Genomic DNA, 43,280 nt, shown 5'->3' on the forward strand with positions numbered 1-43,280 from the left:
CCTCTGGCGCGTCACCACCTGGGGCATCGGCTCCCGCATCGACAAGATCACCGGCGCGGTCGCCGGTGCGGTCGCCGGCGGAGCGAAGAACGCGGGCAGGAGCGCGGGCGGGAGCGCACGCAGCAAGGCGGACGCGAACTAGGTCCCCGCCCGTCGGAGCGGGTGCGGGGCACCACCGGCGGGGCGAGCATGGGGCTGGGTCACGCAGGGTGCCCGCTCGCGGAGGGAGCCGGTGTGGCAGCGTCTCAGCAGCCGGGGATGCGGGCCAGGGCGGCCGAGAAGGCCAGGTCGCTCAAGGCGGTACCCGACCGCGTGCCGCTGATCGGCCGCGCACTGCACCAGGTCGTCCGGGTCAATCTGCTGGACTGCGCCACCCGTCTGGCCGCACAGGCCTTCCTGAGTGCGCTGCCCGCGCTGATGGCACTGGCGGTGTTCGCCCCGGCCTCGATCAAGGAGGGCGTGGTCTCCTCGCTCCGCGATCAGCTCGGCCTGAAGGGGGCGGCGCAGCAGCAGGTGGCGCAGTTCCTGGACACCGGGCACGACGACGAGGTCTCGCAGAGCTTCGGCGCGGTGGGCGTGATCATCACCCTGTTGTCGGCGACCGCGCTGAGCCGCGCCGTGCAGCGGGTGTGCGAACGCTGCTGGGAGCTGCCGAAGGCCTCGCACCGGATCACCGCCTGGCGCTGGCTTACCTGGCTGCTGGTGTGGCTGGTCGTGCTGGTGTTCCAGCACGCGCTGCACGACGGCTTCGGCGCGGGCCTGTGGCTGGGCATCCCGCTGACCTTCGCGATGGACGCCGCGCTCTGGTGGTGGACGCAGCGCCTGCTGCTCGCCGGGCGGATCGCCTGGCGGCTGCTGCTGCCGGGCGCGCTGCTGTGCGGGGTGGCCGTGGTGGGGGTGAACGCGGCGGCCGCGGTGTACCTGCCGCACGCGGTGACGCAGAGCGTCAGCCGGTTCGGCCCGTACGGGGTGGTGTTCACGCTGCTGTCCTGGCTGATCGTGATGTTCACCGCGGTGACGTTCGCGATCGCGCTGGGCCGGGTGCTGACGCAGGAACCGGGGGTGGCGGCGCTGCTGGGCGTCGAGCCGACCGCCCCGCCGGGGTCCCTGGCGGGCACCGGGACGGCGGGAGCACCGGCGGCCCCGGTGGGCCCGGAGGCCGCGGCAGCGCCGGCAGGCACGGGGTCGGCCGGGTCGGCCGGAGGGGCCGGAGGAGCCGGCACGGCGGGGACGAAGGGAACGGCGGGAACGGCGGGAACGGCCGGAGGCGGACCGGGGGCGGCAGGGGAACAGAACGGCGGCTCCCCGCCGGGCTCCGCGGCGGGCCCGGCCCCCGGTTGAGGTACCGGACACGGCGAGGCCCCGCCGTTCCCGCCGCGAGGGCGGGGACGGCGGGGCCTCGGTTCCGGTCCGCGGTTGTCCGATCCGCAGGTGTCAGAGGATGCGGGTCAGCCTCGACAGGATGGACGGCGGGGCCAGGTCGCCCTGCAGGGTGACGGGCACCTCGATCCGGCCCTCGCCCTCGCCCGCGGAGAGGGTGCCGACCTGGGTGCCGGCCTTCACGGTGTGGCCGAGCTTGGTGGCGTCCAGGGTCAGCGTGGCGGTGATGCCCGACCAGCCGGCGACGGTGAGGTCCTTGGCCGCGACGATCGGCACCGAGCCGCCGAGGCCGTCCTCGACCCGGCCGACGGCCTGGCCCTGCTTGGCGAGGGTCTCGCCCTGGAGGCCCTTCTGCACCGACTTGATGATCTTCAGGCTGGGTGCCTGGGCGACCTTGGCCAGGTCGACGCCGGCGACGGCCGGCTGACGCAGGGTGACGCCGATGATCGTCCGCTTGGTGCCGCCGATCTCCTTGACCGCGGCCCACATCAGCGCGGACTGCGCCGCGGTGGAGGAGCCCGTCTTCACGCCGATGACGCTGCCGCGCTCGGTGAAGACCAGGTCGTTGGTGTTCGGGATGCGCACGTTGTTGTACCGCATCTCCGGCTCGGCGACGATCTGCCGGAAGACGTCGTCCTGCATGGCCTTCTCGGCCAGCTTGAGCTGGTCGGTCGCGGTGCTCTTGGTGTCGTCGTTGTAACCGGCCGGGTCGGCGTAGGTGGTGCTGCCCATGCCGAGCTTGGCGGCCTCGGCGTTCATCTTGGCGACGAAGGCCTCCTCCGAGCCGGCGTCCCACCGCGCCAGCAGCCGGGCGACGTTGTTGGCCGAGGGCAGCATCAGCAGCTCCAGCGCCTGGTACTGGCTGAGCTCCTGTCCCTCGGTCAGCTGGGCGCGCGACTGGTCCGTGTCGGTGGACTCGGTGGCGGCCGCCTTGTCGACCTTGATCTTCGGGCCGCTCTCGCCCTTCTTGAGCGGGTGCGCCTTGAGGATCAGGTAGGCGTTCATCACCTTGGTGACGCTGGCGATGGACACCGGCGTCTGCTCGCCGGAGCTGCCGACGGTGCCGACCCCGATCACCGCGGCGGCGGACTGGCCCTTGGCCGGCCAGTCCACGGCGAGCTGGTCGCCCTGGAAGGTGAAACCGGTGGGCAGGCCGAGCTTGGTCTCCGGGTCCGGGAGCGGGCGCAGCAGCTGGACGACCACCAGGATGCCGAGCACGAAGGCGAGGAAGACGCTCCAGATCGCCGTCCGCTTGGCGGCGCGGCGCAGCGGGCTGGCCGGGCGGGCGCTGAGGGTGGCGAGCACCTCCATCGCCTCGATGGTGTTCTCCGGCAGCGGGACGGGCGCCGGCACGGGGGCCGGGTCCGGCACGGGCAGCGGAGGCGGCGGCGGGGGCGGGGTCGGCCGGGACTCCGGACGCGGCGGGGCGGGGCGGGGCTCCGGCTCGGCCGCAGGGGCCGGGGCCGGGCTGCCGGTCGGCTTGCGGGTGTCCTTGAGGGCGGCACCGGCCACCTCGCGGCTGTCCCGCATGGCCAGGCGCGGGTCGGTGGACTTCGCCGAGGGCTTGTCGGGGTCCTCGGCCGAGGCGGCGGGAGAGGCGCCGGCGGGCGTACGGGCCTCGGGAGGGAGGCGGAGCGCGCGGGTCGCGTTGTCGACGGGGAGGCGCAGCGCGCGGGTCGCGTTGTCGACGGGGGCGGCGGCCTCCGGGCCCTTCGCGGGCTCCTTCCCGCTCTCGCCATCCGCCGCACCGGCGTCGGTACCGGCCTCGGTGTCGGTGTCGCCGTCGCCGTCAGTGCCGGTGCCGGTGTCCTTGTCGGCGGCCGGGGCAGCGGGCTTCGCGGCGGCGGTCTTCTCGCCGGCGGTCTTCTCGCCGGCGGCCGGCGCCGACGGGGCGTCGACGGCCTTGCGGGCCTCGGCGGGGAGCCGGAGCGCGGTGGTGGCGTCCGGGGCGGGCGTCGCCGCGGACGCCTTCCCGGCAGCGCTCTTCTCCGCACCGTTCTTCTCCACGCCGTTCTTGTCGGCGCCGCTCTTGTCGGCACCGCTCTTGTCGGCACCGTTCCTCTCCGCGCCGCTCTTCTCGGCGGGCTTGCGGGTCGCGTCGGCGGGGAGCCTCAGCATGGTGGTCACGTCGCTCGGCGGCTGGTCACCGGCCTCGGCAACCTCGGCGGCCTTGGCGGACCCGGCGGCGGGGGCGGCAGGGGCGGCGGCCTTCCGGACCTCCGGGGGGAGGCGCAGTGCGGTGGTGGCGTTGTCCACCGGCAGCCGGAGCGTGGTGGTGGCCTTGTCCCCGGCCGGGAGGCGGAGGTGGACGGTGGAGCCGCCCGCAGCGGCCGCCGCGACGGCGACCTCCTCGTCGGAGTCGGAGTCGGCACCGGAGTCGGTGTCGCTGTCCGCGTCGGCGTCCCCGTCACCGTCCCCGTCCGCGTCGTCGGCGGACGCGCCGGTGTCCTCTGCTTCCCCGTCGGACACTGCGTCGCCCTCGGACGCTGCGTCAGCGTCCTCGTCCTCCGGCCGGTCGGCCGTGGCGTCACCGGCGTCCGGCTCCGCAGCCTCCGGCTCGGTGGTGGCCGCGGGCTCGGTCCGGTCCGCGGACTCGGGAGCCTTCGCCGACTCGGTGCTGCGCACCGGTACGGTCTCCTCCTTCATCGCCGAACCCTCGGCCGCCCCGTCGCGCCGCCCTGTGTCGGGGGACTCGCCCACTGACCCTCTCCTCCTCGTCCGCCCGGCGGACCGGCTGCCCGCCTCGGCCGGCGGGCCGAGGGCCGCGCCGATCCTTCATTTTTTCCTACGGGTTCTCGTCCCGTCGGGATGTCTGTACAGTCTCCGCCACCGGTGGCGCGTCAGTCGCGCACACCCCGCCCGACCGGCCGTTTTTCTGCCCGCCCGGGCCCGTCCCCGGCTCAGACGCCGGGCCGCGGGGGACCGGTTCCAGCCTGCCGTGCCAAGGTCACGATTCGGAGGCGTACTCGACAAGCCTGTGTGAGAGGCGTCACGCTGTCTTCCATCCACGCGGGGAGGCTTGGATGGGCAGGAGCCGCAGAACAATTCCCGAGGAGCTGTTGCTGCTCGCACTGGACCCGGCCACGGGTACCACTGCGCAGCCCCAGACCCTCGACCTCGGACTCGCCGGGGCGCAGCTGGTCGAGCTGTCCCTGGCCGGACGCATCGCCCCGGACGGGGACCGGATCGCCGTGGTTCTCGCACGGCCGACCGGTGATCCGACCCTCGACCACGCCCTGGAACTGCTGCGACGGCGCGGCAGTGCGGTCCGGGCGTCGCACTGGATCGGCGGGCCCCGGTTGGGCCTGCGGCAGACGTACCTGGCGCACCTGGAGCGCTGCGGCATGGTGACCGCGGTGCCGGGCCAGATGTGCGGAGTGCTGCCGACGACGCGTTACCAGGCGGCGGACGACTGCACCAACGCCGCGATCAAGCAGCGCCTGGACACCGCGATCCGCACCGGCGTGCCGCCGGACCCGCGGACGGCCGCACTGGCCGCGCTGGCGCACGCGGTGGGTCTGGGCAAGCACCTCTATCCCGGCAACGAGGGCCGCTCCTCGCGGTCCCGGCTGCGGGACCTGATCCGCTACGACCCGCTCGGCGGGATGGTGGCGCACGCGGTGATGGACGTGCAGAACGGTCTGCCGACCCAGCAGAACCGCGGTGCGGCCCCGGCGGCTGGCGGGCGTCCTGTGCCGGCGAGGCCGGCCGCGGGCGGGCACCCGGTCGCCACCCGGGTGGGCGCGCGTTGATCGGCACGCGCCGTAGGTGAGTGTGTGAAGGGCGGCCCGTCCGGCAGGAAGACTGCCGGACGGGCCGCCCTTCCGCGTGTCACCCGCCGTCCGGGCGTTCGGGGCGCCGTGGCGGGGTAGGAGTGCGGACACCGCGCCGAGGCGGGCTTTTACCGCGCGCGGCGACCAAGTGCAAGGCATGCCATCCCGATTACACACTTTTCCGATGATCTGTTCTAGTCCGCTGGGAGGATTCGCCCGCATGGAGCAGAGACAAGATGGCATGCTCTCCACGTCAGGGGGGGTTGGTACCAATTTCCACACTGTTCCGAGGCGCAGCGCTGCCGTCTGTGCCAGAGGTCCGGCCGGAGGTCGATGTGTCCGCCAGCGTCAATCCCACCGTGCGCCGCCGCAGGCTCGGCGCCGAACTCCGGCGCCTGCGCGAGCTCAAGGGCATGACCGCGGAGGAGGTGGCGGGCCGCCTGATGGTCTCCCAGTCGAAGATCAGCCGACTGGAGAACGGTCGGCGCAGCATCAGCCAACGTGACGTCAGGGACCTGTGCGACGTGTACGAGGTGGCCGACGAGCGGGTCCGCGCCGGGCTGATGGAGATGGCCCGCGAGTCCCGCCAGCGCGGCTGGTGGCACGAGTTCGGCGACATCCCGTACAGCGTCTACATCGGCCTGGAGGCGGAGGCCTCCTCGATCCGGGCGTACGAGTCCTCGTTCGTGCCGGGGCTGCTGCAGACCCGGGAGTACGCGGCGGCCGTGGTCGCCGGCACCTTCCCGGACTACGACGCCCAGGCGGTGCAGCGCCGGGTCGAGGTCCGGATGAAGCGTCAGCTGCGGATAGACGGCGACAGCGAGGACCGGCTCGGCAGCCTGTGGGTCGTCATAGACGAGGCGGTGCTGCGCCGCGAGGTCGGCAGCCGGGCGGTCATGGCGGACCAGCTGTGCCAGCTGCTGGCGCTCAGCGAGCGGCCGTACATCAACCTGCAGGTGATCCCGTTCAGCCACGGGGCGCATCCGGGCATGAGCGGCACATTCTCCCTGATGGAGTTCCCCGAGTCTGCCGATTCGACCGTTGTCTACTTCGAAGGGGTGACGAGCGATCTCTACCTGGAGAAGGAGGCCGACGTGCGCCGCTATACCAATCTGTACGACCACCTGCGGGCCGCGGCGCTCAGTGTCGCGGACAGTCGGTCACTGATGCACACCATTGCAGAGGGGTTCAAGCAATGACCACCACGTCCACGACCAATCTGACCTGGCGCAAGAGCAGCCACAGCGGCGGCAACGGCGCCTGTGTGGAGATCGCCGTCCCGGACACCCGCTCGATCGCGGTACGCGACTCCAAGGACCCGGAGGGCCCCCGACTGGAGTTCTCGAACGCCGCCTGGGCCGCCTTCACCACGGCCGTCGCGGCGGGTGCCTTCGGCGAGGTCTGACGGCACCGCCGCGACGCGCTACCCGGCGGTCCTCACCCGACCGGGTAGCGCTCCGCCCAGCCCGCGGTGCCGTGCAGTTCGGGCCCGTGCACCAGTTCCAGCGCGAAGTCGTCCGCCATTTCCAGGATCGTGCCGCGTCCCTCCAGCTCCGCCACCAGATCGGCGGGCAGCGCCGTCTCCCCGTGCAGCGCGCCCAGCAGGTTCCCGCAGATCGATCCGGTGGAGTCGCTGTCGCCGGAGTGGTTGACGGCCAGCAGCAGCCCGGACCGCACGTCCTCCGCCACCAGCGCGCAGTAGACGCCGATGGCCAGTGCCTCCTCCGCGACCCAGCCCTCGCCGAGCGCCTCGACCCGCTCCGCGGTGGGCTCGCCGGCCCGGACGGCGTCCAGGGCGGCCCGCAGGGCCGCGGTGGTCTCCTCGTGCGAGGGCCGCTCGGAGAGCAGCGCCAGTGCGAGGTGCACGCCCTCCTCCGGCGTGCCGCCGCGGGCCACCGTGTGGACGATCACCGCGAAGGCGCCGGCCGCCAGGTAGCCGGTCGGGTGGCCGTGCGTCAGGACGGAGCACTCCACCGCGAGCTGGAAGACCAGGCCCGGGTCCCAGGCGGTCAGCAGGCCGAACGGCGCCGCCCGCATGACCGTGCCGCAGCCCTTGGAGTGCGGGTTGCGGGGCGCCTCGACGGTGCCCAGCTGCTCGGCGTCGGGCCCGGAGAGCCCGGTGAGGCAGGCCTGGCCGGGCGCCCGCTGGGCGTAGAGCCACTCCTGGCGGCCCAGCCAGCCGAGGTCGGCCCGGCGCTCGTCCGGGCCCCAGTCCTGCTGGGTGGCGTACCAGCGCCGGTAGGCCTTGTGGACGTCGGTCGGCGGGTGCCAGGTGCCGGCGTCCCGGCCGATGTGCGCGCGGATCAGGCCGTCCAGGGTGAACAGGCTCATCTGGGTGTCGTCGGTGACCGCGCCGCGCCGCCCGTACGCGGGCACGTAGCCGGTCACGCCGAGCGGTCCGTGCGCGGAGCGGATCTTCTCCAGCGAGTCGAACTCGATCCCGGCCCCGAGCGCGTCGCCGACCGCCCCGCCGAGCAGGCAGCCCCGGACCCGGCTGCGGAAGTCCTGCTGCTGCGCACGTGACCACAGGGGCATCACGGGTCTTCGCCTTTCGTCCGGGGCGGGCCAGCGGCCGCGGCGGGCCAGGAGCCTGCACTGTATTCGAAGAACCGTACGGGCAGGCGTCGGGGTGGCGGACCTCCACGCCGCCGGCACGCGCCGCTTCCGGCCGTCCCGCGGCCGCGCACGGTCCTGCCGCGCGCCGCCGCGGACGGGCTACGACCGGGGGCCGATCCGACCCTGAGACCGCCTCAGGGTCGGGTGCGACGACGGGCGTACCCGGATCCAGCCCTGCGGGGCGATGCCCGGACGGCCCGCAGCGCCTCTAATGGAAGGGCAAGCAAGCGACGACTCGGAGGGGTTGAACGAGATGGCGGAGCAGGAGCAGGGGGCGCCGAACCGGTCCGGCCGCAGGACGCTGGTGCGGGTGGCCGTCCCGGTCGCGGTGGTGGCGGCGGTGGCCGCCGGTGTCGGCCTGGTGCCGGCGCTGGCCAGCGACTCCGGCCCGAACCTGCCGTCGGTGACGGCGGAGCAGCTGGTGGCGAAGGCGCTGGGTTCGGACACCGAGGCGCTCTCCGGCACCGTCCAGATGAAGGCCGACCTGGGGGTCCCGTCCCAGCTGCTCGGCGCGGCGGGCGGGTTCGCGCAGGGCGCGGGCGGCTCCGGTGCGCCCGGCGGTTCCTCGGGTTCCGGCGGCGCGCAGCCGCAGGCGAAGCTGGCGGAGCTGCTGGCCGGCCAGCACACCCTGCAGGTCGCGGTGGACGGCCCGGACCGGCAGCGGATCGGCCTGGTGGAGGACCTGGCCGGATACGAGCTGGTGCACAACGGCACGGACGTCTGGGCGTGGGACAGCTCCTCCAACGAGGCCGTGCACCTGAAGGCCCCGCAGGGCGCCGCCGGGAAGCGGTCCGAGCGGCCGTCGGTGGCTCCGGTGACCCCGCAGGACGCGGCGAAGCAGTTCCTGGCCTTCGCCTCGGGCAGCACGACGGTCGCGGTGGACGGCACCATGACGGTCGCCGGCCGGGACGCGTACCGGCTGACGCTGACCCCGAAGGGGCAGGGCTCGACGATCGCCCGGGTGCGGATCGCGGTGGACGCGGAGCACGGGGTGCCGCTCTCGGTGCAGGCGACGGCCGCCTCCGGCGGTCCGGTGCTGGACGTGCACTACAGCAAGGTGTCGTTCGACCGGCCGGCCGCCTCGGTCTTCGCCTTCACCCCGCCGAAGGGCGCGAAGGTGACGGAGCACCGGGCCGACGACGTGCCGGCCGGGCACGGCCTGCCGGGCGGCACGTCGCTCGGCAAGCCGTCCGGGAAGCCGGCCGGCGGCGCGCCGGACGTGCAGGTGACGGGCGAGGGCTGGACGACCGTGGTGTCGACCCGGCTGCCGCTCGACGAGGTGTCCGGGCAGGGCGGCGGCCACGGCGCCAAGGGCGGGCCGCAGGGCGCGCTGTCCATGGTGAAGGCGTTCGGCAAGCCGGTCGGCGGCGGCACGCTGATCGGCACCAAGGTGGTGAACGTCCTGGTGACGGACGACGGCCGGGTGTTCGCCGGTGCGGTGACGCTGCCGGTGCTGCAGCACGCGGCCGGGGTGAAGTAACCGTGGCCGGCGCCCCTTCTGCGGAGCGGTCGGGCCCGGCGGAGCGGTCGGGGGGTCGGGCCTTCGCGGGCCCGGCCCCCGCCGGCGCGTCCGGGGACGTGATCCGCACCCGCGGCCTGACCAAGCGGTTCGGCGACCGGACGGCGGTGGACGGGCTGGACCTGGTGGTGCCGCGCGGCAGCGTGTTCGGCTTCCTCGGCCCGAACGGCTCCGGCAAGACGACGACGATCCGGATGCTGATGGGCCTGATCGCGCCGTCGGCGGGGTCGGCGTCGGTGCTGGGGGCGCCGATGCCGCAGTCGGTCGGCGCGGTGCTGCCCCGGGTGGGGGCGCTGATCGAGGGCCCGGCGCTGTACGGGTTCCTGTCCGGGCGGGCCAACCTGGTGCGCTTCGACGCGGCCGATCCGACCGCCGATCCGCGGACGAGGGAGCAGCGGGTGGCCTCCGCGCTGGAGCGGGTCGGGCTGTCGGCCGCGGCGGGCCGCAAGGCGCGCGGCTACTCGCTGGGGATGAAGCAGCGGCTCGGGCTGGCGGCGGCGCTGCTGCGGCCGCGGGAGCTGCTGGTGCTGGACGAGCCGACCAACGGCCTGGACCCGCAGGGCATGCGGGAGATCCGCGCGCTGGTGCGGGAGCTGGCGGCGGACGGCACGACGGTGTTCCTCTCCTCGCACCTGCTGGACGAGATCGAGCAGGTCTGCACGCACGCCGCGGTGATGTCGCGCGGCCGGCTGGTGGTGCAGGGCACGGTGGCCGAGCTGGCCGCCCGGGCGCAGGGCCGCCTGGTCGTGCGGACGGCCGACGTCGAGGAGGCCGTCCGGGTGCTGAAGGAGCACGGGGTGACGGACCTGCGGCCGGCCGACGGGTCGGTGGACGGTCTCCCGCCGGAGGGCGAGGACGCGCTGCCGGCGGTGTGCGCGGCCCTCGTCGGTGCGGGGGTGCGGGTGCGCGGCTTCGCGGTGGAGCGGGGCACGCTGGAGGACGCCTTCGTGGCGCTGACCGGGGAGGGTTTCGATGTCGCGGGCTGAGACGGTGCCGCAGGGTGCCGCGGTGGCGGCGGGCCGGCCCCGGGCGGGAGCGGCGGGGTACGCGGCGCTGTTCACCAGTGAGCTGGTGATGACCTTCCGCCGGGCGCGGACGATCGCGATGCTGGGCATCCTGGCGGCGCTGCCGGTGCTGATCGGCGTCGTGGTGCGGGTGCACACCGGCGGCAGCCGCGGCGAGGGGCCGGCGTTCGTCGCCCAGGTGACCCAGAACGGGCTTTTCCTGGTCTTTACGGCCTTGGCCGTCACTTTGCCCGTCTTCCTGCCGATGACGGTGGGCGTGGTGGCGGGGGACGCGATCGCCGGCGAGGCGGCCACCGGGACGCTGCGCTACCTGCTGGTCGCGCCGGCCGGGCGGACGCGGCTGCTGGCGGCGAAGTTCACCGCGGCGCTGGTGTTCTGCCTGGCGGCCACCGGGGTGGTGGCCCTGTCGGCGCTGGCCACCGGGGCGGCGCTGTTCCCGCTGGGCGAGGTGACGCTGCTGTCCGGGGACGCGATCGGGGTCGGCGAGGCGCTGCTGCGGGCGGTGCTGGTGGCCGGGGTGGTCGCGCTGTCGCTGGCCGGGCTGGTGGCGGTCGGCCTGTTCGTGTCGACGCTGACGGGCAGTGGCATCGCCGCGATGGCGACCACGGTGGTGCTGGTCATCACGGTGCAGATCCTGGACAGCTTCCCGCAGTTGCACGCGGTGCAGCCGTTCCTGTTCACCCACCGGTGGCTGAGCTTCTCGGACCTGCTGCGCGAGCGCATGTACTGGGACGGCGTGCTGGAGAACCTGGGGCTGCAGGCGGTCTACGTGGCGGTGTTCGGCTCGGCGGCGTGGGCGCGCTTCACCGGACGGGACATCACGGTCTGATCCGGCCGGCCCGGCCGGATCGGGGCCGACGGACCGTCAGCGGACGGGGACCATCCGGGAGGCGGCGGCCGCGCAGGCCAGCACCGGCAGCTGGGCGGGGGCGATCAGGAAGAGCGGCGACCACTCGGGGCAGACCAGGCGGACGCCGGCGGTCAGGCCGTACAGCCGGGCGCGGTGGGAGCCCTTGAGGTCGACCCGGTCGAGCCGGTACGGGCCGTCGAGGGTTATCGCGGGGCGGCCGTGGCGCTGCCACTCGATGCGGACGGTGCCCCCGCTGGGGGTGCCGGTGACCAGCAGGTCGCCGCTCTCGGCGGCGTCGAGCTCCCGTCGGACGGCGGGCAGGCGCAGGGCTGCGCCGCGGGCGAGGAGGTCGTCGGCGGCGTCGCGCAGCGTCTGGGCGGCGCGTCCTGGACTCGTGGCGACACGGCGGAACGGCCGGGCGAGCTGCCCTGTGAGTTGACCCGTGAGGTGGACCATCACAACCCTCCTGTGGCCGTGCGGGCGCCCGCACAGAACGGGGTTTCCGTCGGCCGGCGGCGGTGGCACCCCGGACGTTAGCAGTCCGAGACCTGGGTTGAGGAGATCCGGCGGGGACTTCTTCACAGCGGGATTCCCGGTGCGAACGACCCCTGCGCGGAGCGCGTTCGGACGGTCTCAGCGGGTGACGGCCGAGGCCGTTCCGGGGGTGGTTCCGGGGGTCTCGGGGACGTCGTCCGCGGGCAGCGCGGCGGCTGCCGCGGCCGCTGCGGCGAGGGCGGCCCGGTCGGCCCGGATCCGGCGCAGCGCGTCGAAGGTGAGGACGGCGAGGGCGGCCCAGACGAGGGCGAAGCCGGCCCAGCGGGCGGGCGGCATCGACTCGTGGAAGACGGCGATCCCGATGAGGAACTGGAAGACCGGTGCGAGGTACTGCAGCAGGCCGAGGGTGGTGAGCGGGACGCGGACGGCGGCGGCGCCGAAGCACAGCAGCGGGACGGCGGTGATGAGGCCGCTGATCATGAGCAGCCCGGAGTGCGCCCAGGCGGAGCTGCCGTCGACGGCGTGGCCGAAGCTGCCCTCGCCTCGCACCTGCAGCCAGATCAGGAAGCCGAGGGCGAAGGGGAACATCGCGGCGCTCTCGAGCGCGAAGCCCTCCATGCCGCCGAGGGCGACCTTCTTCTTCAGCAGGCCGTAGGTGGCGAAGCTGAGGGCGAGGGTGAGGGCGATCCACGGGGGCCGGCCGTAGCCGACGGCGAGGACGACGACGGCGAGGACGCCGATCCCGACGGCGGCCCACTGGGCGCGGCGCAGCCGTTCGTGCAGCAGCAGGACGCCGAAGGCGATGGTGACGAGCGGGTTGATGAAGTAGCCGAGGCTGGTCTCGACGACGTGGCCGGAGTTGACGCCCCAGATGTAGACGCCCCAGTTGACGGAGACCACCGCGGCGGCCAGGCCGACCATGGCGAGGCGGCGGGGCTGGGCGAGCAGCGGGCGGATCCACGCCCAGCGGCGCTGGACGAGCAGCATCAGGAGCACGGCGACGAGCGACCAGACCATCCGGTTGGCGAGGATGTCGACGGCTCCGGCGGGCTCCAGCAGGGGCCAGAAGAGCGGGAAGAGGCCCCACATGCCGTAGGCGGCGGCGCCGTACCAGAATCCGCGGCCGGTGTCGTGCTCGTCCCTCATGCCGCTCCGTCCCTCACGCGCGCAAGTACCGGCTCGACGGTAGCGGCGGAAGCGGAAGATGTCACGCCCGTATCCACACTTTGGTCATGACAGTTGCCTTACGCACCCGGTTCCGGGCCGGGGTCTCCCCCGCGGTGGCCCGCGGGGTCGAGCGCGGCCAGCCCGTCGAGCACCCGTTGCAGGCCGAAGGCGTAGGCGTGGGCCGCGCTGGAGGCGGCGCCGTGGGCCTCGCCGGCCGCGGTGCCGATCCGGGCTGCGGTCGGGAAGCGCCCGGGGTCGAAGACCTTGGCGAGCAGGTCGGCGTTGCCGGCCCACCACTGCTCGTCGTTCATCGCGCTCTCCTGCTCGGCGGCCCGCTCGTCGGCGGCGGCCCGGGCGCAGCTGTGCACGAAGCCGAGCACGAAGGAGAGGGCGGCGTCCGTCTCGACGTCGCCGAGGCCGAGCCCTTCGAGGGCGCGCAGCTCGTACTCGTACTTGGCCATCAGGCCGGGGCCGAGCGGGGGGCGGCCGGTGGCGACCTCCGCGACCCAGGGGTGGGCGGCGAACAGGGCGGCGTTGTCGTCGGCGACGGCGGCCGTCCGGGCCCGCCAGCCGCCGTCGGCGGGGGTGCGGCGGGGCATGGCGGCATAGACGGTGTCGAGCATGAGGTCGAGGAGTTCGGCCTTGCCCGGCACGTAGGTGTAGAGCGCCATCGGGGAGAGGCCGAGCCGCTGGGCGACGGCCCGCATGGTGACGGCGGCGACGGCCTCGGCGTCGGCGAGGGCGATCGCGGCGGCGGCGATCTCGGGCACCGTCCTGGCCTGCCGGGGGCCGCGGCGGCCGGGCCGCTCCTCGCCCCCGCCCCAGAGCAGCGCGAGGGTGCGCGCCGGATCACCTGCACTGCTGCGGTCGCTCGACATGGCCGGAATTCTCCCACCGCCTTTCTCCGTACTATGTATAGTGTACGCGGTACGGAGAATGGGAGGCGCATGACTGCGTTCGACGGAGAGTTCGACGGCGGGGTCGACGGAGAGTTCGACCGACAGGTGCGGCGGCTGACCGCCCTGGGTTACCCGGCCCTGGCCGGGCTGCCAGAGGAGGGCTTCACCGCCCTGCTGGAGCCGCTGCGCGCGGCCGCCGGCCCCGGCGCGCCGCCGGAGGGCGGCCGGGTGCCGTTCGTCCTGGTGGTGACCAGGGAGGTGGTGCCGATCGAGGAGGTGGTGCCGCTGACCACGCTCGCCGGCCGCAAGCGCCCGGGGGTCGTGGACCGGCACTACCCCGAGGGCGACCTCGCCCGCTTCACCCCGACCGTGGCGCTGCCGAACGGCCGGGCCTACCTGCTGCTGGACGTCGACCGCGGCGAGGAGTTCTGCGGCGCCGTACCGCGGGACGCGATGGCCGTGGTCGCCGACCGCGGCCGCACCCCGCTGACGATCGAGGAGGGCCTCGCCCTGGTCGTCCAGTACCCGGAGCTGCTCGCCACCAACAAGTGCTTCTCGCTCGGCGCCTCGCGCTGCGGCGACCGCCGGGTGCCCGCGCTGTGGATCAGCAAGGGCGCTCCCAAGCTCGGCTGGTGCTGGGAGGGCAACCCGCACAGCTGGCTCGGCATGGCCTCCGCCGGCGGCCGGGCCTGAGGCCGGACGGGCGCACCGCGGGCCCCGGGGGTCACCCCCGGGGCCCGCGCCGACGTGCGATCAGACCACCGTCCAGGTGTCGTGGCCGGTGATCAGGGCGCCCAGGTCGCCGGGGCCGCGGTCGGCGGCGGCCCGCTCCAGCTGTTCGGCCATCAGGTCGTCGTAGACCGGCCGCTCGACGGAGCGCAGCACCCCGATCGGGGTGTGGTGCAGGGTGTCGGCGTCGGCGAGCCGGGTGAGGGCGAAGGCGGTGGCGGGGCCGGGGGTGTGCGCGTCGTGGACGAGCACCTCGGCCTCGTTCTCCGGGGTGACGGTGCGGACGGCGAGTTCGCCGTCGGGGCCGCGGAAGACGCCCTGGTCGGTGCCGAAGCGGATCGGCCGGCCGTGTTCGAGGCGGATCAGCGCCTCGTCGCGGGTGCCGGGCTCCTTGAGGACCTCGAAGGCGCCGTCGTTGAAGATGTTGCAGTTCTGGTAGATCTCCACCAGGGCGGTGCCCTGGTGCTCGGCGGCGGCGCGCAGCACGGACTGCAGGTGCTGGCGGTCGGAGTCGATGGTGCGGGCGACGAAGGTGGCCTCGGCGCCGATCGCCAGCGAGAGCGGGTTGAACGGCGCGTCCAGGGAGCCCATCGGCGTGGACTTGGTGATCTTCCCGACCTCGCTGGTGGGCGAGTACTGGCCCTTGGTGAGGCCGTAGATCCGGTTGTTGAACAGCAGGATCTTCAGGTTGACGTTGCGCCGCAGGGCGTGGATCAGGTGGTTGCCGCCGATGGAGAGCGCGTCGCCGTCGCCGGTGACCACCCAGACGCTGAGGTCGCGCCGGGAGGTGGCGAGGCCGGTGGCGATCGCCGGCGCTCTGCCGTGGATGGAGTGCATCCCGTAGGTGTTCATGTAGTACGGGAAGCGTGAGGAGCAGCCGATGCCGGAGACGAAGACGGTGTTCTCGCGGCGGATGCCGAGTTCGGGCATGAAGGACTGGACGGCGGCGAGGATCGCGTAGTCGCCGCAGCCGGGGCACCAGCGGACTTCCTGGTCGGTCTTGAAGTCCTTGGCGCTCTGCGGGCCGTCGGCCTTGGGCACCAGGGAGAGCGATCGGAATTCGGTCATCGCTGGTCCTCCGCGTCGAGGGTGCCGATCGCCGCGTGCAGCACATCGGCCAACTGGGCGGCCTTGAAAGGAAGTCCGCGGACCTGGTTGTAGGACTGGGCGTCCACGAGGTACTTGGCGCGCAGCAGCAGGGCGAGCTGGCCGAGGTTCATCTCGGGGACGATGACCTTGTCGTATCCGCGCAGCACCTGGCCCAGGTTGGCCGGGAAGGGGTTGAGGTGGCGCAGGTGGGCCTGGGCGATGCGGCCGCCGTCGGCGCGGACCCGGCGCACGGCGGCGGTGATCGGCCCGTAGGTGGAGCCCCAGCCGAGGACGAGGACGCGGGCGTCGCCGTGCGGGTCGTCGACGTCCAGCGGCGGGACCTCGATGCCGTCGACCTTGGCCTGCCGGGTGCGGACCATGAAGTCGTGGTTGGCCGGGTCGTAGGAGATGTTGCCGGTGCCGTCCTGCTTCTCGATGCCGCCGATCCGGTGCTCCAGGCCGGGGGTGCCGGGCACCGCCCAGGGGCGGGCCAGGGTGCGCGGGTCGCGCTTGTAGGGCCAGAAGGCGCGGCTGCCGTCGGGCAGTTCGTGGTTCGGCTCGGTGGCGAAGTCGACGGCGAGGTCGGGCAGTTCGTCGACGGCGGGGATGCGCCAGGGTTCGGAGCCGTTGGCGAGGTAGCCGTCGGAGAGCAGGAAGACCGGGGTGCGGTAGGTCAGCGCGATCCGGGCCGCCTCCAGGACGGCGGCGAAGCACTCGGCGGGGGTGGCGGGCGCGACGACGGGCACGGGTGCCTCGCCGTTGCGGCCGAACATCGCCTGCAGCAGGTCGGCCTGCTCGGTCTTGGTGGGCAGGCCGGTGGACGGGCCGCCGCGCTGGATGTCCACGACCAGCAGCGGCAGTTCGAGGGAGACGGCCAGGCCGATGGTCTCCGACTTGAGGGCGACGCCGGGGCCGGAGGTGGTGGTGACGCCGAGCGCGCCGCCGAAGGCCGCGCCGAGGGCGGCGCCGATGCCGGCGATCTCGTCCTCGGCCTGGAAGGTCCGCACGCCGAAGTTCTTGTGCTTGGACAGCTCGTGCAGGATGTCCGAGGCCGGCGTGATCGGGTAGGACCCGAGGAACAGCGGCAGGCCCGAGCGTGTCGAGGCCGCGATCAGGCCGTAGGAGAGCGCCAGGTTGCCGGAGATGTTGCGGTAGGTGCCCGAGGGCAGTGCGGCCGGGGCGATCTCGTAGGAGACCGCGAAGTCCTCGGTGGTCTCGCCGAAGTTCCAGCCGGCGCGGAAGGCCAGGATGTTGGCCTCGGCGATGTCCGGCTTCTTGGCGAACTTCTGCCGCAGGAAGGTCTCGGTGCCGTTGGTCGGGCGGTGGTACATCCAGGAGAGCAGGCCGAGCGCGAACATGTTCTTGGCGCGTTCGGCGTCCTTGCGGGCCAGGCCGCTCTCCTTGAGCGCCTCCAGCGTCAGGGTGGTCAGCGGCACCTTGTGCAGCCGGAAGGCGTCCAGCGAGCCGTCGGCGAGCGGGTCGGCGGCGTAGCCGACCTTCGCCAGGGCGCGCTTGGTGAACTCGTCGGTGTTGACGATGATCTCGGCGCCGTGCGGCAGGTCGGGCAGGTTGGCCTTCAGCGCGGCCGGGTTCATCGCCACCAGCACGTTGGGGGCGTCGCCGGGGGTCAGGATGTCGTGGTCGGCGAAGTGCAGTTGGAAGCTGGAGACGCCCGGCAGGGTGCCGGCGGGTGCCCGGATCTCGGCCGGGAAGTTCGGCAGGGTGGAGAGGTCGTTGCCGAAGGACGCCGTCTCCGAGGTGAAGCGGTCCCCGGTGAGCTGCATGCCGTCGCCGGAGTCCCCGGCGAACCGGATGATCACCCGGTCGAGCCGCTGGGTGGGCTTGACGGGACGCCCCTGCCTGGCCGAAGGAGGCGCCGAGCCGGCCCGGCCCTCGCCCCCGTCCGAGCCGTCCACTGCCTCTGACTGATCGACCTGACTGGTCACTGCCGCGGACCTCCTCGTGGGCGCCAGCCGCGGGCGTGAGCCGTGTGCCCCGTCCGCCTGGTGCACCACTCGCATCCTAAGGCGGACGGGGATCACCGGACCGGAACTCGGGCACGTGAAGTCGCTCGATGCGCCATCTTCGATCGACGGGCAACCGGGAGCGGACGGGTGCGGTCAGGAGTTCAGGTAGGTGAGCACCGCGAGCACCCGGCGGTGGTCCTCGGGGCTCTGGCCGAGGCCGAGCTTGAGGAAGATGTTGCTGACGTGCTTCTCCACCGCGCCGTCCGAGACCACCAGCTTCCGGGCGATCGCCGCGTTGGTGCGGCCCTCGGCCATCAGCCCGAGCACCTCCCGCTCGCGCGGCGTGAGGCCCTCCAGGACGTCCCCGCGTCGGCTGCGGATGAGCAGCTGCTGGACGACCTCCGGGTCGAGCGCGGTGCCGCCGCCGGCCACCCGGACGACCGCGTCCACGAACTCTCGGACGTCGGCGACCCGGTCCTTCAGCAGGTAGCCCACGCCGCGGGTGGAGCCGGCCAGCAGCTCGCCGGCGTACTGCTCCTCCACGTACTGCGACAGCACCAGCACACCGAGCCCGGGGTGGAGCCCGCGCAGGGTGACGCAGGCGCGCACGCCCTCGTCGGTGTGGGTGGGGGGCATCCGGACGTCGGCCACGACCACGTCCGGCAGCGCGTCGGCCTGCGCGAGGTCGTGGACGGTCTTCAGCAGCGCCTCACCGTCGCCGACACCGGCGACCACCTCCAGCCCCCGGTCGGTGAGCAGCCTGGTGAGGCCCTCCCGCAGCAGGACGGAGTCCTCGGCGATCACGACGCGCAGCATTGGTGACGAGCCCCCTTCGACACGGCGGGCCGCCCCCGTGACCGGCCCGGTCCCACCCGAAACTCACATGGTACGGATCGCCACCGCGTCGCAGAGCCCCTGCAGGGCCGCCTTGGCCGGGCACTCCGGCAGCGGGTCGAGCAGCGCGCGGGCCTCCTCGGCGTACCGCAGGGTCTCCCGGCGGGCGCGCTCCAGGGCGGGGTGGCGGCGCAGCAGGCGCAGTGCCTCGCCGTGCAGCTCGTCGTCCTCGGCGAGGTCGCGGTCCAGGAGCTCACGCAGCCGCAGGTCGGCGGGGTCGTCCTCGCCCACCGGGGTCTGCTTCAGCAGCAGCACCGGCAGGGTGGGGACGCCCTCGCGCAGGTCGGTGCCCGGGGTCTTGCCGGACTCGTGGCTGTCGCTGGCGATGTCGAGCACGTCGTCGGCGAGCTGGAAGGCGGTGCCCATGCGCTCGCCGTACTGGGTGAGGATGTCGACCATCCACGGCTCGGCGCCGGACATCAGGGCGCCGAAGCGGCAGGAGACGGCGACCAGCGAGCCGGTCTTGCCGGCGATGACGTCCAGGTAGTGCTGCAGCGGGTCGTCGGCCGGGCGGGGGCCGGCGGTCTCCAGGATCTGGCCGGTGACGAGGCGCTCGAAGGCGTCGGCCTGGATCCGGACGGCCTCCGGGCCGAGGTCGGCGAGGACCTGGGAGGCGCGGGAGAAGAGGAAGTCGCCGGTGAGGATGGCGACCGAGTTGTCCCAGCGGGAGTTGGCGCTGGGGGCGCCGCGGCGGACGGGGGCCTCGTCCATGACGTCGTCGTGGTAGAGCGTGGCGAGGTGGGTGAGCTCGACGACGACCGCGGCCGGCACCACGCCGGGCGCGTACGGGTCGCCGAACTGGGCGGCGAGCATGACCAGCAGCGGGCGGAAGCGCTTGCCGCCGGCCTCGATGAGGTGGCTGGCGGTGACGGTGATGAACGGAACCTCGCTCTTCACCGCCTCGGCGAGCGCGGTCTCGACCGCGTCCATCCCGGTCTGGACGTCACGGGTCAGATCGCGGTCCTGCACGCTCAGCCCGAAGGGCCCCACGACGGTCACGAAGACCACTCCTGTCCCTGGTCGTTCCAGCGGCCTGGTCCCCCTGGTCGCCGCCTCTGCGCGTACTGCTGCACGCACTAGGCAGCGTATCCGGTCACGAGTGGATCACAGCACGGGCATGTCCCCAAGCAGCGCGTCGGGGTGCTCGGGAGGGCCGTCCGGAAGACCGTTCGGGCGCCCGGACGGACGCGGGCGGGCACGGACACGCCCGGCCCCCGCCGAGCGGCGGGGGCCGGGCGTCGTTGCCGGGCGGAGCGGCCGGGTGGCCTAGCGGACGAAGAGCGAGGCCTTCGACGCCAGGTCGAGGAAGTACTGCGGCAGCAGGCCGAGGCCGAGGGTGACCAGCACGCCGAAGCCGATGGCGGTGGCGGTGAGCGGGCTGGGCACGGCCACCGAGGGGCCGTGGGGCTGTGGGTCGGAGAAGAACATCAGCACGATGACGCGGATGTAGAAGAACGCCGCGACGGCCGAGCTGAGCACGCCGACGATCACCAGTGGGGTGGCGCCGCCGGCCGCCGCGGCCTGGAAGACCGCGAACTTGCCGGTGAAGCCGCTGGTCAGCGGGATGCCGGCGAAGGCCAGCAGGAACAGTGCGAAGACCGCCGCGACCAGCGGGGAGCGCCGGCCGAGGCCGGCCCAGCTGGACAGGTGGGTGGCCTCGCCCTTGGAGTCCCGCACCAGGGTGACCACGGCGAAGGCGCCGAGCGTCACGAAGGAGTAGGCGAGCAGGTAGAAGAGGACGGCGCTCAGGCCCTGCCGGTTGGTGGCGATCACGCCGGTGAGGATGAAGCCGGCGTGGGCGATCGAGGAGTAGGCGAGCAGCCGCTTCACGTCCTGCTGGGTGACCGCCAGGATCGCGCCCGCCACCATGGTGAGGATGGCGACGCCCCACATGACCGGCCGCCAGTCCCACTTCAGGCCGGGGAAGGCCACGTAGAAGAGGCGCAGGAACGCACCGAAGGCGGCGGTCTTGGTGGCCGCGGCCATGAAGCCGGTGACCGGGGTCGGGGCGCCCTGGTAGACGTCCGGGGTCCAGGCGTGGAACGGCACGGCGCCGACCTTGAACAGCAGGCCGACGGAGAGCATGGCCAGGCCGATCAGCAGCAGCGCGTCGTTCTGGGTGGTGACGGCGAGCGCCGGGGTGACCGGGGCGACCCCGGAGACCACGTCGGCGATGTCGCCGAGCTGGACGCTGCCCGCGTAGCCGTACAGCAGGGCGGTGCCGAAGAGGAAGAACGCCGAGGCGAACGCGCCGAGCAGGAAGTACTTGAGCGCCGCCTCCTGGGAGAGCAGCCGGCGCCGCCGGGCGAGGCCGCACAGCAGGTAGAGCGGGAGGGAGAGCACCTCCAGCGCCACGAACATGGTCAGCAGGTCGTTGGCGGCGGGGAAGAGCAGCATGCCGCCGACGGCGAAGAGGGTGAGCGGGAAGACCTCGGTGGTGGTGAAGCCGGCCCGGGTGGCCTCGCGCTCCTGGTCGCCGCCGGGGACGGCGGCGCCCTGGGCGGTGAAGGAGTCGACGCCGTGCCCGTTGAGGCGCGGCTCCAGCCGGCGCTCGGCGTAGGTGAGGACGGCCATCACCGCGGTCAGCAGGATGACGCCCTGCAGGAAGAGCGCCGGGCCGTCGATCGCGACGGAGCCCATCGCGAGCAGGCCGGCCTGCGTGGTCGCGTGGCCCTGGGCGGCCAGCACGACCACCGCGGCGAAGGCGCCGACGAGGCCGAGCAGCGAGACGCCGATCTGGACGCCGTAGCGGGCCCGGCGCGGCACGAAGGCCTCGGCGAGGATGCCCACGACCGCGGCGGCGAAGACGATCAGCATCGGGGAGAGCTGGCCGTACTCGATGTGCGGGGCGGGGATGCTCGCGCTGTTGCCGCCCGCGGCGGCGAGCCACAGGGTGGGGCTCATTCGTGCTCACCTCCGGTGGTGGCGGCGACCGGGTGGGCCGGTGCCGGGTCGGTCTGGTGGACCTGGGAGAGCGTGGCGTCCACGGCCGGGTTCACCATGTCGGTGAGCGGCTTGGGGTACACGCCGAGCAGCAGGGTGAGCGCCACCAGCGGTGCCACGACGGCGAGTTCGCGGACCTTGAGGTCCGGCATGCCCTCCATCCGGGGCTTCACCGGGCCGGTCATGGTGCGCTGGTACAGCAACAGGGCGTACAGCGCGGCCAGCACGATGCCGAAGGTGGCGGCGATGCCGATGGCCGGGTACCGGCTGAACGTGCCGACCAGCACCAGGAACTCGCTGACGAACGGCGCCATGCCGGGCAGCGACAGGGTGGCGAGTCCGCCGATCAGGAAGGTGCCGGCGAGCACCGGGGCGACCTTCTGCACGCCGCCGTAGTCGGCGATCAGGCGCGAGCCGCGGCGGGAGATCAGGAAGCCCGCGACGAGCATCCACGCGGCGGTGGAGATGCCGTGGTTGACCATGTAGAGGGTGGCGCCGGTCTGGCCCTGGCTGGTCAGCGCGAAGATGCCCATGATGATGAAGCCGAAGTGCGAGATGGAGGCGTAGGCCACCAGCCGCTTGATGTCCTTCTGGCCGATGGCCACCAGGGCGCCGTAGACGATGCCGATCAGCGAGAGCACCAGGATCGCCGGGGCGAAGGTCTTGGAGGCGTCGGGGAAGAGGCCGAGGCAGTACCGCAGCATCGCGAAGGTGCCGACCTTGTCGACGACCGCGGTGATCAGGACGGCCGTTCCGGCGGTGGACTCGCCCATCGCGTTCGGCAGCCAGGTGTGCAGCGGCCAGAGCGGCGCCTTCACCGCGAAGGCGAAGAAGAAGCCGAGGAAGAGCGCCTTCTCCGCGGTCGGGTCGATCGCCAGCTTGCCGTCGGCGATCGCGTTGGTGAGCGTCGGCAGGTCGAAGGTGGCGAGGTCCTGGTCGGCGGCGACGACGTACAGCCCGATCACCGCGGCCAGCATGACCAGGCCGCCGAGCAGGTTGTACAGCAGGAACTTCACCGCGGCGTAGGAGCGCTGCCTCCCGGCGTCGGGCCCGCCCGCCCGGTCGCCGAAGCCGCCGATCAGGAAGTACATCGGGATCAGCATGGCTTCGAAGAAGACGTAGAAGACGAAGACGTCGGTGGCCAGGAAGGACACCAGCACCATCGCCTCGACGGCCAGGATCAGGGCGAAGAAGCCCTGGGTGCGGCGCTTGGCCTCGAAGCTGCCCTCGGGGGCGGGGGCAGGGTCCGCGTCGTGCCAGGAGGCGAGCATCACCAGCGGCACCAGGACGGCGGTGAGCAGGACGAGGACGGCGCCGATGCCGTCCACGCCGAGCGAGAAGGAGATGCCGAAGGAGCGGATCCAGCTGTGGGACTCGGTCAGCTGGTAGCGGGGGGCGCCCGGTTCGAACCGGGCGGCGACGACGGCGGTCAGCGCGAGGGTGGCCGCCGAGACGGCCAGGGCCACGGCCTTGGTGGTGCGCCGGCGGGCCTCGCTGTTGCCCGCCGGCAGCGCGGCGGTGACCACCGCGCCCGCGGCGGGCACGGCACAGGTCGCGGTCAGCAGGTAGCTCATGGCCGGCCTCCCCGCAGAGCCTCAGCAGTCATGGTGTGACCTTCCATCAGACCGACCTCATGAGCAGGGTGGTGGCGACCAGCACGAGCGTGCCGCCGAACATGGAGAGCGCGTACGTGCGGACGTAGCCCGTCTGCACCCGCCGCAGCCGGCTGGAGACGCCGCCGATGGCGGCGGCGAGGCCGTTGACGAAGCCGTCCAGGCCGCGGCTGTCGAACCAGACCAGGGTCGCGGCGAGCGCCGAGCCGGGACGGACCAGGACGGCGTGGTTGAAGTCGTCCTGGAGCAGGTCGCGGCGGGCGGCCCGGGTGAGCGCGGAGCCCACCGGCGGGGTGACCGGGATCCGGCTGCGGCCGTACATCGCGTAGGCCAGGCCGACGCCGGCCAGCATGCAGACGGTGGTGAGCGCGGTGACGGCGGCCGCCGGGATCGGCGGGTGGCCCTCCTCGAAACCGGTGACCGGCTCCAGCCACTTCAGGAAGGCGTCGCCGTAGGTGAACAGCGCACCGGCGAAGACCGAGCCGACCGCGAGGACCACCATCGGCAGCGTCATGACCTTGGGCGACTCGTGCGGGTGCGGCTCTTCGCCGGTCTCCGGGTCGGCCTGCCAGCGCTTCTCGCCGAAGAAGGTCATCATCATCACGCGGGTCATGTAGAACGCGGTGACGGCCGCGCCGACCAGGGCGCACAGGCCGAGGATCCAGCCCTCCGTGCCGCCCTTGGAGAACGCCGCCTCGATGATCTTGTCCTTGGAGAAGAAGCCGGACAGACCGGGGAAGCCGATGATCGCCAGGTAGCCGAGGCCGAAGGTGGCGAAGGTGATCGGCATGTACTTCCGCAAGCCGCCGTAGTGGCGCATGTTCACCTCGTCGTTCATGCCGTGCATGACCGATCCGGCGCCGAGGAAGAGCCCGGCCTTGAAGAAGCCGTGGGTGACCAGGTGCATGATCGCGAAGACGTAGCCGATCGGGCCGAGGCCCGCGGCCAGCACCATGTAGCCGATCTGCGACATCGTCGAGCCGGCCAGCGCCTTCTTGATGTCGTCCTTGGCGCAACCGACGATCGCACCGAAGAGCAGGGTGACCGCGCCGACGACCGTCACCACGAGCTGGGCGTCGGGCGCCAGGTTGAAGATGTCCGCCGAGCGCACGATCAGGTAGACGCCGGCGGTCACCATGGTCGCCGCGTGGATCAGTGCGGAGACCGGGGTCGGGCCCTCCATGGCGTCGCCGAGCCAGGACTGCAGCGGCACCTGGGCGGACTTGCCGCACGCGGCGAGCAGCAGCATCAGCGCGATCGCGGTGAGCTTGCCCTCGCTCGCGCCGTCGGCGGCCCCGAAGACCGGGCCGAAGGCGAAGGAGCCGAACTCGACGAACATCAGCATGATCGCGATCGACAGGCCCATGTCGCCGACCCGGTTGACGATGAACGCCTTCTTGGCGGCCGTCGCCGCGCTCGGCTTGTGCTGCCAGAAGCCGATCAGCAGGTACGAGGCGAGGCCCACGCCCTCCCAGCCGACGTACAGCAGCAGGTAGTTGTCGGCCAGCACCAGCAGCAGCATGGCGGCCAGGAACAGGTTGAGGTAGCCGAAGAACCGGCGGCGGCGCTCGTCGTGCGCCATGTAGCCCGTCGAGTACACGTGGATCAGCGTGCCGACGCCGGTGATCAGCAGGACGAAGGTCATGGACAACTGGTCGAGCTGGAAGGCGACGTCGGCCTGGAAGCCGTTCACCGGGATCCAGCTGTAGAGGAATTCGCGGACGGGGCGCTGGTCGGTGGGCCGGCCGAGCATCTCGGCGAAGAGGACCAGGCCGATCACGAAGGACGCGGCCGCCGCGAGGGTGCCGAGCCAGTGGCCGAACCGGTCGAGCGCGCGCCCGCCGAGCAGCAGCAGGGCGGCGCCGGCCAGCGGGACCGCGACCAGCAGCGGAATGAGTGAGTTCACCGTGGGCCCTCCGCCTACAGCTTCATCAGGTTGCTGTCGTCGACCGAGGCGGTGTGCCTGGTCCGGAAGATGCTCACGATGATGGCGAGGCCGACCACGACCTCCGCCGCCGCGACCACCATGGTGAAGAAGGCGATGATCTGGCCGTCCAGGTTGCCGTGCATCCGGGAGAAGGTGACCAGCGCCAGGTTCGAGGCGTTGAGCATCAGCTCGACGCACATGAACAGCACGATCGCGTTCCGCCGGATCAGCACACCGGACGCGCCGATGGTGAACAACAGGGCTGAGAGGTAGAGGTAGTTGACCGGGTTCACGCCTCGTCCTCCTTCTTCTCCTTCGTCGGCACCGTCTCCAGCGCGGCGCGCTGCTCGGGCGTCGCCGGGCGGGCGGAGGACGGGCGGCCCAGCCAGTCGGCGGTGGACTCCTCCAGCTCCGCCATCCGCTGCAGCATCTCCTGGCTGACGTCGCGGATCTGGCCGCGCTCGCGCAGGGTGCCCATCACCGAGTCCTCGGCGACGGTGCCGTCCGGCAGCAGGCCGGGGACGTCCACGGCGTTGTGCCGGGCGTAGACGCCGGGCGCGGGCATCGGCGGCACCTGCAGGTTGTCCCTGACCCGTTGGGCGGCCAGCTCGCGCTGGGTCTTCGGCTTCTGCACGTACTCGCGGTGGGTCAGCACCATCGCGCCGATCGCCGCGGTGATCAGCAGGGCGCCGGTGACCTCGAAGGCCCACACGTACTTGGTGAAGATCAGCCGGGCCAGGCCCTGTACGTTGCCCTCGGCGTTGGCCTCGGCGAGGCCGGTGAAGCTGTGCAGCTTCGCGTTGGCGAGGCCGGCGATCAGCAGCACGCCGAAGCCGAGCCCGCAGAGCACCGCGGCGAACCGCTGGCCCTTGAGCTGCTCCTTCAGCGAGTCCGCGCTGGTGACGCCGACCAGCATGACCACGAACAGGAAGAGCATCATGATCGCGCCGGTGTAGACGACGATCTGCACCACGCCCAGGAACACCGCGCCCTGGGCCATGTAGCAGACCGCGAGCGCCAGCATCGTCGCCGCCAGGCAGAGCGCGCTGTGCACCGCCTTCTTCATCAGCAGCATGCCGAGCGCACCGCCGACGGCGATCACCGCGAGGACCCAGAACTGGACGGCCTCTCCGGTGGAGGTCATGGCTGCACCTCCTTCTCGTCCTGGTGCCGCTCCTGCTGCACGGTGCCGGGCGCGGCCTGGGTGATCTCGCCCCGGTAGTAGGCCTGTTCGTCGGCCCCGGGGTAGATGGCGTGCGGGCTGTCGACCATGCCCTCGGTGAGGCCGACGAGCAGCTGCTCCTTGGTGAAGATCAGGTCGGCCCGGGTGGAGTCGGCGAGCTCGTACTCGTTGGTCATGGTGAGCGCGCGGGTCGGGCAGGCCTCGATGCACAGCCCGCAGAGGATGCAGCGGGCGTAGTTGATCTGGTAGACCGCGCCGTACCGCTCGCCGGGCGAGTAGCGCTCGTCGTCCCGGTTGTCGGCGCCCTCGACGTAGATGGCGTCGGCCGGGCAGGCCCAGGCGCACAGCTCGCAGCCGACGCACTTCTCCAGGCCGTCGGGGTGCCGGTTCAGCTGGTGGCGGCCGTGGAAGCGCGGGGCGGTGGGCTTCTTCTGCTCCGGGTACTGCTCGGTGAGCCGCTTCTTGAACATGGCCTTGAAGGTCACGCCGAAGCCGGCGGCCGGGCCGAGGATCGACGGCCTGGCTGTCGCGTCGTGCCCTGAGGTGTCGTCCGATGACACGTCGGCTCAGCTCCCTTCGGTGTGGTCGGCCCCGTTGAGGGCGTCCTGGAGTTGCGGGGCGCGGCTGCGCCGGCGCGGGACGGGCGGCAGTTCCTGGCCGGGCAGCGGAGGCACCGGGTAGCCGCCGGCCATCGGGTCGAACGCGGCGGGCGGGGCGGGCTCGGCCGCGGCGGGCTTCTTCCGCATCAGGTCCCAGACCAGGGCCAGCAGCAGGACGGCGGCGATCGGGGCGCCGACGTACAGCACCACGTTGGCGAAGTCGTAGCCCTCGTTGCGCAGCGCCCGGACGCTGGCCACCATCACCAGCCAGACCAGCGAGACCGGGATGAGGACCTTCCAGCCCAGCTTCATGAACTGGTCGTAGCGGAGCCGGGGCAGCGTGCCGCGGAGCCAGATGAAGAAGAAGAGCAGCAGCTGGATCTTCACGATGATCCAGAGCATCGGCCACCAGCCGTGGTTGGCGCCCTCCCAGAAGGTCGAGATCGGCCACGGGGCGCGCCAGCCGCCGAGGAAGAGCGTCGAGGCGACGGCCGAGACCGTCACCATGTTGACGTACTCGGCGAGCATGAACATCGCGAACTTCAGCGAGGAGTACTCGGTGTTGAAGCCGCCGACCAGCTCGCCCTCGGCCTCCGGGAGGTCGAACGGCGCCCGGTTGGTCTCGCCGACCATCGCGATGATGTAGACGATGAACGACACCGGCAGCAGCACCGCGAACCAGGTCGGCTGCTGGGAGGCGACGATCTCCGAGGTCGACATCGAGCCCGAGTAGATGAAGACCGCGGCGAAGGACAAGCCCATCGCGATCTCGTAGCTGATCATCTGGGCGGAGGAGCGGATGCCGCCGAGCAGCGGGTAGGTCGAGCCGGAGGACCAGCCGGCCAGCACGATGCCGTAGATGCCCACGGAGGCGGTCGCCAGGATGTAGAGCAGGGCGATCGGCAGGTCGGTGAGCTGCAGCGGGGTGCGGGTGCCGAAGATCGACACCTGGTCGTCGGCCGGCCCGAAGGGGATCACCGCGAAGGCCATGAACGCCGGGATCGCGCTGACGATCGGGGCCAGGATGTAGACCACCTTGTCGGCCCCGGTGACGACCAGGTCCTCCTTGAGGGCCAGCTTCACGCCGTCGGCGAGCGACTGCAGCATGCCCCAGGGGCCGTGTCGGTTGGGGCCGATCCGCAGCTGCATCCAGGCGACGACCTTGCGCTCCCACACGATCGCGATCAGCACGGTGCCGACCAGGAAGGCGAAGACGAAGACCGCCTTGAGCAGCACCAGCCACCAGGGGTCGCGGCCGAAGAAGACGAGCGTGTCGTAGGCGGCGAGCATCTGGGGGGCAGCGAGGGTTCGCATCACGCCTCCTGTGCCGGTGCGATGGTGACCAGGTGGCCGACGGTGGTGCCCAGGGCGCGGTGCGCGCCGCCGGGGGTGGAGTTGAGGGGCAGCCAGACGGTGCGGTCGGGCATGTCCTCGGTGACCTCCAGCGGCAGGACGACCGAGCCGGCCGGGCCGGTGACCCGCAGCGCGGCGGCGGCGCCGATCTCGGCGGCGGTGGCCGCGGAGAGCCGGGCGACGGCCGGGTGCCGGGTGCCGGCGAGGTGCTCGTCGCCCTCCTGGAGGGTGCCGTTGTCGAGCAGCAACCGGTGGCCCGCCAGCACGGCCTGGCCGGTGGCCGGGCGGGGCAGCGGCGCCGGGTGCGCGGAGGGGGCGGCCGGGCGGTCGCCCGTCCACGGGGTGAAGCCGTCGAGCTCGCGGCGGGCCGCGGTGACGTCCGGCAGGCCGAGCGGCCGGCCGAGCGCGTCGGCCAGCATGTGCAGCACCCGCACGTCCGGGTGCAGGTGGCGCTGCATCAGCTGGTCGGCCTTGAGCGCGGGCTCGAACAGCCGGACCCTGCCCTCCCAGTCGAGGAAGGTGCCGGCCTTCTCGGCGACCGCGGCGACCGGCAGCACCACGTCGGCGTGCGCGGTGACGGCGGAGGGCCGCAGCTCCAGCGAGACCACGAACGCGGCCCGGGCGAGCGCCTCCTCGGCGAGTGCCGGGTCGGCGAGGTCCTCGACGCCGACGCCGCCGACCAGCAGCGCGTCCAGGTCGCCGGCCGCGGTGGCGGCGAGGATCTGGTCGGTGTCGCGGCCGAGCCGGGACGGCAGGTCGGGCACGCCCCAGGCGGCGGCGGCCTCGGCGCGGGCGGCGAGCACGGTGACCGGGAGGCCGCCGGGCAGCAGGCCGGGCAGCGCGCCGGCCTCGACGGCGCCGCGCTCACCGGCCCGGCGCGGCACCCAGGCGAGCGAGGCGCCGGTGGCGTGGGCGAGCCGCAGGGCGGCGGTGAGGCCGCCGGCGGTGGTGGCGAGCCGCTCGCCGACCAGGATCACCGAGCCGGGCGAGCGCAGCGCGTCGGCGGCCCGGCCGGCGTCGTCGGCGAGCACCTCGTCGCCGGCGAGGGCGGCCAGCCACTCGGCCTCGGTGCCGGGGGCGGCGGGCAGCAGTGCGCCGCGCAGCTTGCCGAGGCCGCGGGTGGCGTGCGAGGCGATCGCGTAGACGCGCTGGCCCTTGTCGCGGACGGCCTTGCGCAGCCGCAGGAAGACGATCGGCGACTCCTCCTCGGGCTCCAGGCCCGCGAGCAGGACGGCCGGGGCGTCCTCCAGCTGCTGGTAGGTGGGGCCGGTGCCGTCCAGGTCGGTGCCGCGGCCGGCGACGGCGGCGGCCAGGAAGTCCGCCTCCTCGCTGCTGTGCGGGCGGGCCCGGAAGTCCACGTCGTTGGTGCCGAGCACCAGGCGGGCGAACTTGGCGTAGGCGTAGGCGTCCTCGACGGTGGCGCGGCCGCCGGCGAGCACGCCGGTGCGGGCGCCGCGCAGTCCTTCGGCGGCCCGGGCGAGCGCCTCGGGCCAGGAGGCGGGGGCGAGTTCGCCGTCCTCGCCGCGGACCAGCGGGGTGGCGATCCGGTCGCGCTGCTGCGCGTAGCGGAAGGCGAAGCGGCCCTTGTCGCAGCTCCACTCCTCGTTGACCTGCGGTTCCTCGCCGGCGAGTCGGCGCATGACCTTGCCGCGGCGGTGGTCGGTGCGCAGTGAGCAGCCGGACGAGCAGTGCTCGCAGACGCTCGGTGAGGAGACCAGGTCGAAGGGGCGGGAGCGGAAGCGGTAGGCGGCGGAGGTGAGGGCGCCGACCGGGCAGATCTGGATGGTGTTGCCGGAGAAGTAGGAGCGGAAGTCGTCGCCCTCGCCGGTGCCGACCTGCTGGAGGGCGCCGCGTTCGACGAGGTCGATGAAGGGGTCTCCGGCGATCTGCTGGGAGAAGCGGGTGCAGCGGGCGCAGAGCACGCAGCGTTCGCGGTCGAGCAGGACCTGGGTGGAGATCGGGACGGGCTTGGGGTACGTCCGCTTGACGCCGTCGAAGCGGGTGTCGGTGTCGCCGGTGGACATCGCCTGGTTCTGCAGCGGGCACTCGCCGCCCTTGTCGCAGACCGGGCAGTCCAGCGGGTGGTTGATGAGCAGCAGCTCCATCACGCCGCGCTGCGCCTTCTCGGCGACCGGCGAGCTGAGCTGGGTGCGGACGACCATGCCCTCGGCGACGGGGATGGTGCAGGAGGCGACCGGCTTGCGCTGGCCCTCGATCTCGACGATGCACTGGCGGCAGGCGCCGGCCGGGTCGAGCAGCGGGTGGTCGCAGAAGCGCGGGATCTGGGTGCCGATCTGCTCGGCGGCGCGGATGACCAGGGTGCCCTTGGGCACCTGGACCTCGACGCCGTCGATGGTGAGCGTGACGAGGTCGGTGGCCGTGGACGAACCCGCGGCGGAGTCGCCGGTCGTTGCAGTGGTCACGCGTGCACCTCCCTCTCGGTGGCGGACTCGTGGGCGTGGTGCCGGCCTGCCCAGACGGTGGAGGCGGCGGGGTCGAGCGGGCAGCGCCGCTCGGTGAGGTGCTGCTCGTACTCCTCGCGGAAGTACTGGAGCGAGGAGACGATCGGGCTGGCGGCGCCGTCGCCGAGGGCGCAGAAGGACTTGCCGTTGATGTTGTCGGCGATGTCGAGGAGCTTCTCCAGGTCGCCGCTCTCGCCCTGGCCGGCCTCGATCCGCTTGAGCAGCTGGACGAGCCAGTAGGTGCCCTCGCGGCAGGGGGTGCACTTGCCGCAGGACTCGTGGGCGTAGAACTCCGTCCAGCGGGTGACGGCGCGCACCACGCAGGTGGTCTCGTCGAAGACCTGGAGGGCCTTGGTGCCGAGCATGGAGCCGGCGGCGCCGACGCCCTCGTAGTCGAGCGGGACGTCGAGGTGCTGGTCGGTGAACATCGGGGTGGAGGAGCCGCCCGGGGTCCAGAACTTGAGGCGGTGGCCGGCCCGGATGCCGCCGCTGATCTCCAGCAGCTGGCGCAGCGTGATGCCGAGCGGTGCCTCGTACTGGCCGGGGTTGGTGACGTGCCCGGACAGCGAGTAGAGGGTGAAGCCGGGGGACTTCTCGGTGCCGAGGCCCTTGAACCACTCCTTGCCGCGGCTGAGGATCGGCGGCACGGAGGCGATCGACTCGACGTTGTTCACCACGGTCGGGCAGGCGTAGAGGCCGGCGATCGCGGGGAACGGCGGACGGAGCCGGGGCTGGCCGCGGCGGCCCTCCAGGGAGTCGAGGAGGGCGGTCTCCTCGCCGCAGATGTAGGCGCCGGCGCCGGCGTGCACGGTGATGTCGAGGTCGATGCCGGAGCCGAGGACGTCCTTGCCGAGGTAGCCGGCCTCGTAGGCCTCGGCGACGGCGGCCTGCAGCCGGCGCAGCACCGGGACGACCTCGCCGCGCAGGTAGACGAAGGCGTGGCTGCAGCGGATCGCGTAGGAGGCGATCACCATGCCCTCGATCAGCGAGTGCGGGTTGGCGAAGAGCAGCGGGATGTCCTTGCAGGTGCCCGGCTCGGACTCGTCCGCGTTGACGACGAGGTAGTGCGGCTTGCCGTCGTTCTGCGGGATGAACTGCCACTTCATGCCGGTGGGGAAGCCGGCGCCGCCGCGGCCGCGCAGTCCGGCGTCCTTGACGAGGGCGATGACGTCGTCGGGCGGCATGGCGAGGGCGTTGCGCAGGCCGGTGTAGCCGTCGTGGCGGAGGTAGGTCTCCAGCGTCCACGGGCGGTCGTCGTCCCAGCTGGCGGAGAGGACCGGCGTCAGGAGCTTCTCGGCCGGTTCGGCGGAGGTCATCACGCTTCGGTCCCTTCGTGGCGGGGGGCGACCACCTTGGTGCCCGGGGTGCCGGGCAGGGCCTCGCCCTTGGCGAGCTTGAGGCCCGCGAGGGAGGGGGTGCCGCCGGCGCCGGACTCGTCGACGGCGCCGGGGCGCTCGTCGGGGAAGCCGGCGAGGATGCGGGCGGTCTCCTTGAAGGAGCAGAGCTTGGCGCCGCGGGTGGGGTGGACCTCCCGGCCGGCGCGCAGGTCGTCGACGAGCTGCTTGGTGCTCTCGGGGGTCTGGTTGTCGAAGAACTCCCAGTTGACCATCACCACGGGGGCGTAGTCGCAGGCGGCGTTGCACTCGATGTGCTCGATGGAGATCTTGCCGTCGTCGGTGGTCTGGTTGTTCTCGATGCCGAGGTGCTGCTTGAGCTCGTCGAAGATCTGGTCGCCGCCGAGGACGGCGCACAGGGTGTTGGTGCAGACGCCGACGTGGTGCTCGCCGGCCGGCCGGCGGCGGTACATGGTGTAGAAGGTGGCGACCGCGGTGACCTCCGCGGTGGTGAGGTCGAGCTGTTCGGCGCAGAAGCGGATGCCCGTCGGGGTGACGCAGCCCTCCTCGGCCTGGACGAGGTGGAGCAGCGGCAGCAGCGCGGAGCGGGCGACCGGGTAGCGGCCGATCAGTTCGCGGGCGTCGGCGGCGAGCCGCTCGTGGACGTCCTGCGGGTACGGCTTGGCCGGCAGTGCCGGCAGTCCGAGTTCGACGTTGGTCACCGGTCCACGCCTCCCATCACCGGGTCGATCCCGGCCACCGCGACGATGACGTCGGCGACCTGGCCGCCCTCGCACATCGCCGCCATCGTCTGCAGGTTGGTGAACGAGGGGTCGCGGAAGTGGACCCGGTAGGGCCGGGTGCCTCCGTCGCTGACCACGTGCACCCCGAGTTCGCCCTTGGCCGACTCGACGGCCGCGTAGGCCTGGCCGACGGGCACCCGGAAGCCCTCGGTGACCAGCTTGAAGTGGTGGATCAGGGCCTCCATCGAGGTGCCCATGATCTTCCGGATGTGGTCGAGGGAGTTGCCCATGCCGTCGGGGCCGACGGCGAGCTGGGCGGGCCAGGCGATCTTCTTGTCGCCGACCATGACCGGGCCGGGCTTCAGCCGGTCGAGGCACTGCTCGACGATCCGCAGGGACTGCTTCATCTCCTCCAGCCGGATCAGGAACCGGCCGTAGGAGTCCGCGGTGTCGGCGGTGGCGACCTCGAAGTCGTAGTCCTCGTAGCCGCAGTAGGGGTCGGTCTTGCGCAGGTCGTGCGGCAGGCCGGTGGCGCGCAGGATCGGGCCGGTGGCGCCGAGGGCGAGGCAGCCGGCCAGGTCGAGGTGGCCGACGTCGACCAGGCGGGCCTTGAACACCGGGTTGGTGGTGGCGAGTTTGTCGTACTCGTGCATCCGGGAGCGGAACAGCGCGACCGCCTCGCGGATCTTGTCGACGGCGCCGGGCGGGAGGTCCTGGGCGAGGCCGCCGGGGCGGATGTAGGCGTGGTTCATCCGCAGGCCGGTGACCAGCTCGAAGACGTCCAGGATGAGTTCGCGGTCGCGGAAGCCGTAGATCATCAGCGTGGTGGAGCCGATCTCCATGCCGCCGGTGGCGAGCGCCACGAGGTGCGAGGAGATGCGGTTGAGCTCCATCATGAGGACACGGATTACGTTGGCGCGGTCGGGGACGTCGTCGGTGATGCCGAGCAGCTTCTCGACGGCCAGGCAGTAGGCGGTCTCGTTGAACAGCGGCGTCAGGTAGTCCATGCGGGTCACGAAGGTGGTGCCCTGGACCCAGGTCCTGAACTCCATGTTCTTCTCGATGCCGGTGTGGAGGTAGCCGATGCCGCAGCGGGCCTCCGTCACCGTCTCGCCGTCGATCTCCAGGATCAGCCGCAGCACGCCGTGGGTGGACGGGTGCTGGGGGCCCATGTTGACGATGATCCGCTCGTCGTCGGCGCGGGCGACGGCCTCGACGACCTCGCCCCAGTCGCCGCCGGTGACGGTGAAGACGCGCCCTTCGGTGGTCTCGCGGGCGCCGGCCTCTTCGTAGTGGTGAGTGGTCATCAGCTGTACGACCTCCGCTGGTCGGGCGCCGGGATCTGGGCGCCCTTGTACTCGACGGGGATGCCGCCGAGCGGGTAGTCCTTGCGCTGCGGGTGGCCCAGCCAGTCGTCCGGCATCATGATCCGGGTGAGGGCGGGGTGGCCGTCGAAGACCAGGCCGAAGAAGTCGTAGGTCTCGCGCTCGTGCCAGTCGTTGGTCGGGTAGACGCTGACGACGGACGGGATGTGCGGGTCGGTGTCCGGTGCGGTGACCTCCAGCCGGATCAGCCGGGTGTGGGTGATCGACCGCAGGTGGTAGACGGCGTGCAGCTCGCGGCCCTTGTCGGCCGGGTAGTGGACGCCGCTCACGCCGAGGCAGAGCTCGAAGCGGAGCGCCGGGTCGTCGCGCAGGGTGCGGGCGGTCTTCAGCAGGTGCTCGCGGGCGACGTGGAAGGTGAGTTCGCCGCGGTCGACGACGGTCTTCTCGAGCACCTCGGCCACGTCGAGGCCCTGCTCCTCCAGGGCGCCCTCGAACTCGTCGGCGACCTCGTCGAACCAGCCGCCGTAGGGGCGGGTGCTCGCGGGCGGCAGCACGACGGGGCGGGTGAGGCCGCCGAAGCCGGAGGTGTCGCCGGTGTCCTGGGCGCCGAACATGCCCTGGCGCTTGCCGATCACCTCGACGGGGATCTCCTTGCGGGTGGCGGGCACGCCGTTCTGCTCGGTCATCGCAGCAGCCCCCGCATCTCGCTGACCGGGGTGGCCTGCAGCGCGGCCTGCTCGGCCTGCTCCTCGGCGCGGCGGCGGTTCACGCCGAGCTTCTCGTGCTGGATCTTCTCGTGCAGCTTGAGGATCGCGTCCATCAGCATCTCCGGGCGGGGCGGGCAGCCCGGCAGGTAGATGTCGACCGGGACGATGTGGTCCACGCCCTGGACGATCGCGTAGTTGTTGAACATGCCGCCGGAGGAGGCGCACACGCCCATCGAGATGACCCACTTCGGGTTGGCCATCTGGTCGTAGACCTGGCGCAGCACCGGGGCCATCTTCTGGCTGACCCGGCCGGCCACGATCATCAGGTCGGCCTGCCGCGGGGAGCCGCGGAACACCTCCATGCCGAACCGGGCCAGGTCGTAGCGGCCGGCGCCGGTCGTCATCATCTCGATCGCGCAGCAGGCCAGGCCGAAGGTGGCGGGGAAGAGCGACGCCTTCCGCACCCACCCTGCGGCGGTCTCCACGCTGGTGAGCAGGAAGCCGCTCGGCAGCTTCTCCTCGATACCCATCAGATCCCTCTCAATGCCTTCGAGTCCGGTGGCTTGTCCGCCCGTTCACAAAGTCAGCGGTCAGTCCCACTCCAGACCGCCGCGGCGCCAGACGTAGGCGTACGCGACGAAGACGGTGGCGATGAACAGGAGCATCTCGACCAGCCCGAAGATCCCGAGGGCGTCGAAGCTGACCGCCCACGGGTAGAGGAAGACGATCTCGATGTCGAAGACGATGAAGAGCATCGCCGTCAGGTAGTACTTGATCGGGAACCGCCCGCCGCCCACCGGCTGCGGGGTCGGCTCGATACCGCACTCGTACGCCTCCAACTTGGCCCGGTTGTAGCGCTTCGGGCCGGTCAGCGAGGCCATCACGACGGAGCCGACCGCGAACGCCGCCGCGATGGCACCGAGTACGAGGATCGGCGCGTAGGCATTCATAGCCCCCGCTCCCTCCGTCCAGTCGTCCTTGACTGCAGATAGGAACTGCCGGGTCACGCTGGGGTGATCCGGTGATCCGAACCATGAGATCAATCCCATGTGAGGCAGTTCACAAAGCCCGGATCGAGCGCATCCTATGCCCGTCGGCTTGTGATCTGCGACACGCGGTTCTGAACGATCTTTGTGATCTGCGCCACCTCGCAAACGACCACCAACCGACCGAAGCCACGACCCATCCACGCAATGAAGGCAAATGGTCACAAACAGTCGCATTCACTTCTGAAGCGACTGGTCAGAGGCTTGCGCCTATATCAATCATGCTGCCGCCGGAGCAAATTTCTGAGCACTCCGTCGGGCGTGATATAGGCACCTCACCCGCCCGGGTGCGGGGGCGGTGCGGTCGATTGACCTTTCTTTCACAAGCTCACGAATGCCCGCCGCGCACCCGTTCAGCGGCTGGCCGCCCGCCCCGCCGCCCGCCACCCTTGGTCCATGCCCCTCCCCCGGTACGGCGTGGCCGCCGGCACCTTCCACGGCTTCACCCGCGACCCCTCGCACGACTTCGGCCACTGGTACCACGGCCACCTCACCCTGACGACGCCCGAAGGCCCGTACCACGCGGCCCTCGACGTGGACTCGCCGGACGACAACGGGGTCGCCTACCGGGTCGTGGACGGCCTCACCACCGCCGACGTCGCGGCCGTCCGCGCCCTGCCCGACGGTTTCCACCCGCTCGCCTCCACCCCGGCCTCCGGCGCCCTCGACTACGTGCGCAGCCCGCGGCTGCAGGACGCCGCCTGGCTCGCCGCCCCCGCCGCACTCGCCCGCCGGCTGCGACGGCTCGTCGCCCGCCCCGCCCCCGGGGCCGCCGCCTTCGGCCCCGACCTCCTCGACCGGCTCGCCGGACCGCTGCCCGGGCGGACCTTCCCCTGGGTGCCCAGCGACGGCGACAACGCGCTCGACGTGCTGCAGCCGTACCTCCGCGCGGCGAACCGGATCTACGTCTTCGGGCAGCGCTTCGACGGCGGCGCGGGCGGGCCCGGCGTGCACGACGTCCACCTGAACCAGGGCGACCCGTACGGCAGTCAGTGGTGGCCCGACAACGGCACCTGGCAGGACGGCGCCGTGGTCTGCGAACACCCCTCCGGCACGGTCGCGGTCTGGCAGATCAAGTTCGACACCCAGGTCCTCACCACCGACGACGCCGGGCACCCCCGCTGAGGCCCTGCCCGGGGCGGCCGGGCTCCCGTACGGTGGAGGACCGTCCGTCCACCGCCGCACAGGAGCCGCCCGCATGGAGACCAGCAGCTGGGACAGCATCGACCGCCTGGTGGGGTGGCTGGACGGGGCGAGCACGCTGCCCGCCGGGGAGGAGAGGCTGCTGCGGCTGCTCAAGCTCACCGAGGAGGTCGGCGAGGTGGGGCAGGCGGTGATCGGCGCGACCGGGCAGAACCCGCGCAAGGGCGTCACGCACGGCTGGGAGGACGTCCAGGCCGAACTGTGCGACGTGGTGGTCAGCGCCCTGGTCGCCCTGCGCACCCTCACCCCGGACGCCCGCACCGTCTTCGAGGACCGCCTCGCCCGCATCGAGGCCCGCTCCCTGGCGGTTCACCAGGAGGGCTGACGCAGCACGCCGGGGGCGCGGGGGGGGTTACCCGCCGGTGAGGCGGAAGGCGGTGCGGCCGAAGCCGACCTGGTCGCCCGGGGAGACCCGGACCGGGCCGGTCACCCGGCGGCCGTTGACGAAGGTGCCGTTGGCCGATCCGAGGTCGTGCAGCACCCAGCCGCCGTCCTGGTAGCGGAGTTCGGCGTGGGTGCGGGACACGGTCGAGTCCGACAGCCGCAGGCCGCTGCCGTGGTTGCGGCCGATCAGCAGCGGCTGCGGTCCGGGCTGCGGCAGGCCGAGTTCGGGCAGCTGCTGGTTGCGCCAGGTGCGCCGCAGCCGGACGTGGAAGGCGGAGACGCCGCCGACCGCGCGCAGCACGATGCGGGAGACCGGCCCGCCGGTGGGCAGGCCGGCCAGTGCCTGGTCGATCTCGGCGCGGGTGCGGGCGACCAGCACCAGCTCCATCCGCCGCATGAAGGTGTCGTGGGACAGCCGACCGTTGCCGACCCCGTCGCGCAGCGCTCCGAGCGCCCGCTCGCGGTCGGCCTCGGACGGCCGGGCCACCTCTGCCCCGAACTCTGCTGACGCCATGGAAGGGATTGTCCGACCAGCAGAAGTTCCCTGTCCAGCGGCGCTGCGCGGCCGGGCCGTCAGGCGCGGGGCGCGACCTTGGTGAGGCCGTTGATGATGCGGTCCATGGCGTCGCCGCCCTGCGGGTCCGTCAGGTTGGCGAGCAGCTTCAGCAGGAACTTCATCAGGACGGGGTGGGTGAGGCCGCGTTCGGCCGCGGTCTGCATGATCTTCGGGTGGCCGAGCAGCTTCACGAAGACCCGGCCCATCGAGTAGTAGCCGCCGTAGACCTCCTTGAGGATCTGCGGGTAGCGCTGCAGGGCGCGCTCGCGGCCGGCGTCGGTGACCCGGGCCGTCGCCTGCACGATGACGCCCGCGGCGATCTGGCCGGACTCCATGGCGTAGGCGATGCCCTCGCCGTTGAACGGGTTGACCATGCCGGCGGCGTCGCCGACCAGCAGCAGTCCGCGGGTGTAGTGCGGCTGCCGGTTGAAGGCCATCGGCAGGGCGGCGCCGCGGATCGGGTCGGTCATGTTCTCGGGGGTGTAGCCCCACTCCTCGGGCATGCTCGCGCACCAGCTCTTCAGCACCTCGCGCCAGTTGAGGTCGCCGAAGGCGGGCGAGGAGTCGAGGATGCCGAGGCCGACGTTGCTGGTGCCGTCGCCCATGCCGAAGATCCAGCCGTAGCCGGGCAGCAGCTTGCGCTGGCCGTGCCGGGTGTCCCAGAGCTCCAGCCAGGACTCCAGGTAGTCGTCGTCGTGCCGGGGCGAGGTGAAGTACGTCCGGTAGGCGACGCCCATCGGGCGGTCCTCGCGGCGGTGCAGGCCCATCGCGACCGACAGCCGGGTGGAGTTGCCGTCCGCGGCGACGACCAGCGGGGCGCGGAAGACGACCGGGCGCTTCTCGTCGCCGAGCTTGGCGGTGACGCCGGTGATCCGGCCGGTGCGCTCGTCCAGCACCGGGCCGGTGACGTTGCAGCTCTCGTACAGCCGGGCGCCGGCCTTGGAGGCCTGACGGGCCAGCAGCTCGTCGAAGTCGGCGCGCTTGCGGACGAGGCCGTAGTCCGGGAAGGCGGAGAGCTCCGGCCAGTCGAGCTCCAGCCGGACGCCGCCGCCGATGATCCGCAGGCCCTTGTTGTGCAGCCAGCCGTTCCCGGTGGAGACGTCGATGCCCATGTCGACGAGCTGCTTGGTGGCGCGCGGGGTCAGGCCGTCGCCGCAGACCTTCTCCCGCGGGAACTCGGTCTTCTCCAGCAGCAGGACGTCCAGTCCGGCCTGCGCCAGGTAGTACGCGGTGGTGGAGCCGGCCGGGCCCGCGCCGACCACGATGACGTCGGCGGTGGCCTCGACGGTGCCGCTCAGGTCGATGGCGGTGTCGGACACGGGGCACACTCCTGCACTGGGACGGCTGACTGCAAGTGAGTGTAGCCAGGGCTTATGCGCGGAAACCCCGGTGCAGGGCCACGATGCCGCCGGTGAGGTTGCGCCAGGCGACCTTCGACCAGCCGGCCTGCTGCAGCTTGGCGGCCAGCTCGGGCTGGTCGGGCCAGGAGCGGATGGACTCGGCGAGGTAGACGTAGGCGTCCGGGTTGCTGCTGACGGCGGAGGCGACCGGCGGCAGGGCGCGCATCAGGTACTCGGTGTAGACCGTGCGGAACGGCGTCCAGGTCGGCGTGGAGAACTCGCAGATGACGATCTTTCCGCCGGGCTTGGTGACCCGGTGCATCTCGCGCAGCGCCGCGTCGGTGTCCTGCACGTTGCGCAGCGCGAAGGAGATGGTGACGGCGTCGAAGGTGGCGTCGGCGAAGGGCAGCTTGGTCGCGTCGCCCGCGGTCATCGCCAGCTCCGGGTGGCGCTGCTTGCCCTCGGCGAGCATGCCGGTGGAGAAGTCGCAGGGCACCACCTTGGCGTCGGCCTCGGCGAACGGCAGCGAGGAGGTGCCGGTGCCGGCCCCCAGGTCGAGGACCAGCTGGCCGGGCTCGGCCGCGACCGCGTCGGCGACCGCCCGCCGCCAGGCCCGGGCCTGGCCGAGCGAGAGCACGTCGTTCGTGCGGTCGTACTTGGCCGCGACGTCGTCGAACATGGCGGCGACTTCGTGGGGCTGCTTGTCCAGGGAGGCTCGGGTCACGCCCCCATTGTTCACCCTGGTGGCACCTGCCCGGGCAACGGGTGCACGTCGGAGTGCCGTGCCCCCGGCGGCGGCCGGGTGCTTCGCGGCGGAACGGACCGGCACGAGGGCCCGCCGGGTGCCGTCGGCGCCCCCGGGGTCACCCCTGGGGCCGGCCCCGGCGGCCGCCCTTGCGGCGGCGGCGGGACCGCTTGCCGTGGGTGAGGGCGGGCATGCCCTCGGCGGCCAGCACCACGGTGGTGCGGACCCGGGCGCCGCCCTCCCGGGCCGGGCGGGTGCGGCGGTGGCGCAGGATGCGGACCAGGCACAGGCCGAGGAGGAGCAGGGCGACCGGCACGCTGGTGCGGGCCAGGGTGATGCCGACCGGCTGCGGGTAGCGGTTGCCGCAGACCCGGACGGCGGCCGGGTCGTCCGCGGCGTGCTCCAGGCAGACCGGGTCGCCGACCACGGCGCCCTCCGGCAGCCACAGGTCGGCGGCGCTGAGGCGGCGGCCCTCGGCGGTGTAGACGACCTCGCTGTAGCTGCCGCTGCCGCCGGGCAGCTGGGTGACGATGCCCTGGACGCGGACGGGGTTGGCGGTGATCCGGTCGGCCTGGTCGGCCTGCCGCCAGCCGAGCAGGCACATGCCGAGGGCGAGCACGGCGCTCAGCACGGCCCCGAGGTACCAGCCGCGGCCCAGCCGGGGGGCTGGCTGGTGGGGGGCGGTGGCGGGTCGCATCGGTCCTGTCCTGGCGGCCGGGGCCGGTGGGGGCCCGGTGGTGAGGGGTGCCCCCCGGGACGGTGCCTGAGGGGCTGTCCGGGATCGTAGCCGCTGGCGGTGCCTCAGGTCACGGCAGGATGTGTGCGGTTTGTGCGACCTTTGCCGGGGCGTGGCACCGCGGGAGGAGCGGCGGCGCGTCAGCGGCCGCGGTAGAGCAGCCGTCCGCCGAGCACGGTGGCCAGGCAGCAGCCGGCGCCGGAGCGTTCCAGTTCGGCGGCCGAGCCGGCGGCGAAGACGGCGAGGGCGGCCGGGCCGCCCGCCCGCAGCGGGCGGTGGACGGCCTCGGCGAGGCTGCGGCCGGCGAGCGGGTCGAGCCCGCCGTCGGCGCCGTCGCCGGGGACTGCGGCCAGCCCGGAGCGGGCCACCGCGGTGCGCACGGCGGGGTGGGCGAAGGGCCCGGCGACGGCGGTGGTGCCGTGGCCGAGCATCCGCTGCAGGCCGCGCCGGGCGGAGCCGCCGCGCCGTTCGTCGGACACGTCGAGGACGAGCGGCTCCGCACCGAGCTCCTCGCGCGGGTCCGGGTGGTAGCGCCGCTCCAGCTGGCAGGCCCCGTAGGGGTTGAGCAGGCCGGGCACGAGCAGGCCCGGCCACTCGCGCTGCCGGGCGTCGGCGTCCGGCCGGCCGGCGTAGGGGCCGACCCAGGCGACCAGGGCGCCGTCGACCAGCACCGCGCCGTCGGCGGTCACCGGGGCCGCGGGGGCGGCCGGGTCGGCGATCAGCAGGGCGGCGCGGTGCAGGGTCAGCATCAGTTGGCCGAGAGGATCTTCAGCTCGGGGTGGGCGGTGCCGCCCTCGATCGCGGTGGAGGCGATGTGCGAGGCGACCCGGGGGTCGACCGGGTCGTTCGCCGGGTCGTCGAGCACGCGCAGGTGCTGGTAGGTGGTGGAGCGCTGCGCGGGGGTGCGGCCGGCCGCCCGGATGAGGTGGATCAGCTCGGTGAGGTTGGAGCGGTGCTTGGCGCCGGCCGCGGAGACGACGTTCTCCTCCAGCATCACGGAGCCGAGGTCGTCGGCGCCGTAGTGCAGCGAGAGCTGGCCGGCCTCCTTGCCGGTGGTGAGCCAGGAGCCCTGGATGTGGGCGACGTTGTCGAGGAAGAGCCGGGCGACGGCGATCATCCGCAGGTACTCGAAGACGGTGGCCTGGGTGCGGCCCTTCAAGTGGTTGTTCTGCGGCTGGTAGGTGTACGGGATGAAGGCGCGGAAGCCTCCGGTGCGGTCCTGCACGTCGCGGATCATCCGCAGGTGCTCGATGCGCTCGGCGTTGGTCTCGCCGGTGCCCATCAGCATGGTGGAGGTGGACTCCACGCCGAGGCCGTGCGCGGCCTCCATGATCTCCAGCCAGCGCTCGCCGGACTCCTTGAGCGGGGCGATCGCCTTGCGGGGGCGCTCCGGCAGCAGTTCGGCGCCGGCGCCGGCGAAGGAGTCCAGGCCCGCCCGGTGGATCCGGGTGATGGCCTCCTCGATCGTCACTCCGGAGATCCGGGCCATGTGCTCGACCTCGGAGGCGCCCAGCGAGTGGATGACCAGCTCGGGGAACTCGCCCTTGATCGCCGAGAAGGCCCGCTCGTAGTACTCCACGCCGTAGTCCGGGTGGTGGCCGCCCTGGAACATGATCTGGGTGCCGCCCAGCTCGACCGTCTCCGCGCAGCGGCGCAGGATCTCGTCGAGGTCGCGCGACCAGCCCTTGTCGCTCTTCGGCGGGACGTAGAACGCGCAGAACTTGCAGGCCGTCACGCAGACGTTGGTGTAGTTGATGTTCCGTTCGATGATGTACGTCGCGATGTGCTCGACGCCGGCGTAGCGGCGGCGGCGCACGGCGTCCGCGGCGGCACCGAGGGCGTGCAGCGGCGCGGAGCGGTAGAGCTCCAGCGCCTCCTCGGGGGTGATCCGGCCGCCCGCGGCCGCACGGTCCAGGACGGCCTGCAGGTCGGCGGCGGGGGAGTCGAGGGTCTGCTCGGACACCTTGCGGGCCTACTTTCTTTCCAACGGCGGGCTGTCCGACGGCGGCACCGGCGGGCGGCGGGGCGTCTCCGAGGCAGGAGGGCGCCCGGACGGCAGGACCGAACCAGCCTACGCCAGCCCTTTTCTGCGGCCCGTCACCCCTGCTTGGCCAGGTCGCCGGAGGGGTCCATGCCGAGCGGCGCGCCGCTCACCTGCAGGTGCAGCGAACCGCCGCCCGCCGGGGTGTAGGTCTGCTTCTCGGGTTCGCCGGTGCACCGGGGGTCGTTGCCCACCGGGCGCTCCTGCAGCTCGATCCGGTCGGCGGAGGCCGTGAGCAGGGTGAGTTCGCCGCGGCAGACGGTGTCGCTGAAGGCGGACGCGTTGCTGGTACGGCCGACCACCTCGCCGACCTTGCCCCGGCCGAGCTCGACCCGGAAGGTGCTGGGCAGGCCGCCGACGCGGGTGGTGATGGTGCCCTGCCAGGTCCCGAGGTAGCCGGCCGGGAGGGTGCCGGAGCCGGTGGCCCAGGCGGCCGGGGAGGACGGCGCCCCGGCCGGGGAGGACGGCTGCCCGCCGGAGGCCCCGCTCGCGCCGCCGGTGCCGGCGGGTCTGCTGGTGGCGGCGTCCTGGCTGCCGCGGTCCGGCTCCCCGGAGCCGGGCAGCGCCGCCCACAGGCCGCCGCCCGCGGCGAGCACCGCCAGCACGACGAGCGGCACCGCCCAGCGGCGGCGCGGGC

General features: G+C 72.7%; 39 protein-coding genes and 1 pseudogene. 10 read left to right on the forward strand and 30 right to left on the reverse strand.

The window, feature by feature from the left end; genetic code table 11:
* Positions 1–234 precede the first annotated feature (234 nt).
* Positions 235–1,341 carry a YhjD/YihY/BrkB family envelope integrity protein gene (locus tag ABD353_RS27540; RefSeq protein WP_344626384.1) on the forward strand — a complete coding sequence of 369 codons (1,107 nt, stop codon included), beginning with the start codon at positions 235–237 and terminating at the stop codon, positions 1,339–1,341.
* 93 nt (positions 1,342–1,434) lie between these two features.
* Here ABD353_RS27540 and ABD353_RS27545 read toward each other — a convergent pair whose 3' ends face one another.
* Positions 1,435–4,080: a D-alanyl-D-alanine carboxypeptidase family protein gene (locus ABD353_RS27545; RefSeq protein ID WP_344626385.1), complete on the reverse strand. Its 2,646-nt coding sequence runs from the start codon at positions 4,078–4,080 to the stop codon at positions 1,435–1,437.
* 323 nt (positions 4,081–4,403) lie between these two features.
* Here ABD353_RS27545 and ABD353_RS27550 point away from each other — a divergent pair, with 323 nt between their 5' ends.
* The 3 genes from ABD353_RS27550 to ABD353_RS27560 all read left to right on the forward strand — a co-directional run bounded on the left by ABD353_RS27550 (position 4,404) and on the right by ABD353_RS27560 (position 6,558).
* Positions 4,404–5,132: a GOLPH3/VPS74 family protein gene (locus ABD353_RS27550; protein ID WP_344626386.1), complete on the forward strand. Its 729-nt coding sequence runs from the start codon at positions 4,404–4,406 to the stop codon at positions 5,130–5,132.
* A gap of 356 nt (positions 5,133–5,488) precedes the next feature.
* A complete protein-coding gene (locus tag ABD353_RS27555) occupies positions 5,489–6,352 on the forward strand; it encodes a helix-turn-helix domain-containing protein (RefSeq protein ID WP_344626387.1) in 864 nt (287 codons plus the stop codon).
* Positions 6,349–6,558 carry a DUF397 domain-containing protein gene (locus ABD353_RS27560; RefSeq protein WP_344626388.1) on the forward strand — a complete coding sequence of 70 codons (210 nt, stop codon included), beginning with the start codon at positions 6,349–6,351 and terminating at the stop codon, positions 6,556–6,558. Before ABD353_RS27555 ends, ABD353_RS27560 begins: the two co-directional genes overlap by 4 nt.
* A gap of 32 nt (positions 6,559–6,590) precedes the next feature.
* On the opposite strand, the gene ABD353_RS27565 is transcribed toward ABD353_RS27560, so the two are convergent.
* Positions 6,591–7,688, reverse strand: a complete 1,098-nt coding sequence (locus ABD353_RS27565; protein WP_344626419.1) for an ADP-ribosylglycohydrolase family protein — start codon at positions 7,686–7,688, stop codon at positions 6,591–6,593.
* 334 nt (positions 7,689–8,022) lie between these two features.
* Between ABD353_RS27565 and ABD353_RS27570 the strand changes: the two genes are divergently transcribed.
* The 3 genes from ABD353_RS27570 to ABD353_RS27580 are packed head-to-tail and all read left to right on the forward strand — an operon-like array spanning position 8,023 to position 11,142.
* Entirely contained in the window at positions 8,023–9,249 is a 1,227-nt protein-coding gene (locus ABD353_RS27570; RefSeq protein ID WP_344626389.1) for a LolA family protein, read from the forward strand.
* A gap of 2 nt (positions 9,250–9,251) precedes the next feature.
* A complete protein-coding gene (locus ABD353_RS27575) occupies positions 9,252–10,274 on the forward strand; it encodes an ABC transporter ATP-binding protein (RefSeq protein ID WP_425555262.1) in 1,023 nt (340 codons plus the stop codon).
* Positions 10,261–11,142 (forward strand): ABC transporter permease, encoded by an 882-nt coding sequence (locus ABD353_RS27580; RefSeq protein WP_344626391.1) that lies wholly within the window; start codon positions 10,261–10,263, stop codon positions 11,140–11,142. Before ABD353_RS27575 ends, ABD353_RS27580 begins: the two co-directional genes overlap by 14 nt.
* Before the next feature lie 36 nt (positions 11,143–11,178).
* On the opposite strand, the gene ABD353_RS27585 is transcribed toward ABD353_RS27580, so the two are convergent.
* The 3 genes from ABD353_RS27585 to ABD353_RS27595 form a co-directional block, all read right to left on the reverse strand.
* Positions 11,179–11,619 (reverse strand): hypothetical protein, encoded by a 441-nt coding sequence (locus ABD353_RS27585; RefSeq protein ID WP_344626392.1) that lies wholly within the window; start codon positions 11,617–11,619, stop codon positions 11,179–11,181.
* A 177-nt stretch (positions 11,620–11,796) separates the two neighbouring features.
* Positions 11,797–12,804, reverse strand: coding sequence for an EamA family transporter RarD (gene rarD / locus ABD353_RS27590; RefSeq protein ID WP_344626393.1), 1,008 nt, complete (start codon positions 12,802–12,804; stop codon positions 11,797–11,799).
* A 98-nt stretch (positions 12,805–12,902) separates the two neighbouring features.
* Positions 12,903–13,703: a TetR/AcrR family transcriptional regulator C-terminal domain-containing protein gene (locus ABD353_RS27595; protein WP_344626394.1), complete on the reverse strand. Its 801-nt coding sequence runs from the start codon at positions 13,701–13,703 to the stop codon at positions 12,903–12,905.
* Positions 13,704–13,772: 69 nt separating this feature from the next.
* Between ABD353_RS27595 and ABD353_RS27600 the strand changes: the two genes are divergently transcribed.
* Positions 13,773–14,417: a DUF5701 family protein gene (locus ABD353_RS27600; protein WP_344626395.1), complete on the forward strand. Its 645-nt coding sequence runs from the start codon at positions 13,773–13,775 to the stop codon at positions 14,415–14,417.
* 60 nt (positions 14,418–14,477) lie between these two features.
* Here the strand turns inward: ABD353_RS27600 and ABD353_RS27605 are convergent, their stop codons facing one another.
* The 18 genes from ABD353_RS27605 to ABD353_RS27690 all read right to left on the reverse strand — a co-directional run bounded on the left by ABD353_RS27605 (position 14,478) and on the right by ABD353_RS27690 (position 35,542).
* Positions 14,478–15,521, reverse strand: coding sequence for a 2-oxoacid:ferredoxin oxidoreductase subunit beta (locus tag ABD353_RS27605; protein ID WP_344626396.1), 1,044 nt, complete (start codon positions 15,519–15,521; stop codon positions 14,478–14,480).
* On the reverse strand, positions 15,518–17,488 hold the full coding sequence (locus ABD353_RS27610; protein WP_344626397.1) for a 2-oxoacid:acceptor oxidoreductase subunit alpha: 1,971 nt from the start codon (positions 17,486–17,488) through the stop codon (positions 15,518–15,520). The genes ABD353_RS27605 and ABD353_RS27610 overlap by 4 nt, the downstream gene beginning before the upstream one ends.
* Positions 17,489–17,662: 174 nt before the next feature.
* Positions 17,663–18,325 (reverse strand): LuxR C-terminal-related transcriptional regulator, encoded by a 663-nt coding sequence (locus ABD353_RS27615; RefSeq protein ID WP_344626398.1) that lies wholly within the window; start codon positions 18,323–18,325, stop codon positions 17,663–17,665.
* Positions 18,326–18,388: 63 nt separating this feature from the next.
* Positions 18,389–19,402, reverse strand: a complete 1,014-nt coding sequence (locus ABD353_RS27620) for a polyprenyl synthetase family protein (protein ID WP_344626399.1) — start codon at positions 19,400–19,402, stop codon at positions 18,389–18,391.
* Between the two features lie 267 nt (positions 19,403–19,669).
* Positions 19,670–21,307, reverse strand: coding sequence for an NADH-quinone oxidoreductase subunit NuoN (gene nuoN / locus ABD353_RS27625; RefSeq protein ID WP_344626400.1), 1,638 nt, complete (start codon positions 21,305–21,307; stop codon positions 19,670–19,672).
* Entirely contained in the window at positions 21,304–22,920 is a 1,617-nt protein-coding gene (locus ABD353_RS27630; protein WP_344626401.1) for an NADH-quinone oxidoreductase subunit M, read from the reverse strand. Before ABD353_RS27630 ends, nuoN begins: the two co-directional genes overlap by 4 nt.
* A 46-nt stretch (positions 22,921–22,966) precedes the next feature.
* Positions 22,967–24,865 (reverse strand): NADH-quinone oxidoreductase subunit L, encoded by a 1,899-nt coding sequence (gene nuoL / locus ABD353_RS27635; RefSeq protein ID WP_344626402.1) that lies wholly within the window; start codon positions 24,863–24,865, stop codon positions 22,967–22,969.
* Positions 24,866–24,879: 14 nt separating this feature from the next.
* On the reverse strand, positions 24,880–25,179 hold the full coding sequence (gene nuoK / locus ABD353_RS27640; RefSeq protein WP_030268988.1) for an NADH-quinone oxidoreductase subunit NuoK: 300 nt from the start codon (positions 25,177–25,179) through the stop codon (positions 24,880–24,882).
* Positions 25,176–26,030 (reverse strand): NADH-quinone oxidoreductase subunit J, encoded by an 855-nt coding sequence (locus ABD353_RS27645; protein WP_344626403.1) that lies wholly within the window; start codon positions 26,028–26,030, stop codon positions 25,176–25,178. Before ABD353_RS27645 ends, nuoK begins: the two co-directional genes overlap by 4 nt.
* Positions 26,027–26,629, reverse strand: coding sequence for an NADH-quinone oxidoreductase subunit NuoI (gene nuoI, locus ABD353_RS27650; protein WP_344626404.1), 603 nt, complete (start codon positions 26,627–26,629; stop codon positions 26,027–26,029). The genes ABD353_RS27645 and nuoI overlap by 4 nt, the downstream gene beginning before the upstream one ends.
* Before the next feature lie 6 nt (positions 26,630–26,635).
* Entirely contained in the window at positions 26,636–27,982 is a 1,347-nt protein-coding gene (gene nuoH / locus ABD353_RS27655) for an NADH-quinone oxidoreductase subunit NuoH (RefSeq protein ID WP_344626405.1), read from the reverse strand.
* Positions 27,982–30,444 (reverse strand): NADH-quinone oxidoreductase subunit G, encoded by a 2,463-nt coding sequence (locus ABD353_RS27660; RefSeq protein ID WP_344626406.1) that lies wholly within the window; start codon positions 30,442–30,444, stop codon positions 27,982–27,984. Before ABD353_RS27660 ends, nuoH begins: the two co-directional genes overlap by 1 nt.
* A complete protein-coding gene (gene nuoF, locus ABD353_RS27665; RefSeq protein ID WP_344626407.1) occupies positions 30,441–31,799 on the reverse strand; it encodes an NADH-quinone oxidoreductase subunit NuoF in 1,359 nt (452 codons plus the stop codon). The genes ABD353_RS27660 and nuoF overlap by 4 nt, the downstream gene beginning before the upstream one ends.
* Positions 31,799–32,518: an NADH-quinone oxidoreductase subunit NuoE gene (gene nuoE, locus ABD353_RS27670; RefSeq protein WP_425555263.1), complete on the reverse strand. Its 720-nt coding sequence runs from the start codon at positions 32,516–32,518 to the stop codon at positions 31,799–31,801. The genes nuoF and nuoE overlap by 1 nt, the downstream gene beginning before the upstream one ends.
* Before the next feature lie 17 nt (positions 32,519–32,535).
* Entirely contained in the window at positions 32,536–33,867 is a 1,332-nt protein-coding gene (locus tag ABD353_RS27675) for an NADH-quinone oxidoreductase subunit D (RefSeq protein WP_344626409.1), read from the reverse strand.
* Entirely contained in the window at positions 33,867–34,571 is a 705-nt protein-coding gene (locus tag ABD353_RS27680) for an NADH-quinone oxidoreductase subunit C (RefSeq protein WP_344626410.1), read from the reverse strand. Before ABD353_RS27680 ends, ABD353_RS27675 begins: the two co-directional genes overlap by 1 nt.
* Positions 34,568–35,122 (reverse strand): NuoB/complex I 20 kDa subunit family protein, encoded by a 555-nt coding sequence (locus ABD353_RS27685; protein ID WP_344626411.1) that lies wholly within the window; start codon positions 35,120–35,122, stop codon positions 34,568–34,570. Before ABD353_RS27685 ends, ABD353_RS27680 begins: the two co-directional genes overlap by 4 nt.
* A 60-nt stretch (positions 35,123–35,182) precedes the next feature.
* Entirely contained in the window at positions 35,183–35,542 is a 360-nt protein-coding gene (locus tag ABD353_RS27690) for an NADH-quinone oxidoreductase subunit A (protein WP_014137597.1), read from the reverse strand.
* A gap of 492 nt (positions 35,543–36,034) precedes the next feature.
* On the opposite strand from ABD353_RS27690, the gene ABD353_RS27695 reads away from it, so the two are divergent.
* Both ABD353_RS27695 and ABD353_RS27700 read left to right on the forward strand, forming a co-directional pair.
* Entirely contained in the window at positions 36,035–36,763 is a 729-nt protein-coding gene (locus tag ABD353_RS27695) for a DUF2278 family protein (RefSeq protein ID WP_344626412.1), read from the forward strand.
* 73 nt (positions 36,764–36,836) lie between these two features.
* Positions 36,837–37,166, forward strand: coding sequence for a MazG-like family protein (locus ABD353_RS27700; protein ID WP_344626413.1), 330 nt, complete (start codon positions 36,837–36,839; stop codon positions 37,164–37,166).
* A 27-nt stretch (positions 37,167–37,193) separates the two neighbouring features.
* On the opposite strand, the gene ABD353_RS27705 is transcribed toward ABD353_RS27700, so the two are convergent.
* The 7 genes and pseudogenes from ABD353_RS27705 to ABD353_RS27735 all read right to left on the reverse strand — a co-directional run.
* Positions 37,194–37,739, reverse strand: coding sequence for an FHA domain-containing protein (locus ABD353_RS27705; RefSeq protein WP_344626414.1), 546 nt, complete (start codon positions 37,737–37,739; stop codon positions 37,194–37,196).
* A 59-nt stretch (positions 37,740–37,798) separates the two neighbouring features.
* The gene (locus ABD353_RS27710; protein ID WP_344626420.1) at positions 37,799–39,079 is read right to left on the reverse strand and encodes a geranylgeranyl reductase family protein; all 1,281 of its coding nucleotides are present in this window, start codon (positions 39,077–39,079) and stop codon (positions 37,799–37,801) included.
* A 73-nt stretch (positions 39,080–39,152) separates the two neighbouring features.
* Positions 39,153–39,845: a demethylmenaquinone methyltransferase gene (locus tag ABD353_RS27715; protein ID WP_344626415.1), complete on the reverse strand. Its 693-nt coding sequence runs from the start codon at positions 39,843–39,845 to the stop codon at positions 39,153–39,155.
* 139 nt (positions 39,846–39,984) lie between these two features.
* Positions 39,985–40,563, reverse strand: coding sequence for a hypothetical protein (locus tag ABD353_RS27720; RefSeq protein WP_344626416.1), 579 nt, complete (start codon positions 40,561–40,563; stop codon positions 39,985–39,987).
* 179 nt (positions 40,564–40,742) lie between these two features.
* Positions 40,743–41,351: a hypothetical protein gene (locus tag ABD353_RS27725; protein WP_344626417.1), complete on the reverse strand. Its 609-nt coding sequence runs from the start codon at positions 41,349–41,351 to the stop codon at positions 40,743–40,745.
* Positions 41,351–42,565 (reverse strand): cyclic dehypoxanthinyl futalosine synthase, encoded by a 1,215-nt coding sequence (gene mqnC / locus ABD353_RS27730; protein WP_344626418.1) that lies wholly within the window; start codon positions 42,563–42,565, stop codon positions 41,351–41,353. Before mqnC ends, ABD353_RS27725 begins: the two co-directional genes overlap by 1 nt.
* Positions 42,566–42,699: 134 nt before the next feature.
* A pseudogene (locus ABD353_RS27735) lies at positions 42,700–43,280 on the reverse strand (hypothetical protein); the annotation flags it as partial.

The sequence above is a fragment of the Kitasatospora arboriphila genome (assembly GCF_039528095.1).
GTDB lineage: Bacteria > Actinomycetota > Actinomycetes > Streptomycetales > Streptomycetaceae > Kitasatospora > Kitasatospora arboriphila.

Coding starts and splice junctions, on each gene's coding strand:
- ABD353_RS27675 (WP_344626409.1), bottom strand. CDS start 33,867: ATGACCACTCACCACTACGAAGAGGCCGGCGCCCGCGAGACCACCGAA.
- rarD (WP_344626393.1), bottom strand. CDS start 12,804: ATGAGGGACGAGCACGACACCGGCCGCGGATTCTGGTACGGCGCCGCC.
- ABD353_RS27600 (WP_344626395.1), top strand. CDS start 13,773: ATGACTGCGTTCGACGGAGAGTTCGACGGCGGGGTCGACGGAGAGTTC.
- ABD353_RS27695 (WP_344626412.1), top strand. CDS start 36,035: ATGCCCCTCCCCCGGTACGGCGTGGCCGCCGGCACCTTCCACGGCTTC.
- ABD353_RS27645 (WP_344626403.1), bottom strand. CDS start 26,030: ATGACCTCCACCGGAGAGGCCGTCCAGTTCTGGGTCCTCGCGGTGATC.
- nuoF (WP_344626407.1), bottom strand. CDS start 31,799: ATGACCTCCGCCGAACCGGCCGAGAAGCTCCTGACGCCGGTCCTCTCC.
- ABD353_RS27605 (WP_344626396.1), bottom strand. CDS start 15,521: ATGACCGAATTCCGATCGCTCTCCCTGGTGCCCAAGGCCGACGGCCCG.
- ABD353_RS27705 (WP_344626414.1), bottom strand. CDS start 37,739: ATGGCGTCAGCAGAGTTCGGGGCAGAGGTGGCCCGGCCGTCCGAGGCC.
- ABD353_RS27570 (WP_344626389.1), top strand. CDS start 8,023: ATGGCGGAGCAGGAGCAGGGGGCGCCGAACCGGTCCGGCCGCAGGACG.
- ABD353_RS27700 (WP_344626413.1), top strand. CDS start 36,837: ATGGAGACCAGCAGCTGGGACAGCATCGACCGCCTGGTGGGGTGGCTG.
- ABD353_RS27585 (WP_344626392.1), bottom strand. CDS start 11,619: ATGGTCCACCTCACGGGTCAACTCACAGGGCAGCTCGCCCGGCCGTTC.
- ABD353_RS27565 (WP_344626419.1), bottom strand. CDS start 7,688: ATGCCCCTGTGGTCACGTGCGCAGCAGCAGGACTTCCGCAGCCGGGTC.
- ABD353_RS27560 (WP_344626388.1), top strand. CDS start 6,349: ATGACCACCACGTCCACGACCAATCTGACCTGGCGCAAGAGCAGCCAC.
- ABD353_RS27680 (WP_344626410.1), bottom strand. CDS start 34,571: ATGACCGAGCAGAACGGCGTGCCCGCCACCCGCAAGGAGATCCCCGTC.
- ABD353_RS27615 (WP_344626398.1), bottom strand. CDS start 18,325: ATGCTGCGCGTCGTGATCGCCGAGGACTCCGTCCTGCTGCGGGAGGGC.
- ABD353_RS27550 (WP_344626386.1), top strand. CDS start 4,404: ATGGGCAGGAGCCGCAGAACAATTCCCGAGGAGCTGTTGCTGCTCGCA.
- nuoH (WP_344626405.1), bottom strand. CDS start 27,982: ATGCGAACCCTCGCTGCCCCCCAGATGCTCGCCGCCTACGACACGCTC.
- nuoN (WP_344626400.1), bottom strand. CDS start 21,307: ATGAGCCCCACCCTGTGGCTCGCCGCCGCGGGCGGCAACAGCGCGAGC.
- ABD353_RS27690 (WP_014137597.1), bottom strand. CDS start 35,542: ATGAATGCCTACGCGCCGATCCTCGTACTCGGTGCCATCGCGGCGGCG.
- ABD353_RS27720 (WP_344626416.1), bottom strand. CDS start 40,563: ATGCGACCCGCCACCGCCCCCCACCAGCCAGCCCCCCGGCTGGGCCGC.
- ABD353_RS27685 (WP_344626411.1), bottom strand. CDS start 35,122: ATGGGTATCGAGGAGAAGCTGCCGAGCGGCTTCCTGCTCACCAGCGTG.
- ABD353_RS27630 (WP_344626401.1), bottom strand. CDS start 22,920: ATGAGCTACCTGCTGACCGCGACCTGTGCCGTGCCCGCCGCGGGCGCG.
- ABD353_RS27580 (WP_344626391.1), top strand. CDS start 10,261: ATGTCGCGGGCTGAGACGGTGCCGCAGGGTGCCGCGGTGGCGGCGGGC.
- ABD353_RS27595 (WP_344626394.1), bottom strand. CDS start 13,703: ATGTCGAGCGACCGCAGCAGTGCAGGTGATCCGGCGCGCACCCTCGCG.
- ABD353_RS27725 (WP_344626417.1), bottom strand. CDS start 41,351: ATGCTGACCCTGCACCGCGCCGCCCTGCTGATCGCCGACCCGGCCGCC.